Annotated in this window: 54 protein-coding genes and 1 pseudogene (2 of these 55 cut by a window edge); 41 read left to right on the top strand and 14 right to left on the bottom strand. The window is 61.5% G+C overall.

Translation table 11 applies throughout. The features are described from left to right. Positions 1–175, bottom strand: partial view of an NADP-dependent malic enzyme gene (locus tag ATY80_RS04145; protein WP_088691175.1) — the 5' end (the start) only. Its footprint begins 2,108 nt before the window's first position; the window shows 175 of its 2,283 coding nt (coding positions 1–175); it begins with the start codon at positions 173–175; its stop codon lies beyond the left edge, outside the window. Positions 176–286: 111 nt separating this feature from the next. Here ATY80_RS04145 and mutS point away from each other — a divergent pair, with 111 nt between their 5' ends. The 4 genes from mutS to murJ all read left to right on the top strand — a co-directional run bounded on the left by mutS (position 287) and on the right by murJ (position 7,904). Next, a complete protein-coding gene (mutS, locus tag ATY80_RS04140) occupies positions 287–3,019 on the top strand; it encodes a DNA mismatch repair protein MutS (RefSeq protein WP_088691174.1) in 2,733 nt (910 codons plus the stop codon). 3 nt (positions 3,020–3,022) lie between these two features. Next, the gene (locus ATY80_RS04135; RefSeq protein ID WP_088691173.1) at positions 3,023–3,298 is read left to right on the top strand and encodes a hypothetical protein; all 276 of its coding nucleotides are present in this window, start codon (positions 3,023–3,025) and stop codon (positions 3,296–3,298) included. A gap of 105 nt (positions 3,299–3,403) precedes the next feature. Further along, complete coding sequence (locus tag ATY80_RS04130) at positions 3,404–6,313, top strand: [protein-PII] uridylyltransferase (protein ID WP_088691172.1); 2,910 nt, start codon at positions 3,404–3,406, stop codon at positions 6,311–6,313. Positions 6,314–6,323: 10 nt separating this feature from the next. Then, complete coding sequence (gene murJ / locus ATY80_RS04125) at positions 6,324–7,904, top strand: murein biosynthesis integral membrane protein MurJ (RefSeq protein ID WP_088691171.1); 1,581 nt, start codon at positions 6,324–6,326, stop codon at positions 7,902–7,904. Positions 7,905–7,921: 17 nt separating this feature from the next. On the opposite strand, the gene ATY80_RS04120 is transcribed toward murJ, so the two are convergent. Further along, positions 7,922–8,347, bottom strand: a complete 426-nt coding sequence (locus ATY80_RS04120; protein ID WP_088691170.1) for a D-Ala-D-Ala carboxypeptidase family metallohydrolase — start codon at positions 8,345–8,347, stop codon at positions 7,922–7,924. An 854-nt stretch (positions 8,348–9,201) separates the two neighbouring features. Here ATY80_RS04120 and ATY80_RS04115 point away from each other — a divergent pair. From ATY80_RS04115 to trmB, 17 genes are all read left to right on the top strand, one after another. After that, on the top strand, positions 9,202–9,597 hold the full coding sequence (locus ATY80_RS04115; protein WP_088691169.1) for a VOC family protein: 396 nt from the start codon (positions 9,202–9,204) through the stop codon (positions 9,595–9,597). Between the two features lie 97 nt (positions 9,598–9,694). After that, positions 9,695–10,759 carry a tryptophan--tRNA ligase gene (gene trpS / locus ATY80_RS04110; RefSeq protein ID WP_088691168.1) on the top strand — a complete coding sequence of 355 codons (1,065 nt, stop codon included), beginning with the start codon at positions 9,695–9,697 and terminating at the stop codon, positions 10,757–10,759. 107 nt (positions 10,760–10,866) lie between these two features. After that, entirely contained in the window at positions 10,867–11,292 is a 426-nt protein-coding gene (locus ATY80_RS04105; RefSeq protein ID WP_088691167.1) for a cupin domain-containing protein, read from the top strand. A gap of 82 nt (positions 11,293–11,374) precedes the next feature. Beyond that, on the top strand, positions 11,375–11,866 hold the full coding sequence (locus tag ATY80_RS04100; RefSeq protein ID WP_007789346.1) for a universal stress protein: 492 nt from the start codon (positions 11,375–11,377) through the stop codon (positions 11,864–11,866). Positions 11,867–11,975: 109 nt separating this feature from the next. Then, complete coding sequence (locus ATY80_RS04095) at positions 11,976–12,542, top strand: NifU family protein (protein ID WP_016552506.1); 567 nt, start codon at positions 11,976–11,978, stop codon at positions 12,540–12,542. A gap of 101 nt (positions 12,543–12,643) precedes the next feature. After that, entirely contained in the window at positions 12,644–13,303 is a 660-nt protein-coding gene (tsaB, locus tag ATY80_RS04090) for a tRNA (adenosine(37)-N6)-threonylcarbamoyltransferase complex dimerization subunit type 1 TsaB (protein ID WP_088691166.1), read from the top strand. A gap of 2 nt (positions 13,304–13,305) precedes the next feature. Continuing rightward, positions 13,306–13,800, top strand: a complete 495-nt coding sequence (locus tag ATY80_RS04085) for an N-acetyltransferase (protein WP_088691165.1) — start codon at positions 13,306–13,308, stop codon at positions 13,798–13,800. Between the two features lie 37 nt (positions 13,801–13,837). After that, positions 13,838–14,266, top strand: coding sequence for a Fur family transcriptional regulator (locus ATY80_RS04080; RefSeq protein ID WP_007789354.1), 429 nt, complete (start codon positions 13,838–13,840; stop codon positions 14,264–14,266). Positions 14,267–14,296: 30 nt separating this feature from the next. Then, a complete protein-coding gene (locus tag ATY80_RS04075) occupies positions 14,297–15,094 on the top strand; it encodes a lysophospholipid acyltransferase family protein (protein WP_088691164.1) in 798 nt (265 codons plus the stop codon). Positions 15,095–15,142: 48 nt separating this feature from the next. Then, the gene (miaB, locus tag ATY80_RS04070; protein ID WP_088691163.1) at positions 15,143–16,552 is read left to right on the top strand and encodes a tRNA (N6-isopentenyl adenosine(37)-C2)-methylthiotransferase MiaB; all 1,410 of its coding nucleotides are present in this window, start codon (positions 15,143–15,145) and stop codon (positions 16,550–16,552) included. An 18-nt stretch (positions 16,553–16,570) separates the two neighbouring features. Then, positions 16,571–17,623, top strand: a complete 1,053-nt coding sequence (locus ATY80_RS04065) for a PhoH family protein (RefSeq protein ID WP_088691162.1) — start codon at positions 16,571–16,573, stop codon at positions 17,621–17,623. Then, positions 17,623–18,138 (top strand): rRNA maturation RNase YbeY, encoded by a 516-nt coding sequence (gene ybeY / locus ATY80_RS04060; protein ID WP_088691161.1) that lies wholly within the window; start codon positions 17,623–17,625, stop codon positions 18,136–18,138. Before ATY80_RS04065 ends, ybeY begins: the two co-directional genes overlap by 1 nt. Next, positions 18,135–19,286 (top strand): hemolysin family protein, encoded by a 1,152-nt coding sequence (locus tag ATY80_RS04055; RefSeq protein WP_088691160.1) that lies wholly within the window; start codon positions 18,135–18,137, stop codon positions 19,284–19,286. The genes ybeY and ATY80_RS04055 overlap by 4 nt, the downstream gene beginning before the upstream one ends. A gap of 77 nt (positions 19,287–19,363) precedes the next feature. Then, a complete protein-coding gene (gene lnt / locus ATY80_RS04050; RefSeq protein ID WP_088691159.1) occupies positions 19,364–20,965 on the top strand; it encodes an apolipoprotein N-acyltransferase in 1,602 nt (533 codons plus the stop codon). Positions 20,966–21,117: 152 nt separating this feature from the next. Beyond that, positions 21,118–21,537 (top strand): helix-turn-helix domain-containing protein, encoded by a 420-nt coding sequence (locus tag ATY80_RS04045; protein ID WP_088691158.1) that lies wholly within the window; start codon positions 21,118–21,120, stop codon positions 21,535–21,537. Positions 21,538–21,721: 184 nt separating this feature from the next. Then, entirely contained in the window at positions 21,722–22,975 is a 1,254-nt protein-coding gene (gene metK, locus ATY80_RS04040; protein ID WP_088691157.1) for a methionine adenosyltransferase, read from the top strand. Continuing rightward, positions 22,972–23,673, top strand: a complete 702-nt coding sequence (gene trmB, locus ATY80_RS04035) for a tRNA (guanosine(46)-N7)-methyltransferase TrmB (RefSeq protein ID WP_088691156.1) — start codon at positions 22,972–22,974, stop codon at positions 23,671–23,673. The genes metK and trmB overlap by 4 nt, the downstream gene beginning before the upstream one ends. Before the next feature lie 7 nt (positions 23,674–23,680). Here the strand turns inward: trmB and ATY80_RS04030 are convergent, their stop codons facing one another. Both ATY80_RS04030 and ATY80_RS04025 read right to left on the bottom strand, forming a co-directional pair. Beyond that, on the bottom strand, positions 23,681–23,938 hold the full coding sequence (locus ATY80_RS04030; RefSeq protein ID WP_088691155.1) for a DUF1150 family protein: 258 nt from the start codon (positions 23,936–23,938) through the stop codon (positions 23,681–23,683). Between the two features lie 49 nt (positions 23,939–23,987). After that, a complete protein-coding gene (locus ATY80_RS04025) occupies positions 23,988–24,419 on the bottom strand; it encodes an Hsp20 family protein (RefSeq protein ID WP_088691154.1) in 432 nt (143 codons plus the stop codon). Between the two features lie 261 nt (positions 24,420–24,680). On the opposite strand from ATY80_RS04025, the gene ATY80_RS04020 reads away from it, so the two are divergent. Further along, a complete protein-coding gene (locus tag ATY80_RS04020) occupies positions 24,681–25,625 on the top strand; it encodes a nucleoside hydrolase (protein WP_088691153.1) in 945 nt (314 codons plus the stop codon). Positions 25,626–25,648: 23 nt separating this feature from the next. On the opposite strand, the gene grpE is transcribed toward ATY80_RS04020, so the two are convergent. Next, a complete protein-coding gene (grpE, locus tag ATY80_RS04015; protein WP_088691152.1) occupies positions 25,649–26,269 on the bottom strand; it encodes a nucleotide exchange factor GrpE in 621 nt (206 codons plus the stop codon). A 216-nt stretch (positions 26,270–26,485) separates the two neighbouring features. Between grpE and ATY80_RS04010 the strand changes: the two genes are divergently transcribed. After that, positions 26,486–26,920 (top strand): GFA family protein, encoded by a 435-nt coding sequence (locus tag ATY80_RS04010; protein ID WP_088691151.1) that lies wholly within the window; start codon positions 26,486–26,488, stop codon positions 26,918–26,920. 5 nt (positions 26,921–26,925) lie between these two features. On the opposite strand, the gene hrcA is transcribed toward ATY80_RS04010, so the two are convergent. Beyond that, the gene (gene hrcA / locus ATY80_RS04005; protein WP_088691150.1) at positions 26,926–28,014 is read right to left on the bottom strand and encodes a heat-inducible transcriptional repressor HrcA; all 1,089 of its coding nucleotides are present in this window, start codon (positions 28,012–28,014) and stop codon (positions 26,926–26,928) included. Positions 28,015–28,189: 175 nt separating this feature from the next. Between hrcA and rph the strand changes: the two genes are divergently transcribed. From rph to hemW, 4 genes are read left to right on the top strand one after another with little or no spacing between them, the layout of a single operon-like run. Further along, on the top strand, positions 28,190–28,909 hold the full coding sequence (rph, locus tag ATY80_RS04000; RefSeq protein WP_088691149.1) for a ribonuclease PH: 720 nt from the start codon (positions 28,190–28,192) through the stop codon (positions 28,907–28,909). After that, on the top strand, positions 28,906–29,322 hold the full coding sequence (locus tag ATY80_RS03995) for a VOC family protein (protein ID WP_088691148.1): 417 nt from the start codon (positions 28,906–28,908) through the stop codon (positions 29,320–29,322). Before rph ends, ATY80_RS03995 begins: the two co-directional genes overlap by 4 nt. Positions 29,323–29,329: 7 nt before the next feature. Continuing rightward, positions 29,330–29,974, top strand: a complete 645-nt coding sequence (gene rdgB, locus ATY80_RS03990) for an RdgB/HAM1 family non-canonical purine NTP pyrophosphatase (RefSeq protein WP_088691147.1) — start codon at positions 29,330–29,332, stop codon at positions 29,972–29,974. An 8-nt stretch (positions 29,975–29,982) separates the two neighbouring features. Then, on the top strand, positions 29,983–31,185 hold the full coding sequence (gene hemW, locus ATY80_RS03985; RefSeq protein ID WP_088691146.1) for a radical SAM family heme chaperone HemW: 1,203 nt from the start codon (positions 29,983–29,985) through the stop codon (positions 31,183–31,185). Here the strand turns inward: hemW and ATY80_RS03980 are convergent. After that, entirely contained in the window at positions 31,182–32,099 is a 918-nt protein-coding gene (locus tag ATY80_RS03980; RefSeq protein ID WP_189637078.1) for a DMT family transporter, read from the bottom strand. The genes hemW and ATY80_RS03980 overlap by 4 nt on opposite strands. A gap of 216 nt (positions 32,100–32,315) precedes the next feature. Here ATY80_RS03980 and ATY80_RS03975 point away from each other — a divergent pair. The 4 genes and pseudogenes from ATY80_RS03975 to ATY80_RS03960 all read left to right on the top strand — a co-directional run bounded on the left by ATY80_RS03975 (position 32,316) and on the right by ATY80_RS03960 (position 37,393). Next, positions 32,316–33,199 (top strand): annotated as a pseudogene (locus ATY80_RS03975) (LysR substrate-binding domain-containing protein). A gap of 135 nt (positions 33,200–33,334) precedes the next feature. Next, positions 33,335–35,515, top strand: coding sequence for a TonB-dependent siderophore receptor (locus tag ATY80_RS03970; RefSeq protein ID WP_088691144.1), 2,181 nt, complete (start codon positions 33,335–33,337; stop codon positions 35,513–35,515). 4 nt (positions 35,516–35,519) lie between these two features. Beyond that, positions 35,520–36,269, top strand: coding sequence for a siderophore-iron reductase FhuF (fhuF, locus tag ATY80_RS03965; protein WP_088691143.1), 750 nt, complete (start codon positions 35,520–35,522; stop codon positions 36,267–36,269). Continuing rightward, on the top strand, positions 36,266–37,393 hold the full coding sequence (locus tag ATY80_RS03960; RefSeq protein WP_088691142.1) for an ABC transporter substrate-binding protein: 1,128 nt from the start codon (positions 36,266–36,268) through the stop codon (positions 37,391–37,393). Before fhuF ends, ATY80_RS03960 begins: the two co-directional genes overlap by 4 nt. Here ATY80_RS03960 and ATY80_RS03955 read toward each other — a convergent pair. The 5 genes from ATY80_RS03955 to mutM all read right to left on the bottom strand — a co-directional run bounded on the left by ATY80_RS03955 (position 37,390) and on the right by mutM (position 43,117). Then, complete coding sequence (locus ATY80_RS03955) at positions 37,390–38,469, bottom strand: saccharopine dehydrogenase C-terminal domain-containing protein (RefSeq protein ID WP_088691141.1); 1,080 nt, start codon at positions 38,467–38,469, stop codon at positions 37,390–37,392. The genes ATY80_RS03960 and ATY80_RS03955 overlap by 4 nt on opposite strands. A 120-nt stretch (positions 38,470–38,589) precedes the next feature. Beyond that, positions 38,590–40,137, bottom strand: a complete 1,548-nt coding sequence (dnaA, locus tag ATY80_RS03950; protein WP_088691487.1) for a chromosomal replication initiator protein DnaA — start codon at positions 40,135–40,137, stop codon at positions 38,590–38,592. 838 nt (positions 40,138–40,975) lie between these two features. Further along, positions 40,976–41,254 carry a 30S ribosomal protein S20 gene (gene rpsT, locus ATY80_RS03945; RefSeq protein ID WP_088691140.1) on the bottom strand — a complete coding sequence of 93 codons (279 nt, stop codon included), beginning with the start codon at positions 41,252–41,254 and terminating at the stop codon, positions 40,976–40,978. Positions 41,255–41,438: 184 nt separating this feature from the next. Beyond that, positions 41,439–42,212, bottom strand: coding sequence for an enoyl-CoA hydratase (locus ATY80_RS03940; protein WP_088691139.1), 774 nt, complete (start codon positions 42,210–42,212; stop codon positions 41,439–41,441). A 14-nt stretch (positions 42,213–42,226) separates the two neighbouring features. Further along, complete coding sequence (gene mutM, locus ATY80_RS03935; RefSeq protein WP_088691138.1) at positions 42,227–43,117, bottom strand: bifunctional DNA-formamidopyrimidine glycosylase/DNA-(apurinic or apyrimidinic site) lyase; 891 nt, start codon at positions 43,115–43,117, stop codon at positions 42,227–42,229. A 151-nt stretch (positions 43,118–43,268) separates the two neighbouring features. Here mutM and ubiE point away from each other — a divergent pair, with 151 nt between their 5' ends. The 9 genes from ubiE to ATY80_RS03890 all read left to right on the top strand — a co-directional run bounded on the left by ubiE (position 43,269) and on the right by ATY80_RS03890 (position 54,186). Next, positions 43,269–44,045 (top strand): bifunctional demethylmenaquinone methyltransferase/2-methoxy-6-polyprenyl-1,4-benzoquinol methylase UbiE, encoded by a 777-nt coding sequence (ubiE, locus tag ATY80_RS03930; protein ID WP_088691137.1) that lies wholly within the window; start codon positions 43,269–43,271, stop codon positions 44,043–44,045. A gap of 56 nt (positions 44,046–44,101) precedes the next feature. Continuing rightward, entirely contained in the window at positions 44,102–45,676 is a 1,575-nt protein-coding gene (ubiB, locus tag ATY80_RS03925) for a 2-polyprenylphenol 6-hydroxylase (protein ID WP_088691136.1), read from the top strand. 94 nt (positions 45,677–45,770) lie between these two features. Next, complete coding sequence (locus ATY80_RS03920; protein ID WP_088691135.1) at positions 45,771–47,354, top strand: aromatic amino acid lyase; 1,584 nt, start codon at positions 45,771–45,773, stop codon at positions 47,352–47,354. A gap of 30 nt (positions 47,355–47,384) precedes the next feature. After that, complete coding sequence (locus ATY80_RS03915) at positions 47,385–48,767, top strand: amidohydrolase family protein (RefSeq protein WP_088691134.1); 1,383 nt, start codon at positions 47,385–47,387, stop codon at positions 48,765–48,767. After that, positions 48,764–50,026: a Zn-dependent hydrolase gene (locus ATY80_RS03910; protein ID WP_088691133.1), complete on the top strand. Its 1,263-nt coding sequence runs from the start codon at positions 48,764–48,766 to the stop codon at positions 50,024–50,026. The genes ATY80_RS03915 and ATY80_RS03910 overlap by 4 nt, the downstream gene beginning before the upstream one ends. Then, positions 50,026–51,123, top strand: coding sequence for a DUF917 family protein (locus tag ATY80_RS03905; protein ID WP_088691132.1), 1,098 nt, complete (start codon positions 50,026–50,028; stop codon positions 51,121–51,123). Before ATY80_RS03910 ends, ATY80_RS03905 begins: the two co-directional genes overlap by 1 nt. Positions 51,124–51,127: 4 nt before the next feature. Next, complete coding sequence (locus tag ATY80_RS03900; protein ID WP_088691131.1) at positions 51,128–51,457, top strand: TfoX/Sxy family protein; 330 nt, start codon at positions 51,128–51,130, stop codon at positions 51,455–51,457. A 51-nt stretch (positions 51,458–51,508) separates the two neighbouring features. Then, entirely contained in the window at positions 51,509–53,170 is a 1,662-nt protein-coding gene (locus tag ATY80_RS03895) for a urocanate hydratase (RefSeq protein ID WP_088691130.1), read from the top strand. A 137-nt stretch (positions 53,171–53,307) separates the two neighbouring features. Next, positions 53,308–54,186, top strand: coding sequence for a DMT family transporter (locus ATY80_RS03890; protein ID WP_088691129.1), 879 nt, complete (start codon positions 53,308–53,310; stop codon positions 54,184–54,186). Positions 54,187–54,214: 28 nt separating this feature from the next. Here the strand turns inward: ATY80_RS03890 and ATY80_RS03885 are convergent, their stop codons facing one another. Beyond that, positions 54,215–55,495, bottom strand: coding sequence for an MFS transporter (locus tag ATY80_RS03885; protein WP_088691128.1), 1,281 nt, complete (start codon positions 55,493–55,495; stop codon positions 54,215–54,217). 96 nt (positions 55,496–55,591) lie between these two features. Between ATY80_RS03885 and ATY80_RS03880 the strand changes: the two genes are divergently transcribed. Further along, positions 55,592–56,464, top strand: a complete 873-nt coding sequence (locus tag ATY80_RS03880; protein ID WP_088691127.1) for a LysR family transcriptional regulator — start codon at positions 55,592–55,594, stop codon at positions 56,462–56,464. Here ATY80_RS03880 and ATY80_RS03875 read toward each other — a convergent pair whose 3' ends face one another. Then, positions 56,465–57,103, bottom strand: the 3' portion of a protein-coding gene (locus ATY80_RS03875; RefSeq protein WP_088691126.1) for a LysR family transcriptional regulator. Its footprint extends 267 nt past the window's final position; the window shows 639 of its 906 coding nt (coding positions 268–906); its start codon lies beyond the right edge, outside the window; it ends in the stop codon at positions 56,465–56,467.

Here is a 57,103-nt window from a genome sequence, read left to right as displayed (position 1 = left end):
CCTTCACCGGAACTGCAACGCCCGGCGAATAGGCGAGCGACAGATCGCGCTGCGTCGCCATCGGCTTCGTGGCGTTGATCTCCAGCTTTCCGGGCCGCCCCATGGCGTGGAACTCAAGAGCCTCGTTGTCGGTCACTGATGTAACCGGCCGCTGCTTCTTCTCGGTATCGGGCATTTTTCCTCCAACGTCTTGTGGGTGACGCCTTGCTCTTCCTCAATCGCGGTTGTCATCTATAGCTGTGGGCAGCTAGGGTTGGCACCTCTTTTTTGGAAAAAATGCATCTCCGTGAACGAACGAATAGACACTGGAATAGAAGCCTTTTCGGCTGCCGAGTTGGCCACGGAAGAAAGCCGCGCCTCGGCGACACCGATGATGGAGCAATTCATCGAGATCAAGGCGAACAACCCTGACTCGCTGCTGTTCTATCGCATGGGCGATTTCTACGAACTGTTCTTCGAGGATGCGCTGGACGCTTCGCGCGCGCTCGGCATCACGCTGACCAAGCGCGGCCAGCATATGGGGCAGGATATTCCGATGTGCGGCGTGCCTGTTCATGCGGCCGACGACTATCTGCAGAAACTGATCGCGCTCGGCTTCCGGGTTGCCGTCTGCGAGCAGGTCGAGGACCCGGCAGAAGCCAAGAAGCGCGGCTCCAAGTCAGTCGTAAAGCGCGACGTCATCCGCCTGGTGACCCCGGGCACGATCACCGAGGAAAAGCTGCTTTCGCCATCGGAATCGAACTATCTGATGGCGCTTACCCGGATTCGCGGCAGCGCCGAACCGGTGCTGGCGCTTGCCTGGATCGACATTTCGACCGGGGTTTTCCGGCTGGCCGAGACCGAAAACTCGCGACTGCTTGCCGATATCCTGCGCATCGATCCGCGCGAACTGATCGTGCCGGATACGATCTTTCACGATCCTGACCTGAAACCTGTTTTCGACGTGCTCGGCCGCACCGCCGTTCCGCAGCCGGCCGTGCTCTTTGACAGCGCCACCGCCGAAGGGCGGATCGCACGCTATTTCAATGTCTCGACACTCGATGGCTTTGGCACCTTCTCGCGCGCCGAGCTTGCTGCGGCGGCGGCGGCCGTCGCCTATGTCGAGAAAACGCAGATCGCCGAACGCCCGCCACTCGGACGGCCGGAGCGTGAAAGCGGCGCCTCCACCCTGTTCATCGATCCGGCGACCCGCGCCAACCTCGAACTTGCCCGCACGCTGTCAGGCGACCGCAACGGCTCGCTGCTGAAGGCAATCGACCGCACCGTCACCGGTGGCGGAGCACGATTGCTCGCCGAACGGCTGATGTCGCCGCTGACCGATCCCGTCCGCATCAATGAGCGGCTGGATTCGATCGGCTTCCTGATGGAGGAGCCGTCGCTTTGCGGCGACTTGCGCCACCACCTCAAGCATGTGCCAGATATGCCGCGCGCGCTCTCGCGCCTGGCGCTCGACCGCGGCGGGCCACGCGACCTCGCCGCCATCCGCCAAGGTCTGAATGCCGCGGGCGATCTCGCCCGGCTGCTTGCTGAAGCGCTGCTGCCCGAAGAGCTGCAGCTTGCGCTTTCGAGCCTCCAGGCCCTCCCCTCCGGCCTCTCAGCACTGCTGTCCGAGACGCTTGGCGACGAGTTGCCGCTATTGAAGCGCGACGGCGGCTTCCTGCGGGACGGCGCCAATGCCGAACTCGACGAGGTCAGGGCGCTGCGTGATCAATCGCGTCGTGTCATTGCCGGCCTGCAGCTGCAATATGCCGAGGAAACCGGCATCAAATCGCTGAAGATCAAGCACAACAACATCCTCGGCTATTTCATCGAGGTCACTGCCGGCAATGCCGGACCGATGACCGACACGCCGGAGGCAAAAGGCCGCTTCATTCACCGCCAGACGATGGCGAACGCGATGCGGTTTACCACGACCGAGCTTGCCGACCTGGAAAGCCGGATCGCCAACGCCGCCGACAAGGCGCTTGCGATCGAACTGGCGGCCTTCGACCACATGACATCAGCCGTCGTCGCCGAGGCCGAGGCAATCAAGGCAGGCGCCCGCGCGCTCGCTGTCATCGACGTTGCCGCCGGCCTTGCGCTTCTGGCCGACGAACAGGCCTATTGCCGGCCGCTCGTCGATGGCTCGAAGATGTTTGCGATCGAAGGTGGACGCCACCCTGTCGTCGAGCAGGCGCTGCGGCGGCAATCTTCTGGCCCCTTCGTCGCCAACAACTGCGATCTCTCGCCGGTCTCCGACGGCAAGGATGGCGCGATCTGGCTGCTGACCGGCCCGAACATGGGCGGCAAATCGACCTTCCTGCGCCAAAACGCGCTGATTGCCATCCTCGCACAGATGGGTTCCTTCGTGCCGGCGATCTGCGCCCATATCGGCATCGTCGACCGGCTGTTCTCGCGTGTCGGTGCCTCCGACGATCTCGCACGCGGCCGCTCGACCTTCATGGTCGAGATGGTCGAAACGGCAGCGATCCTCAACCAGGCTACAGACCGCTCGCTCGTCATCCTCGACGAAATCGGTCGCGGCACCGCGACCTTCGATGGTCTCTCCATCGCTTGGGCAGCCGTCGAGCACCTGCATGAGGCGAACCGCTGCCGAGGCCTCTTCGCCACTCACTTCCATGAGCTGACGGTGCTTTCGGAAAAGCTTGCGCGGCTATCGAACGCCACGATGCGCGTAAAGGAATGGGACGGCGACGTGATCTTCCTGCACGAGGTCGGCCCCGGTGCTGCGGATCGCTCCTACGGCATCCAGGTCGCCCGGCTTGCCGGCCTGCCGGCCTCGGTGGTGGCGCGCGCCCGCGACGTGCTGACGCGTCTTGAAGATGCCGACCGCAAGAACCCGGCGAGCCAGCTCATCGACGATCTGCCGCTGTTCCAGGTGGCGGTGCGTCGCGACGACGCCAGCCGTGGCCCCTCGAAGGTGGAGGAAGCGCTGAAAGGCATGAGCCTCGACGACATGACCCCGCGCGAGGCAATGGATGCGCTCTACGACCTCAAGAAGAAGCTGAAGCAGGGCTGACCGATGTTCATGGACCGGCTGTTCAACGAAACCCAGAGGCTTGCGGCGATCTTCAGCGCGCTTGAAGCGCTACGGCTTGCGGACGAGCGCGGCACGCCGCGCAGCTGGGCCTCGCCCTTCGGCCTGCTGCAGATCATCCGCTGCTGCGCCAGGATTCTGGAACTATCGTCTTGCGTCGCCAAAGCCGGCTACCGCGAGTGCGACCAAGAGACGCTGGAAGAAATCGCCAGCGAGACACGTCACGTGCTCTATTCCGTGCAGGCACAGATCGCTGCCTGATTGCCTGATGCCCACGGTTTCACGCGCGACAACACCTTTTCGCCAAAATTAAGGGTTCTGCAGTAGGAAAGCCCGTGTCATCGGCGGGCAAAGAGGCTATAGCGCATGCAGACGAAACGAGAGGTGCAGCAGGAAGCGGCTGCGCCGCGTAAACAGGAAGCCGCCCCGCGCATGGCGACGACGAACGAAATCGATTTCTCCGATATCCTCGACACCGACTATCTCCTGAAGATGTGCGACGCCATGGCAGAGGCCAACAAGACGCGGCCCGACGTCATGCGATCGGATCTGCTGGCGACCCTCAAGAAGGCGAGCAGCGAAGGCCGGCAGAAGGCGCGCGAGCTGCTTTCGGCCGATGGCAGCGGCATCAATTGCGCCCGGCGGATTTCGTGGCTGCAGGACCAGATTACGACGGTTCTCTACGAGTTCGTCTGCGCCCATGTCTTCCCGAAACAGAAGGACAAGTTCGCCGTCACGGCCGTCGGCGGCTATGGCCGCGACACGCTGGCGCCGGGCTCCGACATCGACCTCCTGTTCCTGTTCCAGCCGAAGCCTGCCGAGGAAACGCACAAGGCGGTCGAATTCATGCTCTACGTCCTCTGGGACATGGGCTTCAAGGTCGGCCACGCGACACGCACGATTGAAGAATGCATCGCGCTGTCGAAATCAGACATGACCATCCGTACCGCGATCCTTGAAATGCGCTACATCTGCGGCCTGCGCTCGCTGGAGACGCAGCTTGAGACGCGTTTTGACAAGGAGATCGTCACCGGCACTGGGCCAGAATTCATCGCCGCCAAGCTTGCCGAGCGCGACGAGCGCCACCGCAAGGCCGGTGACACGCGCTATCTCGTTGAGCCCAACGTCAAGGAAGGCAAGGGCGGCCTGCGCGACCTGCATACGCTCTTCTGGATCTCGAAATACTACTACCATGTCCGCGACACGGCTGAGCTCGTGCCGCTGGGCGTTCTCTCGAAGCACGAATACCACGTCTTCCAGAAGGCCGACGACTTCCTCTGGGCGGTGCGCTGCCACATGCATTTCCTGACCGGAAAAGCCGAAGAGCGGCTGTCCTTCGATATCCAGCGCGAGATCGCCGAGGCGCTCGGATATCACTCGCGTCCCGGCCTTTCGGCCGTCGAGCGCTTCATGAAGCACTACTTCCTCGTCGCCAAGGACGTCGGCGACCTGACGCGCATTCTCTGCGCGGCGCTCGAGGACCAGCAGGCGAAATCGACGCCGGGTCTGACCGGCGTCATCAGCCGCTTTGCAAACCGCAGCCGCAAGATCGCCGGCAGCACCGAATTCGTCGAGGATCGCGGCCGTATCGCGCTCGCAAGCCCCGATGTATTCAAGAATGATCCGGTCAGTATCATCCGCCTGTTCCATGTCGCCGACATCAATGGGCTGGAATTCCATCCGGACGCACTGAAGCGCGTTACCCGCTCGCTCAGCCTGATCGACAACAATCTGCGCGAGAACGACGAGGCAAATCGCCTCTTCATGTCGATCCTGACCTCGAAGCGCGATCCGGCGCTGATCCTGCGGCGCATGAACGAGGCCGGCGTGCTCGGGCGCTTCGTCCCCGAGTTCGGCAAGATCGTCGCGATGATGCAGTTCAACATGTACCACCACTATACGGTGGACGAGCATCTGATCCGCACTGTCGAGGTGCTGTCGGAGATCGACAAGGGCAAGGCCGACGACCTGCACCCGCTCGCGAACAAGCTGATGCCCGGCATCGAAGACCGCGAGGCTCTCTATGTCGCCGTGCTGCTGCACGACATCGCCAAGGGCCGCCAGGAGGACCACTCGATTGCCGGCGCCCGCGTCGCTCGCAAGCTGTGCACCCGTTTCGGCCTGTCGCAGAAGCAGACCGAAATGGTCGTCTGGCTGATTGAAGAACATCTGGCGATGTCGATGGTCGCACAGACGCGCGATCTTACCGACCGCAAGACGATCACCGACTTTGCCGATGTGGTGCAATCACTCGACCGGTTGAAGATGTTGCTGATCCTGACGATCTGCGACATCCGCGCCGTCGGTCCCGGTGTCTGGAACGGCTGGAAGGGCCAGTTGCTGCGCACGCTCTATTATGAAACGGAACTGCTGCTTGCCGGCGGCTTCTCGGAGGTTTCGCGCAAGGAGCGCGCCAACTTCGCGGCCGAAGCGCTCTACAACGCGCTCTCCGACTGGAGCCAGAAGGACCGCAAGATCTACAGCAAGCTGCACTATCAGCCCTACCTGCTCTCCGTTCCCCTGGAAGACCAGGTCCGGCATGCAGGCTTTATCCGACAGGCGGACAAGGCCGGCCAGGCATTGGCGACGATGGTTCGCACCGACAGCTTCCACGCGATCACCGAGATCACCGTGTTGTCGCCTGACCATCCGCGCCTTCTGGCCGTCATCGCCGGCGCTTGTGCCGCGGCGGGCGCCAACATCGTCGACGCGCAGATCTTCACGACCTCGGACGGCCGTGCGCTTGATACGATCCATGTCAGCCGCGAGTTCAAGGACGATGCCGACGAGCTGCGCCGTGCCGGCACCATCGGGCGGATGATCGAGGACGTGCTTTCCGGCCGCAAGCGGCTGCCCGAAGTGATTGCGACGCGGACCAAGAACCGCAAGAAGAGCAAGGCCTTCGTCATCCCGCCGTCGGTCAACATCTCCAACAGCCTGTCAAACAAGTTCACCGTTATCGAGGTCGAATGCCTCGACCGACCGGGCCTGCTGTCGGAAATCACCGCGGTTCTTTCGGACCTGTCGCTCGACATTCAGTCGGCCCGCATCACCACTTTCGGCGAGAAGGTCATCGATACCTTCTACGTGACCGACCTCGTCGGCCAGAAAATCTCGGGCGACAGCAAGCGCTCGAACATCACCGCGCGCCTGAAGGCCGTGATGGCCGAGGAGCAGGACGAGCTGCGCGAGCGCATGCCCTCCGGCATCATCGCGCCGCCGACCACGGCCCGCGCCGCGACGCAGACAGAAAAGAAGGCGGATTCGTCCGCATGAGCCAAAACGTATGAGCCTCGTCAGAAAATTCGCCACCGTCGGCGGCGCCACGCTTGGCAGCCGTATCTTCGGATTCGCCCGTGAAACGCTGATGGCGGCAGCCCTCGGCACCGGTCCGATGGCCGACGTCTTCTATGCTGCCTTCCGCTTTCCAAACCTGTTCCGCCGGCTCTTTGCCGAAGGTGCGTTCAACGCCGCCTTCGTGCCGCTGTTTGCCAAGGAGATCGAGGCGAACGGCACGGATGGCGCCAAGCGCTTCTCCGAAGAGGTCTTCGGCGTGCTGTTTTCGGTGCTGCTGCTCATCTCCATCGTGATGGAGCTTTGCATGCCGCTGCTCGTGCGCTTCGTCATCGCGCCGGGCTTTGCCAACGATGCGGAGAAATTCTCGATCACCGTGCGCATGGCGGCGGTGATGTTCCCCTATCTAATGTGCATGTCGCTGACGGCGATGATGAGCGGGATGCTGAATTCGCTGCATCATTTCTTCGCGGCGGCCATAGCGCCGGTTTTCCTCAACGTGGTGATGATCGGGGCGCTGTTTTATGCGCTCTATACCGGCGCGGAACCGCTTCAGACCGCCTGGTATCTCTCCTGGGGCGTGCTGGTTGCGGGCATCCTGCAGCTCGTCGTCGTCTATGTCGGCGTCCTGCATGCCGGCATGAGCATCGGTTTTCGCTTTCCCCGCATCACGCCGAACGTCAAGCGCCTGCTGATCCTGGCGGTGCCTGCTGCCGTCACCGGCGGCATTACCCAGATCAATCAGATGATCGGCCAGGCAATTGCCTCCTCACGCGAAGGCGCGATCGCCGCACTTCAATATGCGGACCGCATCTACCAGCTGCCGCTCGGCGTCGTCGGCGTTGCTGTTGGCGTGGTGCTGCTGCCGGAACTGGCGCGGGCGCTGAAGGGCGGCAATCTGCGCGAGGCGGCGAACTTGCAGAACCGGTCGATGGAATTCGTGCTGTTCCTGACAATACCGGCCGCCTTTGCGCTCTGGATCCTCTCCGACGAGATCATCCGCGTTCTCTACGAACGCGGCGCCTTCCATCAGGAAAACACCGCGATCGTCGGCTCCATCCTCGCCGTTTATGGCGTCGGTCTCCCTGCCTTCGTGCTGATCAAGGCACTGCAACCGGGATTTTACGCGCGCGAAGACACCAAGACGCCGATGCGCTTTTCGGCGATTGCCGTTGGCGTCAACTGCGCGACGGCATTGACGCTCTTCCCGTTCCTCGGCGCTCCCGGCATTGCGGTTGCGGAAGCAACGGCCGGCTGGATCAGCACCGTCCTACTCTTCACGACGCTGCTCCGCCGCGGTCATCTGACGTGGGAATGGGCGCTGGCGCGACGCGCAGCATTGCTCGTCGTCTCCGCTGGTGTCATGGGCGGCGTAATAATGTACCTGCAGCACCGCTGGGAACCGTGGCTCGCCTCAACTGCGCATCTGACGACCAAGGTCGGCACGCTCGGTCTGCTGATCGTCATCGCCATGGCTGTCTACTTCGCGACCGCGTTCCTGATCGGCGGCGCAAGCCTCGGCATGATCCGGCGCAACCTGAACCGCAAGCCGGTCGCAAAGGTGGACGGTTAGCGGTCCGACGCAGCGCTTCAGCAGTAGGTCCATCGTCGTTTTGGACCTACGTCCACATGGACGATGCCGTTGCAATAGCGACCGATTCCGCCAATTCCCGGTGCCGATTCAGCGATAGCAATGATCGTGCGCTCCGATACGCCGGGGATCCGGATATCGGCGGCTGCGCAATAGCGATGCTGTGAATGTGATCGACCGTGCGACCGGAGCCCCGAGGTTACCATTGGACGGCGACCGGTCTTGGCGGCGATATAGGCAAGAACCTCGCGCAGTTGCGGCGGGAAGCAGTTCGCCTTGACGCTGACGGTCTGCAGAGAATAGGCGAGCGTTTCTTTATACTTGAGCGGCGGTATTGCAACTCTTCTGGCATTCTGGGCGTCGGCACTGTCGAAACACGACAGACAGAACAGGCCGGCGAGTGCGATGGAAAATGCGGACTGCATGGTTCCCTCCCCTCGAAATACACCGGGCGACCGGGGTAAGTTTCTGGCGGATGGAACGCTCTCCCTAAAAATGGCCTTTTTGTGAAATTGTTTACCTTACGCAACGGAAGAATGCCGTAATTTACGGCTAATTGATGAATTAGGGATACCTAAAAATAGGTATAAATTTCCCTTCACGTAAATTTGTGAGAAATACTCACAGAAAAAATCTGTCACCAAATTTCCCCGCTCGGTGAGCTCCTCCTACAATAAAATCGCCCCGTCGCGAATACACCGCAAGGCGTTGCGGCGAGGCGGGACCGGCGCCGGGTGCGGAAGAAGGACGTGAGCTTCCGCATCAGGGGTCCGCAGAAAATGGTCTCCCTCCGGGGACGGCGGCGCCAGCGCGAATGCGGCGTCGAGTTGAGCCCCGGACGTGCCTGCGTGGCACACATGGCCCCCAGGGGAAGCAAGAGCTTCCACGGGCAAGGCGGCAGAGGGACCGCGTTCGGGCACAAACCGCCGAACGGGGCGCTCGACAGCGCCATATTGTTTTACTCAACGAGGCAATTTCCAGCGCCCCGTCCGAGTGACAATGCAGGTCAAGCGCGGGCCAAAAGGATCGCGTGAAGGCGAAGACGTGTGCCGTTACCCCGCCGATTGCTTCTCTCCGTCACCCCGGACTTGATCCGGGGTCGAGCGCGCTCAAGTCCTCGAGCGCGAAAGACTGATCTGCGCCGCAGACGCGGCGTTGCCGGATGCCGGATCAAGCCCGGCATGACGGAAGCACATGGGCCGAACGACGGCAGCCCGCTCTCCCTTGACCGGCCGCCCGCGCTTGGCAACAACACCACATCGCAAATCGGAGCCCTGTAATGTCCCAATCGCTCTTTCTCGTAACACTCATCGTCGACGACTACGATCGGGCCAAGGACTTCTACTGCGGCGCGCTCGGCTTCGACTGCCTTCAGGACGACGTCCAGCCGGACGGCAAGCGATGGGTCGTGGTCAGGCCGAAGGGCGAAGATGGAGCGGCATTTCTGCTCGCGCAGGCTGCCAACGACCGGCAAATGGCGGCGATGGGCAACCAGACAGGCGGGCGGGTTGGCTTCTTCCTCAAGACCGATGATTTTGCGCGTGACCATGCGTCGATGCTGGCCAAGGGCGTGCAATTTCTCGAAAGGCCGCGACACGAAGTCTACGGGACCGTCGCCGTGTTTTCGGATCCTTACGGCAACACCTTCGATCTGATCGAACACGCCGCAGGCTGAACCCCTTGATTGCCGTATCGCGCGCGTGCATAAGCCGCGACGTTAGCAACATGGGTTACAGACCCTGGGGCCCTCCACCAGCCTAATCGAGGACATAATGAGCGAATTCAAGAAAGTCGTATTCTCCGGCGTCCAGCCGACCGGCAATCTCCATCTCGGCAACTATCTCGGCGCAATCCGCAAGTTCGTGGCACTCCAGGAAGGCAACGACTGCATCTACTGCGTGGTCGACATGCATGCTCTGACGGCGCAGCTCGTCCATGACGACATGCCGAACCAGATCCGTTCGATCGCCGCCGCCTTCATCGCGTCCGGCATCGATCCGGAAAAGCATATCGTTTTCAACCAGTCGGCCGTGCCGCAGCATGCCGAGCTTGCCTGGATCTTCAATTGCGTCGCGCGCATCGGTTGGATGAACCGCATGACGCAGTTCAAGGACAAGGCCGGCAAGGACCGTGAGCAAGCCTCGCTCGGCCTCTACGCCTATCCGAGCCTGATGGCTGCCGACATTCTCGTTTACCGCGGCACGCATGTCCCGGTCGGTGACGATCAGAAACAGCACCTTGAACTCGCCCGCGACATCGCGATGAAGTTCAACCTCGACTATGCGGAGCATATCCGCAAGACGGGCTACGGCATCGACATCACCGTCGGCGATGAGCCGGTGCATGCCTATTTCCCGATGGTCGAGCCGCTGATCGATGGTCCAGCGCCGCGCGTCATGTCGCTTCGCGACGGCACCAAGAAGATGTCGAAGTCGGATCCATCGGATCTCTCGCGCATCAACCTGATGGATGACGAGGACGCAATCTCGAAGAAGATCCGCAAGGCCAAGACCGATCCGGAAGGCTTGCCCTGCGAAGTCGATGGACTCAAGGGCCGTCCGGAGGCGGACAACCTGGTCGGCATCTATGCGGCGCTCGCCGACAAATCGAAAGCGGACGTGCTTGCCGAGTTCGGCGGTCAGCAGTTTTCCGTCTTCAAGCCGGCACTGGTCGACCTGGCGGTCAACGTGCTTTCGCCGATCACCGCCGAGATGCGCCGGCTGATGTCGGACACCAGCCACATCGACGCGATCCTGCGCAACGGTGGCGAGCGGGCACGGGCACGCGCCGAAGTGACGATGAAGGAAGTGCGCGACATCGTCGGCTTCCTGTACTGAGATCCCGGCTCTGCCGAAATCGTCCGGGGCGGCGTACATGCGGCCCCGGACTTGTCGAACCTCTACCTGCGGCGTACTGTTCCTAAACAGACCGTCAGGAGGCTTCGGTGCGAGATCGCAACCTCATCCAGATCGGCGCCATGGAGATCCGGCTTCTGATCGACGAGGACCAGAGCGCCGGAAGTCTCGTGATGTTCGAATTCACGGTCCCGCCTCAGGCACGTGTCCCGGCCGCCCATTATCACCGTGACGTCGACGAAGTGATCTACGGATTGTCCGGCACGATGACCACGACGCTTGACGGGCGCAAACACGAGATCGCATCGGGGGGTACCCTCTTCATCCCACGTGGCTACGTCCACACCCACGAAAATCTGCACGGCGAAACCGCCAAGGCTTTGATCACCATGACACCCGGCTTGATCGGCAGACGCTACTTCGAGGAGATGGCTCTGGCCATCAATGTTCAGGGCAAGCCGGATATCGAGCATGTGAAAGCAATCATGCGCCTTTACGGACTGGTTCCGGCCTGACCTAGACCTCGACAGAGCCCCCCTCGAGGGATCAAAAACGAGGGCTTGCAAATTTTCAGGTTCAGGTGTCAGAGTCCGCGGCATGGTATCAAAACGACTCTCCCGGCTCGAAGGTCATCGCCGCAAATTCATGGCGGTCATTGACGATACGCCCGAATGCTCCCGTGCCGTTCACTATGCCGGCCGGCGCGCCAAGAACTCGAATGGCGGCCTTGTGCTGATGTACGTGATACCGGAGGGCGACTTCCAGCAGTGGCTGGGGGTGGAGGAGATCATGCGTGCCGAGGCGCGCGAGGAAGCCGAAGCCGTGGTCGCCAAGGCGGCGCATGTGGTTCGCGAAACGATCGGCATCGACCCTGAGATCGTCATCCGCGAAGGAAGCGCCACGGAGCAGATCAACGCCGTCATCGAGGAAGACCGCGATATCGCGATCCTGGTGCTGGCCGCAAGCTCGGCCAAGGAAGGTCCAGGACCGCTGGTGTCGTCGATCGCCGGGCGTGGTGCGACATTTCCCATCCCCGTCACCGTCCTGCCTGACACATTGACGGACGAGGAATTGGATGCCCTCGCATAAAGCATTTCTTGAGTGCCAGTCTCTTGAATAGAGTTGCCAATCGGCTTATTTTCTTTTTTGAAGAATTCTAAAGACGGCCTGGGCCGCTGCCCGCCGCACGGAGAGCGACATGTTTATTCAGACCGAAGCCACGCCGAATCCCGCCACGCAGAAGTTCCTGCCGGGTCGGGTCGTAATGGAGAACGGAACAGCCGAATTCCGTAGCGCCGACGAGGCTCAGGCATCGCCGCTCGCGGCCCGTCTGTTCGAGATTCCTGGCGTGACCGGTGTCTATTTCGGCTACGATTTCATCTCCGTGTCCAAGGACAATGCCGAGTGGCAGCACCTGAAGCCGGCCATCCTTGGCTCGATCATGGAACACTTCATGTCGGGCAAGCCTGTGATGGGCGATGCATCGGTTCTTTCCGAGGATCTCGATGCCGGCGGCGAGTTCTTCGATGAAGCAGACGAGTCGATCGTGCTGACGATCAAGGAACTGCTGGACACACGTGTACGCCCGGCCGTCGCGCAGGATGGTGGCGACATCACCTTCCGCGGCTTCAAGGACGGCAAGGTCTATCTCAACATGAAGGGCTCCTGCTCCGGCTGCCCGTCTTCGACGGCGACGCTGAAGCATGGCGTGCAGAACCTGCTTCGCCATTTCGTTCCGGAAGTCGAGGAAGTCGTCGCCGCCTGACGACGACACTCTGTCCCGGCATTCGTCCTGGCGCAGCATTTGCAAGCGCGGCAGGGTGAAGGTATGGACGCTCAGGAACGCTTTATTCGGAAATTGATGCCATGATCATACTGGCGCTCGACACCGCAGGTGTGGATTGCGCTGCCGCTCTCTATGACAGCGGCAGGGATACGATGCTGGGCGAGGCATCGGACATGATCGGCAAGGGGCATGCTGAGCATTTGATGGGAATCATCGACCGCGTGCTGGAGCAGGCGGATATGTCGCTTTCGGCTGTCGATCGCATTGCTGTCACCATCGGTCCAGGCTCGTTTACCGGCATTCGCGTCGGTGTCGCCGCCGCGCGCGGCTTTGCGCTGTCGCTCGGCGTTCCGGCGGTCGGGGTGACCACGCTTGCGGTGATGGCCGAAGCGCAGCGGCTGAAAACGCCGGGGTGCCCCGTGCTCGCGGCCATGGATGCCAAGCGAAACGAGATTTATCTGCAGGCGTTCAATGTCGACGGCGAAACGTTCGACGAAGCGCGCGCCGTGACCGTCGAGGAAGCGCAGGCGTTCGCCGCGGCGTTCGAGGGCGAAATCACCGGTTCGGCCACGCCTCTCCTGAAGCCGGACGCGACCGGCGACCATGCCAACCATTTCCCGATTTCCATTGTGGCACGCATCGGCGCCGCCGCCGATCCGTCTGCCGGAAAGCCAAAGCCTCTTTATCTGCGTGGACCCGACGCCAAGCCGCAGGCCGGGTTTGCAATTGCGCGAGTATGACCATGTTGGAATCCTATTTGACGTTGAAGCCGGAATTCGAAATCGTCGCGATGGATGCCGATGATTGCCGCGCGGTCGCAGCCCTGCACGGCGAGCGTTTCGCCCGCCCGTGGGGCGATGGCGAGTTCTACAGCCTGCTCAGCCAGGACACCGTCTTCGGCTTCGTGGCCCGCCAGACAAACGCCTTCCTCAAGAAGCCGTTGCCGGGTTTTGTGCTGGCGCGCCAGGTTGCCGGCGAGGCGGAAATCCTGACGATCGCCGTGCAGACGAAGGTCGCGCGCGCCGGCCTCGGCTGGCGGCTGATGCAGGCCGCGATGCGCGAAGCGAAGCTGCGCGGTGGCGAAAGCATCTTTCTGGAGGTCGATGATGGCAATGCGGCAGCGCTCGGGCTCTACCGCAAGCTCGGCTTCGAGAAAGTCGGCGAACGCAAGGGATATTACAAGGATGCCAAGGGCGCCGTTTCCACAGCGCTTGTCATGAAGCGCGTTCTTCGCTAGTTCCGTTGCTTAAACGTTGACTATCGGAAGGCAGCCCATGACTGACGTCGCCAAGACCCTCGAGGAGCTTTGCGCTGAACGCGGCATGCGCATGACCGAACAGCGCCGCGTGATTGCGCGTATTCTCGAAGAATCCGCCGACCATCCCGACGTGGAAGAGCTTTACCGGCGTTCGGTGAAGGTGGACGCGAAGATTTCGATCTCCACCGTCTATCGTACCGTGAAGCTGTTCGAGGATGCCGGCATCATCGAACGCCACGACTTCCGAGACGGCCGCTCGCGTTACGAGACCGTGCCGGAAGAGCATCATGACCATCTCATCGACCTCAAGTCGGGTGTCGTTATCGAGTTTCACTCGCCCGAGATCGAGGCGTTGCAGGAACGCATCGCCCGCGAGCACGGCTTCAAGCTGGTCGATCACCGGCTCGAGCTTTATGGCATCCCGCTCAAGCCGGACGAGCGCTGAGGCCATGATCGCAGTCGCGGAGTCTTCGTCTTGATCGCCTGGCTGCGCGTGGCGCTTGCCGGCATCGTCATTCTCTTCGCCAGCATCCTGCTCATGCCCTGGCAACTCCTGGCGCTCCGCTTCGATTGGAAGCTGCGGCGCTGGCTGCCGCGCATCTGGCATCGCATCGTCTGTTTCTGCTTCGGCATCCGCATCCGCGTCCATGGCAAGATGGAAACGCACAGGCCGTTGATGCTTTGCGCCAACCATTCATCATGGATGGACATCATGGTGTTGTCGGCTGTGGCCGACGTTGCCTTCATCGCCAAGATCGAGGTGCGCGACTGGCCAATCTTCGGCACTCTGGCGAAGCTACAGAGGAGCGTCTTCGTGGTGCGCGAGGAAAAGCGCAAGACCGGCCACCAGGCGAACGAGATTGCCTCCCGCATGGCGGATGGCGAGATCGTCGTATTGTTCCCGGAGGGCACGACCTCGGATGGAAACCGTCTTCTGGAGGTCAAATCCTCGCTGTTTGGCGCTGCCGCCATGGCGGTTCCGGCTTCGCCGACCGGTGCCGTTGTCGTCCAGCCGGTCGCGGTTGCCTATACGGGCGTGCACGGTCTGCCGATGGGGCGTTATCATCGCCCACTTGCCTCGTGGCCCGGCGATGTCGAGATGCTTCCGCACTTGAAAGACATGCTGCGATGCGGCGCCTTTGAGGTAGACGTCTGTTTCGGTGAGGCGATCGAATATCGCGCCGACAGCAACCGCAAGGACGTCAGCGCGACGATTGCCCAGCGAATCCGCTCGATGCTTGGCGCAGCCCTGCGCGGCCGCAACACGGCGTAAGACAAGATTTCCTTTTCTCGCGCATGAAAAACCACTAAATAGCCGGCCATGACCCAGGACAGCGCCCTTCTTCAGGCCCCGGAGACCGGTCTCCGCGATGGCAGCAACAGCCGCAAGGTATTCATCAAGACCTACGGCTGTCAGATGAACGTCTATGACTCGACGCGCATGAGCGATGCCCTCGCCCGCGACGGATATGATTTGACGGAAGTCTTGGAGGAGGCAGACCTTGTTCTGCTGAATACCTGTCATATCCGCGAAAAGGCTGCCGAAAAGGTCTATTCGGCGCTCGGCCGCCTGCGCGATATGAAGAAGGAGCGCAACAAGGAGGGCCGGGAGTTCATGATCGGCGTTACCGGCTGCGTGGCGCAGGCGGAAGGCGAAGAAATCCTGCGCCGGGCACCCGCCGTCGACGTCGTCATTGGTCCGCAGACCTATCACCGCCTGCCGGAAGCGTTGCGCAAGGCGAAGCAAGGGCATCGCATCGTCGACACTGAATATGCGCTCGAAGACAAGTTCGAGCATCTGCCGATCGCGGAGAGCAAGAAAATCCGCTCGCGCGGCGTCACTTCGTTCCTCACCGTTCAAGAAGGGTGCGACAAATTCTGCACCTTCTGTGTCGTGCCCTATACACGCGGATCGGAAGTGTCGCGGCCGGTCAGCCAGATCGTCGAGGAAGCGCAGAAGCTCGTCGAAGGCGGCGTGCGCGAGATCACGTTGCTCGGCCAGAACGTCAACGCCTGGCACGGTGTCGGCGCTAATGGTCAGGAATGGACTCTCGGCGACCTGCTCTACCGGCTGGCCGAGATCCCGGGCCTTGCGCGCCTGCGCTACACTACCAGCCATCCGCGTGACATGGACGATCGCCTGATCGAGGCGCATCGGGATCTGCGCGCGCTGATGCCGTACCTGCATCTGCCGGTGCAAGCCGGCTCCGACCGCATCCTGAAGGCGATGAACCGGCGCCATACGGTCGCCGAGTATCTGACACTGATCGAGCGCATTCGCGCAGCCCGCCCCGATATCGCTCTCTCCGGCGACTTCATCGTCGGCTTTCCGGGGGAGACAGACCAGGATTTTGAAGATACACTCCGACTTGTGGAGGAGGTGCGCTATGCGCAGGCTTTCTCCTTCAAGTACTCGACACGGCCGGGCACGCCCGGCGCGGAACTGAAGGACCAGGTGCCGGAAGAGATCAAGGCAGAACGGCTGGAACACCTGCAGGCGCTTCTCCTGAAGCAGCAGCAGGAATTTGCCGAATCCTGTGTCGGGAAAACGATCGAACTGTTGCTCGAAAAGCCCGGTCGCATGCCAGGACAGCTTATCGGCCGTTCTCCCTGGCTTCAGTCCGTGAATGTTGATGCAAAAGCATTGCAAATCGGTGACATTATTAATGTGCGAATCACCGGAACCGGAACCAACAGCCTGTTTGCCGAGATTGCAAAGGCTGAGGTCTAACCCAAGGAGCCTGACCGCTTGAACGGACAAGAATTGGTTTCTTCTTCACCGCGCCACCCACGCATTGCGAGCGACGCCAATCACTTTATTCTGACGTTCGAGAACAATCGGTTCGCCAGTGAACTGTTCGGCCAGTTCGACCAGAACCTCAAGCTCCTTGAAGAGCGTCTGCACATCGACGCGCGAGCGCGGGGCAATTCCGTCGTTATCTCAGGAGACATCGTCGCTACCAATCAGGCGCGGCGTACGCTCGATTACCTCTATGAGAAGCTCCAGAAGGGCGGCAGCGTGGAACGCTCCGACGTCGAAGGCGCGATCCGTATGGCGATGGCCGCCGACGACCAGTTGAGCCTGCCGACAATGGAGAAGAAGGCCAAGCTGACGATGGCCCAGGTTTCCACGCGCAAGAAGACCATCATTGCCCGCACACCGACGCAGGATGCCTATCTCAGGGCCTTGGAGCGCGCTGAACTCGTGTTCGGCTGTGGTCCGGCCGGTACCGGCAAGACCTATCTCGCCGTCGCCCATGCCGCTCAACTGCTGGAACGCGGCGTCGTTGAGAGGATCATTCTTTCGCGCCCTGCGGTCGAAGCCGGCGAACGCCTCGGCTTCCTGCCAGGTGACATGAAGGAGAAGGTCGACCCTTATCTTCGCCCGCTCTATGACGCGCTCTATGACATGATGCCGGCCGACAAGGTCGATCGCGCCATTACCGCTGGCGTCATCGAGATTGCGCCGCTCGCTTTCATGCGAGGTCGTACGCTCGCCAATGCCGCCGTTATCCTCGACGAAGCGCAAAACACCACGTCGATGCAGATGAAGATGTTCCTGACGCGTCTCGGCGAGAACTCCCGCATGATCGTCACTGGCGACCCAAGCCAGATCGACTTGCCGCGGGGCGTCAAGTCTGGGCTAGTGGAAGCGCTGCAACTGCTGAATGGCGTCGAGGGCATCTCGATCGTCCGCTTCAAGGATACGGACGTCGTGCGCCATCCGCTCGTCGGGCGGATTGTCAGGGCTTATGATTCCACCTACGCAGCGGAAACCGAAGAGGTTAGCCGGCAGGACTGATGGCGGAACTTGATATCCAGATCAGCATCGAGGGGGGCAATTGGCCCTCCGAAGATGCGTTGCATGCATTGGCGGATCGCGTACTCGAAACGGCGGCAACCTATCTTCGCGAGAGCGAAAGGCAGCCTTTTCCCAAGATGATCCCGGAAGTCTCGCTGGTTTTCACCGACGACGCCTCGATCCAGGACATCAACGCCGAATGGCGCGGCAAGGACAAGCCGACCAACGTGCTTTCCTTTCCCGCCTTCCCGGTAAAGCCAGGCAAGGTGCCGGGTCCGATGTTGGGCGACATCATTATCGCAAGAGAAACCGTGGAGCGGGAGGCGGTAGAGCTCGAAAAGAACTTTGACGACCACCTGACGCACCTGATAGTGCATGGATTCTTGCATCTCTTCGGCTACGATCATAATAATGACGCTGAAGCCGAGATAATGGAGGGGCTCGAGACTCGCATTTTGGCGGTACTCGGCCTATCTGACCCATACGAGGGTCAAGACCTTAAAATGGAACCATGAGCGACTTTACGACGAGACCGGCCGCTGAGGCCAAGGACGCCGATCAATCCTCCTCCTCCGATGAGGGTGGCAGTAGTAGTAGGCAGTCCGGACGATCCCAATCCTTCTGGTCGCGCGCAGCGCGCATCCTGAGACCACAGCAGGGCTCGCGCCTTCGCGAGGACATCGCCGATGCGCTGATGACCGACGCTGCCGTCGGCGACGTGTTTTCACCCGACGAACGGGCGATGCTGCACAACATCCTTCGCTTCCGCGAAGTGCGTGTCGCCGACGTGATGGTGCCGCGCGCTGATATCGAGGCCGTCGACCAGAACATCACCATCGGTGAACTGATGATCCTGTTCGAGGAGTCTGGACGTTCGCGCATGCCGGTTTACGCGGATACGCTCGATGACCCGCGCGGCATGGTGCATATCCGCGACCTCCTGTCCTACATCGCCAAGCAGGCGCGCAACAAGCGCCGCGGCAGCACCAAGGCACTCAAGCCGGCAGAGCCTTTGGTCGAGGTTTCCCCCGAGCACCTGCAGAAGCCGACGCGCGCCGCCAAGCCGAATTTCGACCTCAGCCGCGTCGACCTGCAGAAGACGCTGTCAGAGGCCGGCATCATCCGCAAGATCCTCTTCGTGCCGCCTTCAATGCTTGCTTCGGATCTCCTTCGCCGCATGCAGGTGAACCGCACGCAGATGGCACTCGTCATCGACGAATATGGCGGCACCGATGGGCTGGCATCGCACGAGGACATCGTCGAGATGGTCGTCGGTGACATCGACGACGAGCATGACGACGACGAAGTCATGTTCAAGCGCGTGTCCGAAGACGTCTTCGTTGCCGACGCCCGTGTCGAACTGGAGGAGATCGCCGAAGCGATCGGGCCGGACTTCGACATTACCGAGCAGGTCGATGAAGTGGACACGCTGGGCGGCCTGATCTTCTCCGAACTCGGGCGCATTCCCGTGCGCGGTGAGGTCGTACAGGCCCTGCCCGGTTTCGAGTTCCATATTCTTGATGCGGACCCGCGCCGGATCAAGCGCGTGAGGATCACTCGCAAGCGCCAGGCGATCCGCCGTCGCGTCAAGATCGACGGTGAAGGCACGTCCGGCTCGGATCACGGCGAAGAGCGGCAAACAGACGCTCCCACAACCAACTGATTGCCGCAAACCACGACAAACGGCGGCTTTTTTGAAAGACTGCGGTCGGGTTGATTCGCAGCGTGATGGGAGTGCGCATGGAGCGGCTTGCAGACAGGGTTATCCTGGCCTGGGGGTTCAAGAGGGTTGTACTGGCCGTCCTTGCAGGCGCCATCGGCGTTCTGGCCTTACCTCCCTTCGGCTTCTTTGCCGCGATGTTCGTGTCGTTCACGCTGCTTGTCTGGCTGATCGACGGCTCCGCCGCCGCTCCTGAAAGCGGGTTTCTTGGTCGGCTGTGGCCATCCTTCGCCGTCGGCTGGCTATTCGGCTTCGGCTATTTCGTCGCCGGCCTCTGGTGGCTCGGCCATGCCTTGATGATCGATGCCGAGGCCTTCGCCTGGGCGCTGCCGTTGGCGATTTTCGGCCTGCCTGCGGTGCTCGCCATCTTCTACGGCGTTGCTGCCGCCCTGGCGCGAACCCTGTGGTCCGACGGCATGGGGCGGATTGCGGCGCTTGCGGCGAGCTTCGGATTGCTCGAGTGGTTGCGGAGCGTCCTTTTCACCGGCTTTCCCTGGAACGCTGTCGGCTACGGCATGACGCCCGTGCCTCTCATGATGCAATCGGCGCATGTCATCGGCACCATGGGTATAACGTCGCTCTCGGTCTTCATCTTCGGCGCGCCTGCGCTTCTCGGAACACGTCAGGGCGCGAAGCTCGGCCTTTCATTGGCAGCCCTGCTTTTCGCGGCGCATATCGGCTACGGCGCTTATGTTCTCTATGGCCCACAGCCGACGCCCGCAGCCGACTCCAAGAGCCCGGTCATCCGTCTCGTTCAGCCGATGATCGAACAGACGGCGAAGATGGACAGCGACGCTGATCGCGCTGCTATCTTCGAAAAACATCTGAAACTCTCCGTCGAGCCTCCGAAGGACGGTGGGCGGAAACCAGACATCATCGTCTGGCCGGAGACGGCCATTCCCTTCATCCTGACCGACAATCAGGATGCGCTCAGCCGGATCGCGGACACCCTGGACGACAATCAGATCCTGATCGCCGGCGCCGTTCGGGTGGAAGACACGGGGCCGGGCAATCCGCCGCGCTACTACAATTCGATCTATATCATCGACGGTCGTGGCCAGATCGCAGGCGCCGCCGACAAGGTGCACCTCGTGCCGTTTGGCGAATACGTGCCCTTCGAAAGCATCCTCGACGATTTCGGCATCCAGAACGTCGTTGAGATGCCGGGTGGCTTCTCACCCGCCGCCACGCGTCAGCTGCTGACTTTGCCGACGGGGATCAAGTTCTATCCGCTCGTCTGCTACGAGATCATTTTTCCCGATGAAATGACAGGCGACCTTGGCGCGGCCAATGCCATCCTCAATGTCACGAATGATGCGTGGTTCGGTGCAACGCCCGGCCCCTACCAGCACTTTCAGCAGGCCAGGTTGCGTGCCGTGGAGACCGGTTTGCCGCTGATTCGCAACGGCAACAGTGGAATTTCAGCGATCGTGAACGCCCGTGGCGAGGTCATTGCCGGACTGGGCCTCAATGAAACCGGCTTCATCGACGCAACCATTGAGAGCTTCAGCGCGGAACGCGATCCAGGCTACCCGCGCCAAACTTACTTCCGGTTGATCGAAATACTTCTGTTTGCAATTGCGCTCGTTTCGCGTTTTGGTTTTGTTTTCAAGCAGAATTGACCGAAAACCCCTAAAATTGCATAGTGGTTGGGATCGGCGTTCTTAGCGTATGTTTCAAGGTGGTTAATCAGGACTTTGCAACGTGACGTTTTGGGGATGGGTTTGGGCATGCCGGTTTAAACAAGGTTGAAAATTATTGTTAGGGCAGGACCATGATTGAGAACAAGAAGAGGCCGAACCCCATCGACGTCCATGTTGGCAGTCGCATTCGCCTTCGTCGAACAATGCTAGGAATGAGCCAGGAAAAACTCGGGGAGAGCCTCGGCATCACGTTTCAGCAGATCCAGAAATACGAAAAAGGCACCAATCGCGTCGGTGCGAGCCGCCTTCAGAACATCTCCAGCATTTTGAACGTCCCCGTCTCCTTCTTTTTCGAGGACGCGCCAGGCGAACAATCCTCCGGTCTATCCGGCATGTCGGAGGCCTCCAGCTCGAACTATGTGGTCGACTTTCTTTCATCGTCCGAAGGACTCCAACTCAACCGCGCCTTCGTGAAGATCACGGACCCCAAGGTCCGTCGCAAAGTGGTCGAACTTGTGAAGGCGCTCGCCGCCGAGGCCGACAGCGAATAATCGCCACTCAAAATTTGGAGCAAAATAGGAAAGCGGTCGCAACGGCCGCTTTTTGGCGTTTTTTGGGCATATTTTGCCACTTCGCCGCAGATATAAAGATATATTTATGTCCTTGTACGCTTGTTTTTCGTGTACGAACTGAGTACCTACTAGGCAGCTTTTGTTCTTTGAGGGGAATCCCGGAATGCGCGCGAATTACCTTTTCACCAGCGAGTCAGTTGCCGAAGGTCACCCGGACAAGGTGTGTGACCGGATCTCCGACGAGATCGTGGATCTGGTCTACCGCGAAGCAGCCAAGACCGGCGTCAACCCCTGGGGCGTGCGCATTGCCTGCGAGACGCTGGCAACGACCAACCGAGTCGTGATCGCCGGTGAAGTGCGCCTGCCGCCGAGCCTGATGAAAAAGGACAAGGACGGCAAGGACGTCATCAATCCTTCGAAGTTCAAGGCCGCTGCCCGCCGCGCCATCAAGGACATCGGCTACGAGCAGGACGGCTTCCACTGGAAGACGGCGAAGATCGACGTGCTCCTGCACTCGCAGTCCGCCGACATCGCCCAGGGCGTTGACAATGCCGCCGACCAGCAGGGTGACGAAGGTGCTGGCGACCAGGGCATCATGTTCGGCTACGCCTGCAAGGAAACGCCTGACCTCATGCCGGCGCCGATCTACTATTCCCACAGGATCCTGCAGCTGCTCGCCACGGCCCGCAAGAAGGGCGACGGCGAAGTTGCAAAGCTCGGCCCGGATGCCAAGAGCCAGGTGACGGTGCGCTACGTCAACGGCAAGCCCGCCGAAGTCACGTCGATCGTTCTCTCCACCCAGCACCTCGACGAAAGCTGGGACTCGAAGAAGGTTCGCGCGGTCGTCGAGCCCTATATCCTCGAAGCTCTCGGCGATCTGCCGGTCGCCGACGATTGCAAGTGGTACATCAATCCGACCGGCAAGTTCGTCATCGGCGGTCCCGATGGCGACGCGGGCCTGACCGGCCGCAAGATCATTGTCGACACCTACGGCGGCGCTGCTCCGCACGGTGGCGGCGCATTCTCCGGCAAGGACACGACCAAGGTCGACCGTTCGGCCGCCTATGCTGCCCGCTACCTCGCGAAGAACGTCGTTGCCGCCGGTCTTTCCGATCGCTGCACGATCCAGCTCTCCTACGCTATCGGCGTCGCACAGCCGCTGTCGATCTATGTCGACCTGCACGGCACTGGCAAGGGCGTGACGGAAGACCAGGTCGAAGCCGCTATCCGCAAGAACATGGATCTGTCGCCGACCGGCATCCGCCGTCATCTCGACCTCAACAAGCCGATCTACGCCAAGACCTCGGCCTATGGCCACTTCGGCCGCAAGGCCGGCCGCGACGGCTCGTTCTCCTGGGAGCGCACTGACCTCGTCAAGGCGCTCAAGGAAGCCGTTAAGGTCAAGGAAGCAGCATGACCGACATGGAACGCCGCGGACGCGCGACCGAAGCCTTCTTCGGTCGCCGCAAGGGAAAGGCTCTGCGCGAACATCAGGCAGAGCGACTGAACACCCTGCTTCCGGCGTTCCTCATCGATCTTTCAGCGGCTCCACCCGACCCGCTGAAAACTCTCTTTCCGGTGTCGACCGAAAGGCTGCGCCTGGAAATTGGCTTCGGCGGCGGCGAGCATCTGATCCATCGTGCCGTGGAAATGCCCTTCACTGGCTTTATCGGCGTCGAGCCTTTCATCAATTCCATGCAGAAGCTGCTGACGAGCGTCGACAAAGCGGGCGCCAAGAACGTCCGTGTCTATAACGATGATGCGACGCAGTTGCTGGATTGGTTGCCTGATGCCTCGATCGACCACATCGACCTGCTCTACCCGGATCCGTGGCCGAAGCGGAAGCACTGGAAGCGCCGCTTTGTATCGAAGACCAATCTCGACCGCTTCCACCGCGTCCTAAAGCCGGGCGGGCTGTTTTGCTTCGCGTCCGATATCGATACTTACGTCAACTGGACGCTACTCAAGTGCCGCGACCACGGCGGCTTCGAATGGCTCGCCCAGAATGCTGCGGATTGGCTGACGCCCTACGAGGGCTGGCCGAGCACACGCTACGAGGCCAAGGCGCGGCGCGAAGGCAGATCTTCCGCCTATCTCACATTCAAGCGCGTCTGAGCCTGCCTTAGTGCAGGCTCACCGTTTTCAGCTCATCCTCGGCAGCCTTGAAGAAGGTGCTCGAGCGGTTGTCCGTCAACAGGATCGGCGTGCCATCGGCGCCGAAAAGCGCCCATAGGTCAACGCTCGGATCGATATCCGGCGCTTCAGGGAAGCACTTGGAGACTTCTTCAGACCGCATTTTCCGGATGTAGGCGACCTCGCCGTTGCCGATACCGGCAAGTTCGGTTTTGGTCAGGTGAGAATTGGCTTCTTTCATCAACATTCCTGTACCTCCAACAGAAGGGACCAACGGCTCAAGTTGCGCCGTTGTCCTACTGTGAGACCGAAATGTTAATTTTCTTCACCATACGGCTCGGCTCTGGGCGGATGAGATCCACCGACAATAATCCGTTCTTGAGGCAGGCGCCCAGAACCTGCATCCCGTCGGCCAAAACAAAAGTCCGCTGGAACTGACGCGCGGCGATGCCGCGATAAAGGTAATCACGTTCCCCCTGATCGACTTGGCGACCCCGGATCGAAAGCTGATTTTCCTCGACCGACACGTCCAGTTCTTCTTCGCTGAACCCGGCAACGGCAAGGGTTATACGCAGCCTCTCCGGATCACCGGAGGCGCGATTGGCGGCGACGCGCTCGATATTGTAGGGGGGGTACCCGTCGCTAGCCTTCGAAAGGCGCTCAAACGTCTTTTCCATGGCGTCGAAGCCCAAGAGCAAAGGGCTCGCGAAAGGCGTAATGCGGCTCATCGTCTTCAAGTCCTTGATTCAAGCGACCTTGCCGGACCTGAAGAACAGCATCCGATTGCCCCCAATATGGGAATTGCTGGCGACGGACGCAAGGCGGATATCCGCACTCACTGCCGGGGAGCGCGCAGGGGTCCGACCTTGACAAAGCAAGCGCCGCCTCGCATCAAAACCTGCCCGTACCGGCTGTGCCGATTTGCGACGGGAATATAAATAAACGGTGCATGCCAGGAAGACGCGCACCACGAGGATGGAACGATCGGAATGGCAGACCCTAGAAAGATCATCATCGACACTGACCCCGGCCAGGACGATGCCGCCGCCATCATGCTGGCCTTTGGCAGCCCGGAGGAACTCGCCGTTCTCGGGATCACCACCGTCGCCGGCAATGTGCCGCTGTCCTATACGAGCCGCAACGCACGCATCGTCTGCGAACTCTGTGGCCGGACCGATACGAAAGTCTTTGCCGGCGCCGACAAGCCGATCGCTCGCAAGCTGGTCACCGCCGAGCACGTGCACGGCAAGACCGGCCTCGACGGCCCTGTCCTCGACGAGCCTGTCATGCCTCTGCAGGCGCAGCATTCCGTGGATTTCATCATCGAGACACTGCGCAGCGAGCCGGAAGGCACGGTGACGCTGTGCACGCTTGGGCCACTGACCAACATCGGCCTGGCTTTCCAGAAGGCGCCCGACATCATCCCGCGTGTCCGCGAACTGGTCATGATGGGTGGCGGCTTCTTCGAAGGCGGCAACATTACGCCGGCGGCCGAGTTCAACATCTACGTCGATCCCGAGGCCGCCGACATCGTCTTCCGTTCCGGTGTTCCGATCGTAATGATGCCGCTCGACGTCACGCACAAGCTTCTGACGCGCAAGGACCGCGTCAAGCGCATGGCCGATCTCGGCACGCGCCCGGCCATCGCCATGGTCGAGATGCTGGAATTCTTCGAACGTTTCGATGTCGAGAAATATGGTTCCGACGGCGGTCCGCTGCACGATCCGACGGTTATCGCCTACCTGCTGAAGCCTGAGCTTTTCAAGGGCCGGACCTGCAATGTCGAGATCGAGGTAAAATCGGCACTGACAGTCGGCATGACCGTCGTCGACTGGTGGCACGTCACCGACCGCAAGCGCAATGCGCGGGTCATGCGTGATGTCGATGCGGACGGCTTCTTCGATCTGCTGATCGAGCGTTTCGCCCGCATCTAATGCCTATAGGGGCGCCAGAGAGATCAGGCGTCCTTCTGGTCGAAAACCGAATTGGTTTCGGACTCGACGAGCTTCGGGCCGCCCTTGGCGACGCCGACCATGGCAGGACGCAGAACGCGTTCACCGATGGTGTAGCCGGCCTGAACGACCTGTACGACCGTGTTGTTCGGCACATCAGGGTTCGGCACTTCGAACATGGCCTGATGGAAGTTCGGATCGAACTTCTGGCCGACCGGCTCCAGCTTGCGGACACCGTGGCGCTCGAGCGCAGACAGCATCGAGCGCTCCGTCATCTCGACGCCTTCGATCAGCGTTGTCAGACCGGCGTCGGCGGCAGCCTTCGCTTCCTCCGGAATCGCATCGATGGCGCGGCGCAGGTTGTCCGAGACAGCCAACATGTCTCGAGCAAAGCCAGCGGCTGAGTAGGTCTTGGCGTCCTTGACTTCCCGCTCCGTGCGGCGGCGCAGGTTATCCATCTCCGCGGCAAGGCGCAGATAGCGGTCGCGCAGCTCTGTATTCTCGCCCTTCAGAAGTTCCAGCGGATCGGGCTGTGCTGTGGCTTCGTTCTCGACGTTTGCGGCGGCGTCCGCTGCGGCTTCGACCGCGGCTGCGTCTGGTCCGTTCTTCGTCGTTTCGTCAGTCATGACGTTCTCCGGTGATTGGTGTCTTTTAGGATGTGCCCGATATCGAGCTTTGACGGGCAAAAATCAAGTCTGCGTGACCGAAAAGCACGTGATGCAGGGCAACTCGTGCAGGGTTGATCGAGAGGGCTAGCTTGACTTGCCCGCTCTAAAGTCATTTATTTTAGCCGTATCTAAATCTTTGGTGCTTCGACCTTTCCAGGTCAGGGAGCTGCTACCATGAGCGATCAGAAAAGCTATTCCGGGCGCTGCTTCTGCGGCGCCGTGGAGATTGTTGCTACCGGCGAACCGGTGGCTATGGGTTATTGCCACTGTGCCTCCTGTCGACATTGGTCGGCGGGGCCAGTCAACGCCTTCACGCTCTGGCAGCCGCACACTGTCCGCGTTACCAAAGGCGGCGAGCACGTGGAGGGCTACCAGAAGTCCGATACGAGCGTGCGGAAATTCTGCGAGTTGTGCGGCGGGCATCTCTACACCGAGCACCCCACCTGGGGCGTCACCGACGTTTACGCGGCACTTCTGCCCGATCTCGACTACACTCCGACGCTGCATGTGAACTATCAGGAAAGCGTGCTGCCTATCCGTGACGGTCTGCCGAAATACAGAGACATGCCCGCGGAGATGGGTGGCTCTGGCGACATGATGCCGGAGTAGCTGTCCTACTTCGCGCCGCGTGACAATCGTGTCATCAGCTGAGCAGTATAGTCGACCATCGGGACAATGCGTGAGTAATTGAGCCGCGTCGGCCCGATGACGCCGACGGCACCGACAATGCGGTCGTCGTCATCACGATAGGGCGCGACGATCAGCGACGAGCCGGAGAGCGAGAAGAGCTTGTTTTCCGAGCCGATGAAAATACGCACGCCCGGCCCGCTCTCGGCGAGATTGAGAAGCTCCAGCAGGCTGTCCTTCTTTTCGAGGTCGTCGAAGAGCATGCGCAGGCGGTCGAGATCGTCAGCGCCCGCGAGACCGGCGAGGAGATTGGCGCGACCGCGAATGATGAGCTGGGCCGGCTTGCCTTCGTCGGCACTGCCGGACCAGACGGCGATGCCGCGCTCGACGAGATCCTGCGACAGTGTATCGAGTTCGCTGCGCACCTCGTCCTTCAGTCGGCTTAATTCATTTCGCAGTTCCGGCAGCGTCTGGCCGGTCATGTGGGCGTTCAGGAAGTTGGCGGCCTCGGTCAATTGCGACGACGTCACGCCGGCCGGGAGCTCGATGATGCGGTTTTCCACCTGGTCGTGATCGCCAACGAGGACCGCAAGCGCCTTGGTTGGCTCAAGCCGGATGAATTCGACATGCTTGAGAACGGGATCGCTTTTCGAGGTGATAACAAGTCCGGCGCCGCGCGAAATGCCCGAGAGCATTCGGCTAGCCTCGTTCATCATCAATTCCATCGGATTGTCACGGCTTTCGGCGCGCACCTGGCGGTCAATGCTAGCGCGGTCCTCGGCCGAGAGGTCGCCGACCTGCATGAAGGCATCGACGAAAAAGCGCAGGCCCATCTGCGTCGGCAGACGACCGGCACTGACATGCGGAGAATAGATGAGGCCGAGTTCTTCCAGATCGCTCATCACGTTGCGCACGGACGCCGGCGATAGCGACATCGGCAGGATGCGCGACAGGTTGCGGGAGCCGAGCGGTTCACCCGTTTCCAGATAGCCCTCTACGATGCGGCGAAAGATTTCCTTAGAGCGTTCATCCAGCGCAGCCACTGCATCTGAAACCGACGTCGACCTGAACTCCATGAAAGCTTGCGTATCCGTGCTGACGATGATCCGACAAAATATAGCCAATCTCCCCGCAGCGGCAAAAGGGAAATTGCAAATGGGCGCTGCCAATCGTAGAAGCTCTCAACACCATAGCACGCATGATCTATCCGAAGGCTGCTTGCGTCTTCGGCATGACGATTAGGAGAATAATATGCGGCCCTCAGGCAGAAAAACCGACCAGATGCGCAAGGTCTCTTTCGAGCGCAATTTCTCCAAGCACGCGGAAGGTTCCTGTCTGGTGAAGTTCGGCGATACGCATGTGCTGTGCACGGCTAGCGTCGAGGAAAAGCCGCCGGCATGGCTGCGCAACACCGGCAAGGGTTGGGTCACGGCCGAATACGGCATGCTGCCGCGCGCCACCGGCGATCGCATGAAGCGCGAGGCCGCATCGGGTAAGCAGGGTGGCCGCACGCAGGAAATCCAGCGGCTGATCGGCCGTTCGCTGCGCGCCGTCGTCGACCTCAAGGAGCTCGGCGAGCGTCAGATCACCCTCGACTGCGACGTCATCCAGGCGGATGGCGGAACGCGCACGGCATCGATCACCGGCGCCTGGATCGCGCTTTACGACTGCCTCAAATGGATGGAGAGCCGCAACATGCTCAGGGTCGAGCGCGTGCTCAAGGACCATGTCGCGGCCATCTCCTGCGGCATCTTCGCGAATCAGTCGGTGCTTGACCTCGATTATCTCGAAGACTCCTCGGCCGAGACCGACGCGAACTTCGTGATGACCGGAGCCGGCGGCATCGTCGAAATTCAGGGCACCGCCGAAGGCACGCCTTTCACCGACGAGGAATTTGCTTCGCTGATGGCACTCGCCAAGGGCGGTATTGCCGAGCTCGTCGCCATGCAAAAGCAGGCGATCGCCGGATGAACGACATGCTGGAAGGCATGCTGGAGACGGCGCTCTATGCCGATGATCTCGACAAGGCCGAAGCCTTCTATGAAGGCGTTCTCGGTCTTTCGAAGATCTCGCGGGGCGGCAACCGGCACGTCTTCTTCCGCTGCGGCGCCGGCGTGCTGCTGATCTTCAACCCCAAGGAAACGATCAAGCCGCCCTCGCCCACCGCGCTGCAGGTGCCGCCGCATGGAACGACGGGTGCAGGACACGCCTGTTTCCGCGTCTCTGGGGAAAATCTGGATGCGATCGCCGCCCGGCTGAAGTCCGACGGTGTCGCCATCGAATCCGAAGTCAGCTGGCCGCAAGGCGGCCGATCGATCTATTTCCGCGATCCGGCGGGCAACAGCCTCGAATGCGCTGAAGCCCGCATCTGGGGAATCGAATAGGACAATCATGCGCAAGCTCGAAACCAAGACCATCGTCGTTGCCAGCCACAATGCCGGCAAGATCCGGGAAATCCAGGACCTGATCGGCCCGTTCGGCTTCACCGCGAAGTCAGCGGCTGAACTGAGCTTCGTGGAGCCTGACGAAACCGGCACCACCTTCGAGGAAAACGCGAAGATCAAGGCGCTCGCTTCTGCTGAAGCCTCCGGGCTACCGGCGCTGTCGGATGATTCCGGCCTCGCCATCGATGCGCTCGGCGGCGACCCTGGCGTCTACACCGCCAACTGGGCCGAGAAACCCGACGGTACCCGCGACTTCGCGATGGCGATGGAAAAGGTTGAGGCAGCAATGGACAAGGCCGGCGCCTCAACGCCGGAGCAGCGCACCGCCCGCTTTGTCAGTGTGCTCTGCCTTGCCTGGCCGGACGGCCACACGGAGCTTTTCCGCGGCGAAGTCGAAGGTGCTGTCGTCTGGCCGCCGCGCGGCAGCCAGGGCTTCGGCTACGATCCGGTCTTTCAACCCGAGGGCTATGACACTACCTTTGGCGAGATGAGCGCGGAAGAAAAGCACGGCTGGAAGCCGGGCGACACAGAAGCTCTGTCGCACCGCGCCCGCGCCTTCAAGATTTTCGTCGAAACCTGCCTGGAAGCCTAAGGGCACACGTGGACATATTGGAACAGCCTAACCTGACGCGCTATGCCGCTCTTCTGCCCGATACCGGCGAACCCGGCTTCGGCGTCTACGTGCATTGGCCGTTCTGTGCCGCCAAGTGCCCCTATTGCGATTTCAACAGCCATGTCCGCCACCAGCCGGTCGATCAGGAGCGCTTCACCGCGGCCTTCCTGAAGGAGATGGCGATGGTACGCCAATTGAGCGGACCGAAGACGGTGACGAGTATCTTCCTCGGCGGCGGCACGCCGTCACTGATGAACCCTTCGACGGTTTCGGCCATTCTCGACGGCATCGCCAAACATTGGCATGTGCCCGATGGCATCGAAATCACCATGGAGGCCAACCCGTCCAGCGTCGAGGCGGAGCGTTTCCGCGGCTATCGCGCCGCCGGCGTCAACCGTGTCTCGCTCGGCGTCCAGGCGCTGAACGACCGCGATCTGAAGTTCCTCGGCCGATTGCACGACGTTGCCGACGCCTTGAAGGCGATCAAGTTGGCGCGTGACATCTTCCCGCGCATGTCCTTCGATCTGATCTATGCCCGCCCGAACCAGACCGTCGACGAATGGGAACGCGAGCTGAAGGAGGCGATCTCCTACGCGGTCGACCACCTCTCGCTCTACCAGCTGACGATCGAGGAAGGCACGCCCTTTTACGGCCTTCACAAGGCTGGCAAGCTTATCGTTCCGGATGGCGATCAATCGGCGCTGCTCTATGAAGCGACGCAGGAAATCACCAATAGAGAAGGGCTGCCTGCCTATGAGGTGTCGAACCACGCGCGCCCGGGTGCGGAAAGCCGCCACAACCTCACCTACTGGCGCTATGGCGACTATGCCGGCATCGGCCCCGGCGCCCACGGGCGGCTGACGCGCGGCAGCATGAAGATCGCGACCGCGACCGAGCGGAAGCCGGAAAGCTGGCTCGATCTCGTCGAGCGCGACGGCCATGGCATCATCGATCAGGAGCAACTCGGCTACGAGGAGCAGGCGGACGAACTGCTGCTGATGGGGCTGCGCCTGAAGGAAGGCGTCGATCTCGCCCGCTGGCAGCAGCTTTCCGGTCGCGATCCCGACCCGAAGCGGGAAGAGTTCCTGCTGGAGCACGGCTTCATCGAGCGGATCGGCAATTCCAGGCTTCGCTGCACGCCATCAGGGATGCTGATCCTCGATTCCGTGGTCGCCGATCTCGCCTGCTAGGCAGGCCGCTTTCTGCCAAGCGAGAACAACCGCCCGTCGATCGCCGCAAGGCCAATCGCGATCATCGCCATGCCGATCAGGTGCTTGGCCAGCAGCTGCTCGCCGAGAATAGCCGCTCCGAGCAGGATGGCGCTGACGGGGATCAGGAAGGTCACGAGCATAAGGTTCGTCGCGCCCGCAGTTGCCAGGATCCGAAAGAACAGCACATAGGCAATCGCGGTCGACAGCAGGGCCAAGCCCAGCAATGCCATCCAGGTTTCGAATGATGGGGCGGCCAGCGTCCAGGGCTGGTCGACAACGAGCGCGATCGGCAGCATCAGGAGCGTCGAGGCGGTGACCTGCCCTGCGGCGGGAATGAGCGGCGCCATGCCCATCTGGCGAAAACGGCGACCGAAGATACCGGCAAAGGAATAGGAGAGTGCCGCACCCAGCACGGCAAGCTGCGCCAGCACGTTCGAGCCGAGATCGCGCAGCACATCGAAGCCGATCATATAGGCGACACCTGCAAAGCCGACGAGGACACCGAGCAGGCGGTTGCCGTTCATCTTTTCGTCGGCAGTCAGGAAGTGCGCGACAACGACGCCGAACAGCGGCGTCGTGGCATTCAGGATTGAAGCAAGGCCGCTTGCGATATGCGTCTGGCCCCAGACAATGAGGCAGAACGGGATCAGGTTGTTCAGGACGCCCATGCCGAAGAAGGCCGCCCAAGCCCTGCCGTCGCGCGGCATGAAGTGGCCGGTTGCCCGGACGATCACGTTCAGCGCCAGAGCGGCGATCAGAACCCGGCCCGTGACGATCGTGAACGGCGGCAGGGTCTTCACCAGAATGCCGTTGAAGAGGAAGGAGCCGCCCCATAGCAGGGAGAGCACCAGCAGCATTCCCCACTCGGCAAAGCCCATCTGTTTCTGCTGCATCATCTTCTCCCTAGTCAGCCTGCCACCGGAATACATCCCGTCACAGGCTGTGGCCACCCGATTGTTGCGCGGCGCGGACGTGGCAATTCTCGATTTATTCTCGCTCATCACAAAGCTTGAGTCAGCTTTTGCGACGGCTTTCTTCCTGATATTATTGTGGTGTCTGCCGAGAGGCAAACGAGTCTTTCTCGATCCATGATATAGCTGGGCTAAACCATGAGTGACTATCTCCCCTCTCTTTCGGCGCTTCGAGCCTTCGAAGCTGCTGCCCGGCACCTCAGTATGACGCTCGCGGCGAAAGAGCTCAACGTCACGCCAGGCGCCGTCAGCCTGCAGATCCGCGACCTGGAGGCATCGCTCGGCGTCAAGCTGTTCCAGCGCAAGACCCGCGCGCTCGCCTTGACCGTGGAGGGTGCGGACTACTTCTCGACGCTCAGAGCTGCATTCCGTCTCGTCAGGGAAGCGACGGCTGCAATCACGGCGCGGGGACGCGGCGCCGTTCTCAACGTTACCTGCACGGCGGGATTTGCGACCTACTGGCTCGTGCCTCGTCTTGGACGTTTTGAGGCGATGCACCCTGAAATCGACGTGCGTATCAGCGCATCGCACCGCGTGCTCGATTTTCAGCGTGACGGCATCGACCTTGCAATCCGCCACGGCCTCGGCGGCTATGACGGCCTGATCAGCGAGCGGCTCGTCGATGACGAGCTCGTGCCAGTCTGTACGCCAGGGCTTGCCGCTGAACTGGGGGACCATCCGTCGCCAAGCGCGCTCACTCGTTTCCAGTTGATCCACGAGTCTATCGCCATGACTGGCAGCTCTGGCTGGAGGCGGCAGGCGCCACGGGGGTCGACCCCTCGCGCGGGCCGATCTTCATGCATGGCAACGGAGCCTATGACGCGATGAAGGCCGGGCTGGGCTTTGCCTTGATGCGACGATCGTTCCTTGAGCGGGACCTGAAGAAAGGCGCGGTGGTCACGCCCTTCCCGCTTGGCATCGCAAGCCGACTTGCCTTCCACCTCGTCTATCCGGGCCTTGCGCTGGAGCGACCGGCCGCGGCCGCCTTCCGTCGCTGGCTGCTGTCGGAGGCGCAAGCCTGAGCTGACTGTGGCCGATTTGTCATACAAATCGCAAAGTGGAGTAGTTTATTCATGAAATTGGGTTTTCTTCGGGCGTTTTCTTGACTATTAAGCTCCAGATAAATCCACGATGAGCATACCCGGTGCAATAAGCCAATGAATAATCTCCGCTTTTCCTCTCGAATCCTCTCCACATCAGCATTGACGGGCGTGGCGCTCATCCATCTTCTTGCGCCAGCCGCAGCTCAGGATGCCACGGGACAGCAGCAGGACGGCGCGACGGTTCTTGAAGATATCATCGTCAATGGCGGCAGCGGCGGCGTGATCCAGGCAGACGGATATGTCGGCAAGAGCAGCGCGACAGGCACGAAGACCGACACGCCCTTCATCGAGGTGCCGCAGTCGATTTCGTCCGTGACCGAGCAGCAGTTGAAGGACCGCAACCCGCAGACCCTGCTTGATACCGTCGCCTACACGCCGGGCACGCGCGTCGGCGCTTATGGCTTCGATCCGCGTTTCGATTCGTTCTCGGTGCGCGGCTTCGACGTGACTTATACCGGGATCTTCCGCGACAACCTTCGCCAGCCCGGCGCAGGTTCGTCACTCTTCAAGACCGAGCCTTACGGCCTCGAGGGAGTCTCGATCCTCCGTGGCCCTTCCTCGGCGCTGTATGGGGCGACGGGCGCAGGCGGCCTCTACAACCTCATCACCAAGCGGCCGACGGAAGAGCCTTTTCACGAGGTTCAGCTGCAGTATGGCACCGAACAGCGCTATCAAACCCAGTTTGACGTCTCAAGTCAGGTCAACAATACGGACCCCTTCTATTATCGTCTGACGGGCCTCTACCGCGATGCCAATACAGAGCAGATCAGCGTTCCCGACGACCGCGTCTATATCGCGCCAGCCTTCATGTGGAAGCCGGACGAAGACACGAAACTCACCATTCTCGGCGAATACTCACGAACCAAGACTGGCGGCACGGCAGCGTACTACAATGACCCGGCCGGCAACGTAACGGACTTTTTTGCAGGCAATCCGGCCTTCAACGACTCGGTCCAAAACCAGGCTCGCATCGGCTACGAGTTCGAGCATCGACTGAACGATGTCCTCGTCTTCCGTCAGAACGCCCGCATCTCGACACTCGACATCGACGCCGATTGGGCCTTTGCCTACGCGCCCAACAAGGTCGATCCAAGTCTCCTCGACCGCAGCGCCGGTACGTTCGACGAGCGGCTGACGGCCTTCGTCATCGACAATCAGTTGGAAGCCCAGTTCGAAACGGGCGCGATCGACCATACGCTGCTTGCCGGCCTGGACCTGACCAAGCTGCACTGGCGCTCGCTCGATGGCCGTGGCGTCTCGCCGCCGCTAGACACCAACAACCCGACGGCAGGAGCTTTCGTTGCACCGATCGATTTCGACACGCGTACCGTCCAGGACCAATGGCAAGTCGGCACCTATTTGCAGGATCAGATCCGTTATGACACATGGATACTGACCCTTGGAGGTCGCTACGACTGGGTCTCGACGGACACCGACAATACCGACCTCAGCACGAATGCGCTGACGAGCATTTCGCAAAAGGACAAGGCATTCTCCGGCCGCATCGGCCTGGGCTACGAAACGGATTTCGGCGTCGTACCTTATGCCAGCTATTCCACCGCCTTCGCACCCAATGCCGGCATCAACCAGGAGACGGACCAGCCCTTCGAACCGACGGAAAGCGAACAGGAAGAGATCGGCGTCAAGTACCTGCTGCCGAACAGCAATACGCTGCTCACGGCAGCGCTGTTCAATATCGACCAGAAGAACAGCCTCTACTACGAGGTCGTGAACCTGCCGACCGGACCGGCCAACATACAGGTGCAGCGCGGCAAGATTCGCTCCCGTGGATTGGAACTCGAAGCAAATACGAGCCTCGACAACGGCCTGTCCTTGGTGGCGTCGTACACTTACACCGACACCGAGATCCTGGAGGGAACGACCGGGACGGTTGGCAATTCCGTTTCGTCGGTTCCGAGGCACATGGCTTCGCTCTGGGCGAACTATACCTTCCAGGAGAGTAGCCCGATCTACGGTCTCGGCATCGGTTTCGGCACTCGGTATCTCGGCAAGAGCTACACCAGCGACGCCAACACGGCCCAGAACGGTTCACGCGTCCTCTTCGACGCCGCCGTCAGCTATGATTTCGCGGCGCTCGACAAGAAATACGAGGGCCTGAGCCTGCAGGTGAACGCCACCAACCTCTTCGACCGCCGCGAACCCATCTGCTCGGCTGGCTTCTGCTACCGCGACCAGGGCCGCACCGTCATCGGTAGCCTGCGTTACAGATGGTGAGCTGATGGCGAGCGCGCGGCACCATATCGCTGATCCGGGCCACAGCGCCTCCGTCCTCTCGCCGGCCTTTGCTGGCGAGCATGCATGGTGCAGCGAGAAGATGGCTCTTTCCGCCGACTTGCCCGACGGGATACCGCTGCCGCTCTTCTTCGGCGATGGTGGGTTCGAGCAGGCGATTGACCGTTATGCAGAGGCCTGCGGCGACAGTGACCGGCGCGCCGTCGTCTCGATGTGGTCGTTGTACTACTTCTCCGCCCTCTCCATTCCCTATGTGCTGGCTCGCCGCCTTGCCGCTCAGGAGCTTCCCGTCGCCTTCGACGGGATGACAATCGCATTGCAGGACGATGGCCTGCCACGGGCGTTCGGCGTGCCGCATCGGGGCCGGAATGCCGGAGGTCACGAGGAGGACGGCTTCGAAGCCATTGGGCCGTTGCTCGAGGAACATATCCCGGAGGCCGTCAGGAAGCTTGCCGCCTCCGGCATTTCGGCCAAGCTGTGCTGGAACAATGCCGCTGTGTATCTCGACTACGTGCTGCGGTTGACACGGCCGCCTGAAAGCCCGGATCTCACGATCTTTGTGCGCGGCTGCCTGCCCGATGGTGGCGTCAATCCTCTTTGCGGCAGCCTCCGGTATGTCGAGGAAGACGGAGAGCGTGTCGCCCGTCGGAAGATATGCTGCCTGCGCTACATGCTGCCCGGCGTCCAGAGCTGCGGCAAGCTTTGCGCTCTTCCCAGTCAGAGGAACGTGCAATGATCCCCTCCACGATTACAAGACGCGGCTTTCTCGGCGCGGCGTCTGCCATGCTTTGCGCGCCGGCTCAGCTGAAGGCCGATACGCAATGGCCGTTGACTGTAACCGATGCCGTCGGGCGGACCGTGACAATATCGAGGAAGCCGAAGTCGATCATCCTCGGCACAGGCTTCAATCTTGTCGCATTGTCGCTGATCCATCCGGATCCGGTCAGCCTGCTGGCCGGCTGGGCGACTGACATGAAGACGGATAACCCATTCATCTACGATGCCTTCCGCGGCAAGTTCCCGGCCCTCGCCGACGTCCCGCTCGTCAGCAACGGCCTGGCGGATGGCATGAACTTCGAAGCCGCCCTCTCGTTGGAGGCCGATCTGGCGGTCATGGGCATGTGGCAGGCAGAAGGTGAGCAAGGGAAACGTGCTATCGACTATCACCAATTGACTGGCGTGCCTGTCATCGTCGTCGATTTCAATGTCGATCCACTGAAGAACACCCCGCGGGACATCCGTCTCCTTGGTCGCATCCTGGAGTGTGATCAGCAGGCTGAGAACTATGCGCAGTTTTTCGAAAAGCGGGTGCAGCGCATCAGAGCGGGAGCGACGGGGAAAGGCGAGGATGGGCCGCTGGTGCTGATGGATGCCTTCCCTAGCGCAACCCGGGGCAGCTGGGCATACGGCCGAACCGGCCTCGGCGAATTGATCACGCTTGCCGGCGGACGCAACATCGCCGACAAGAACCTGCCGCCGCAGGGCGGACCGGTGACGGCGGAGTATATCATCGCGGCGGAGCCGGACATCTATATCGCCACAGGCTCGCCGGGCGGCACCTACACCGTCTTCTCGATCGGCCCCGGCGTCGATCCTGCAGAAGCCCGTCGGTCGCTGCAGGAAACCGTCAAGGCGCCCGCCCTTGCCCCGCTGAAGGCAGTGCGCGAGGGGAACGTGCACGGCATGTGGAACTTCTTCAACGCCGTGCCGCTGAACGTACTGGCCGCCGAGGCCATCGCATCCTGGGTGAGGCCCGACCTGTTCGGCGATGTCGATCCCCTGGGCAGTCTCGCAGAGATCAACGAGCGCTTCGCCGCTGTGCCCTTCGAGGGGACATACTGGACGAGCCTGAGACGTTAGCGACCTGGCGCGCCGGTCTTGAAAAGGCTGCCGGTCGGCGTGTTCAGGAACATCTCCAGCGGAATGTATTGCTGATGCAAGAAACCGGTGGACGGCAGCAGATCGTCGCGCACCATCTCGATCACGGCAACCACCGACGCCGACGTCGTCCAGGCGATCGCGGTGCGGCGAGCGCCAGCGATCTCGATCGGATAGTAGGCGCGGACAAATTCCTTGCGGCGCAGGTTGCCGTTCTCCGTGCCCTCCGCCGCCACATGGACATAGACGACATCGTCTTCGACCGGCGGCTTGGCGTTGGTGAGGATTTCGCCGGCGAGCTTGCGCCTGTCGCGCATCAGGAGTTCATGGAAGAAGAAGTTCATCAGATCCATGTGCCCGGGATAGCGCATCGTCTTGTAGTCAAGATTCTCGACCTTGCCGAGCATGGTGTCGCACATGGTTCCGAGGCCGCCTGACGTTGTGAAGGCTTCGAGCTTGACGCCTTCGACATAGATCGTCTCGTGCCACTCCATCGGCGAGACGAGCTTGCGAATGCCCCCCTCGATCACTTCGCAGTCGTTCAGATACTCGTTGACCACGCCCTCTGGCGACCAGTTGAAGGCGTAGCCGAGGAGACCGGTCGGATGCTGCGGCAGGGCGCCAACCCGCATGCGAATGGACCGGCATTTGTCGAATCCATCCGCAAGGCTCGCCCCGACAATGCCGACGAAGCCAGGGGCGAGGCCACATTGCGGTGCCATCAGCCCGCGCGCGGTCTTGGATAGTTCGATAATGAAATTTGTGGTCGGCACGTCCTCGGTCAGGTCGAAATAGTGAATGCCCGCAAGATGGGCAGCCCGCGCCAGGCCGATGTTGAGGTGATAGGGTAGGCAGGAAAGCACCGCCTCGACGCTCGATAGCAGTTCGCCGATGACAGCAGGATCGGAGATGTCTTCACTCCTGCATTTGAACGGCAGGCCCTCCGTCGGCGCCTGAACATCGACGCCGAGAACGTCGAAGCCTCCCTCGTGCAAGAGCGTTGCGGCCAATCGCCCGACCTTGCCCAGCCCGAGAACAGCGATCCTGTCGAAACTCATCCGGCTCCCTCCCCTGTACCGCCAGCCCATGCTCCTCCAAGCCAGCCTACAGAAGATTGTGCGCAAAAGAAAACGGCCGGAGCGATGCCCGGCCGTCAACTTGCACAGAAGGTTTCCCGACTATTCGTTGATCAGGCGCTTCAGCAACTCGATCTCATGCGAGAGCTTCGTGTCGCCGGCAATCAACTCCTCGATCTTGCGAACGGCATGCAGCACGGTCGTATGATCGCGACCGCCGAAGCGACGGCCGATCTCCGGGAAGGACCGCGGCGTCAGCGTCTTCGACAGATACATGGCGATCTGGCGCGGCTTGACGATGACGCGGGTGCGGCGGTTCGAGACCAACTCCTGACGCGACACGTTATAGTGCCGTGCGACGATGCGCTGGATGTCCTCGATGCGGACACGGCGTGGCTCGCCCGAACCAACGAGATGAGCAAGAAGCTCATCGACGCGCTCGACCGTCAGGTTCGGTTCGAAGGAGCGGCGGAAGAGCAGCTGGTTGAAGGCGCCTTCCAGCTCACGGCCGCTTGCCGTGATGTTGCGGGCAACGTGGTTCAGCAGATCGGCCGGGATTTCCAGAGACGGATCCTCGACACGAGCAGCAGCGAGGCGACGCTTCAGGATTTCGAGACGCATCTCGTAGTCCGGGGCGTCGAGCTCGATGGCCACACCGCCCTGCAAACGCGAGCGGACGCGTGGATCGAGCGATTCCAGCTCCCAGGGAGCCCGATCGGCAGCGACGACGACCTGCTTGGCGCTGTCGAGCAGCATGTTCAGCAGGTGGCAGAACTCATGCTGGATCATCTTGCCCTGCAGGAACTGCATGTCATCGATGATCAGGAGGTCGATGTTGCGCAGCGAGTCCTTGAGCGTCAAAGCATCATTGTCGCGGATCGCGGTTGCGAAACGCCACATGAAATACTCTGCCGTCAGATAGACGACGCGCAGTGCGCGCGGGTTCTGAACCGCGGCATTGGCGATCGCCTGCAGGAGATGCGACTTGCCGAGACCGACGCTGGAATGGACGAAGAGCGGATTGAAGCGGACAGCGCCCTGTCCAGCTTCCGCAATCGTCTTGGCGGCGGCAAGAGCCACACGGTTGGAGCTGCCCTCGACGAAGGTGTCGAAGGTGAAGCGAGAGTCCAACGGCGAGCCAAAGAGCGGCTGGCCGGAAGTGGCCGGACGGGCTGCGGCTGCAGACGAAACCGCCTGCTGTACAATCTGGCCGGCATGCTGCGCCACCGGGCGGCGCGTCTGCGCAGCGGCGACAGGCTCTGGAGAAACCGGCTCTTCAGCGGGTTTGCCAACGCCACGCGTTGCCGTGCGAACAAGAATTTCGACTTTCAGGATTTCGGAGTCTTCTGCCTGGAACAGGTTGGTAATCAGCTCAAGATACCGGTTGTTGATCCAGGACTTCAGGAAAGTCGTCGGCACCGTCAGGCGCACGACGCTCTTTGAAACCGAATGCAATTTCAGCCGCGCGAACCAGCTTGCATAGACATCCGGACCGACTTGCGCCTTCAGGCGGGCGCTGACACGCTCGAAAAGTACACCATGCTTCATGTCTCCCTTTTCCCCTGCCGCTTCGGCGCACATAGAGCCAAACGCCTGCGGTTCATTGTCCCCACTCTCCAGGACATCCGCCGTCATTGTATTCATCTGCATCATGCCGCCTTCCATTCGTCGGCCGACTTTGTTTCGTCGCCCGATTATTTCCCCGCTATGGCTAGAAAGTAGCACCCTCATGAGCCACTCGCCTGCCGGTTCACTCAAATACTGCCCCACTCACAGGATGCTCCCGGGAAAGCGCGAGCCCGCATCATGCGGTTCGGCTGCATTCCCTCGGACTGGATGCCGTTCCTCGTAACACCGGCGTCCAATCGTCCTGCCACGACTTCTCTTCCCCATTCCGGTTTCACGCAAGGCGTGCAACCAACACACAAAACATCACCGTTCCGCGACAGCCACGTCGCAGTCAAAAATGCTCAAGTGCGTGAAAAACCGGAGACTTAAACTCTCCGTAACAAGTGGCACAGGTTCATCGCCCCGCCGACGTGGCAGTTTCAGACCAAGCCTTCACAGGTGATGTCTGGACCCCTTGTTGATCGGCATTTAGGCAGGATCGAATGCGGGAATCAACGATGAATTTTACGCAAAATTAAGAGCGGCCCGTTGACTCCGGGGGCAGTTTTTGAGCGTCACATCCGTGTCAAAAAAGAATCGCTTTTGAATCAAGGAGATTCCCCTCGGCGGCATTTTTGACACGCATAAAAAGAAAAAAATAAAAAAGCTTCTTGACTCCGCCCAGACCCCAGATTGTAGGCCCCGAGTCGGGCGTACCTGAAGTATCCTACAGCAAGTACTTGTTTTTATTGCTTTTTTCGTGTCATACGCTCGACATGAAATCGTCGCCGAATTAACCATACGGAAGCCAGTCGGCAGAATCGAAAAAGCCCGACAAAGTTGCCGGGCTAATCATAATGATAGGCTTATTAACGAAAGATTATGCCGTCACAGAAACCGACAGAGCCTTCACACGAGCTGCCAGGCGCGAAACCTTGCGGGAAGCCGTGTTGGAGTGCAGCACGCCCTTGCTTGCGGCGCGAGCCAGTTCCGGCTGCGCGGCGAGGAAAGCTTCCTTTGCCTTGGCAGCATCACCAGATGCGAGTGCCTCTTCGACCTTGCGAACGAAAGTACGAACGCGCGAGCGACGAGCCTTATTGACGTCGGTACGGCGGGCGATCTTGCGGGTCGCTTTTTTCGCCGAAGTTGTATTGGCCATGGATGCCTCTCTAAAATTCGAACAAACTCCGTCATCACCGCGGGCCTTGCGGCCCCTTCATACAGCAATGCGGGAGCATAATCGGAAAACCGGAGTGGCTTCCCGAACCGTGGGCGGGCATATAACCCTAAAGCCGACCCACGTCAACGCGCATTTTCGAGGAAACGCCGCCTTTCTCCAAGGCTCAGCGGTTCTTGAAGGCAGGCTTGCGCTTTTCGATGAAGGCGGTCATCCCCTCTTTCTGATCTTCGGTCGAAAACAGGCTATGGAAAAGGCGGCGTTCGAAGCGCAGACCTTCGTCCAATGTCGTCTCCAGCGCGCGGTTTACCGCCTCCTTCGCCATCAGCACGGACGGACGCGACAGCGAGGCAATCTTGGCAGCCGCCTCCAGCGCCTCGTCCAACAGCCGCTCGGGCGCCACCACACGCGAAACGAGTCCTGCGCGCTCGGCTTCGGCAGCGTCCATCATGCGGCCTGTCAGGATCAGATCCATGGCCTTATATCTGCCGACGGCACGCGTCAGCCTCTGAGAGCCGCCCATGCCGGGGATGACGCCGAGCGTGATTTCGGGCTGGCCGAACTTGGCGGTTTCCGAGGCAATGATGATATCGCACATCATCGCAAGCTCGCAGCCGCCGCCAAGCGCAAAACCGCTGACGGCCGCGATCACGGGCTTGCGCACCTTTGCAACGTCGTCCCAGCCGCTCATCAGGTCGCGGCTATAGACATCGACATAGCTGAGCGGCTGCATTTCCTTGATGTCGGCGCCGGCGGCGAATGCGCGGTCGGAACCCGTCAGCACCATGGCGCCGACGGCATCGTCGGCCTGAAAGGCTTCGTAGGCCTGCAGAAGCTCCTTCAGCACCGTCGAATTCAGCGCGTTCAGCGCCTGCGGGCGGTTCAAGGTGATCAACCCGACCGCGCCGCGGGTTTCGACGATCAGCGTTTCATAGGCCATGGACAATCCTCCCGTTATTTTTGGCAAGCAGGGCAATAGAAGGTCGAACGCCCTGCCTGGACGATGCGTGCGACCGTACCGCTGCAGCCGGGCGTGCGGCAAGGTAGACTTTCGCGATCATAGACCGAGAAGGAGTGCTGGAAATAACCAAGCGAGCCGTCGGTCTGGATATGATCGCGCAGCGACGACCCGCCGGCCTTGATGGCATCGGCGATGACATCGCGGATCGAGGAGACGAGGAGATCCATCTGCTTGGTTGGCTTGCCGGTCTTGGTGACGACAGTCGCCGCAGCCCGCGTCGGGCGCAGGTGCGCGCGCCACAACGCCTCGCAGACATAGATGTTGCCGAGCCCGGCAATATTCTTCTGATCGAGCAGCGCGCTTTTCAGCGGCTGAGCCTTGTTCTTGAAGCGTTCCGCCAGATAGGCGGCACTGAGTTCGTTGCCCGTCGGTTCCGGGCCGAGACCGAAGAGGAAGGGATTGAGACCAAGCTCGGAGCGCTGCGCCATATCCATGAAGCCGAAGCGGCGCGGGTCATTATAGATGACGCGGCTGGCCCCGTTCGGGCCTTCCAGATGGAAGATCGCGTGATCGTGCTTTTCGTCCTTCGAGCGCGGATGATGAAATTCGCCCGGCGCATCGGAAAGAGGCCCCGCCTCGATGCGGAAGGAACCGGACATGCCAAGATGGGCGATGATCGTCGTGCCATCGTCGAGGTCGATCAGCAGATACTTGGCGCGACGGCCCAGCGCAACGATATTGCGGCCGGTCGCGCGCGCCTCCAAACCATCCGGAAAAGGAAACCGCAGGTCCTTGCGGCGCAACTCCAGGCGGGCGATCCGCGCGCCTTCCATAGCAGGGGCAAGCCCGCGTCGGACGGTTTCGACTTCTGGCAATTCCGGCATCTTAACCCATCTATATCTAACATGTTTCAACCAGAGGCGTTGTGCGCTATAGCGCCAAGGTGCCGCGGCTTTGACCGTGGCCCACAGATAGCGCCGCGCGCGTCCGTTCGCTATGGTCGCCGCGCCGATTTCAGATAGATGGAGTATTTCGATGTCAGAAAGCCGTACCTCCGCCGAAGGCGGCATGGAAACATCCTACGGCTTCCGCGAAGTGGCGGATGGTGAAAAGCAGGGTCTCGTCAATGAGGTCTTCCACAAGGTCGCCAAACGCTACGACATCATGAACGACGTCATGTCTGTCGGCATGCACCGCGTCTGGAAGGATGCGATGATTGCGGCGCTGAACCCGCGCAAGGAGCCCGGCTACAAGGTTCTCGACGTTGCCGGCGGCACTGGAGACATCGCATTTCGTATCATCGAGGCCTCCAACCGGCAGGCGCATGCGACGGTGCTCGACATCAACGGTTCGATGCTCGCGGTCGGCGCCGAGCGCGCCGCCAAGAAAAAGCTCTCCGACAACCTGACTTTCGTCGAGGCGAACGCCGAGGATCTGCCGTTCGATCCGAACAGCTTCGACGCCTATACGATTGCCTTCGGCATCCGCAACGTGCCGCGCATCGACGTAGCGCTGAGCGAAGCCTATCGCGTGCTGAAGCGCGGCGGCCGGCTGCTCGTGCTTGAATTTTCGGAAGTGGACATGCCGCTGCTCGATCGTCTCTATGAAAGCTGGTCCTTCAACGCCATTCCGAAGTTCGGCAAGGCGATCACCGGCGAGGCCGAGCCCTATCAGTATCTCGTCGAATCGATCCGCAAGTTCCCCAACCAGGAGAACTTCGCCGAGATGATCCGCAAAGCCGGCTTCTCGCGCGTGAGCTTCACCAACTATACCGGCGGTATCGCAGCCCTCCATTCCGGCTGGAAGCTCTGAGGCATGGTTCGAGGTACACCGTTCACCCGCTCGCTTTCGCAGGCAGGCAATCCGGCATGAGCACTCTGGGAGCATATTTCCGGCTCTGGCGCGTCGGCTGGATTCTCGTGCGCGAAGGCGTGATTTCGGCCCTGCCGTCGGAAGATCTTCCGCCCTCGATCGGGCTTGCCAAGTCGTTTGTCGGTGTGTTCGCGCGCAATCGTTCGAAATCGAAGAAGCGCAGTGACCGACTGGCGCAAGCCGTTGAAAGGCTCGGCCCTTCCTATGTGAAGATCGGGCAGTTCCTGGCAACCCGCCCGGATGTCGTTGGCGTCGAGTTCGCCGATGATCTGTCACAGCTTCAGGATCGCATGGCGTTCTTTCCGCTCGCAGCCGCCAAGGCGAGCATTTCCGGGTCTCTCGGCCGCCCGATCGAGGAGCTTTACGCAAGCTTCGGAGACCCGATTGCAGCGGCTTCGATTGCCCAGGTGCATGCCGCCGAAGTCGATACGCCCGCTGGACGCAAGAAAGTTGCCGTCAAAGTCGTTCGCCCCGGCGTACGTCAACGCTTCTCGCATGATATCGAGGCGATGTATCTCGTCGCTCACATGCAGGAACGCTTCATGCCTTCAAGCCGGCGGCTGAGGCCGGTGGAGGTCACGAAGACCTTGGAGCAGACGACCAAGGTCGAAATGGACCTGCGCCTTGAGGCGGCTGCCCTTTCCGAGATTGCAGAGAATACCGAGAAAGACCCAGGCTTCCGTGTGCCGAAGGTCGATTGGGAGCGCACCGGCCGCGACGTGATCACCATGGAGTGGATCGACGGCGTGAAGATGTCTGATGTCGAGGGCCTGCGCGCTGCCGGCCACGATCTCAACCTGCTTGCCGACACACTGATCCAGTCGTTTCTTCGCCACACGCTGCGCGACGGCTTCTTCCACGCCGACATGCATCCCGGGAACCTTTTTGTCGACGAGCATGGGGATATCGTCGCGGTCGACATGGGGATCGTCGGACGCCTGGGGAAAAAGGAACGCCGCTTCCTGGCCGAAATCCTCTTTGGCTTCATCACCCGCGACTATATCAGGGTCGCGGAGGTCCACTTCGAGGCGGGCTACGTGCCGGGCCACCACAATGTCGAGAGCTTCGCGCAGGCGATCCGCGCGATCGGTGAGCCGATCCATGGCCAACCCGCCGAAACCATCTCGATGGGCAAGCTGCTGACGCTCTTGTTCGAGGTAACCGAACTCTTCGACATGGCGACGCGGCCAGAACTGGTCATGCTGCAAAAGACCATGGTCGTGGTCGAAGGCGTGTCGCGCATGCTCAATCCACGCTTCAACATGTGGAAGGCGTCCGAACCCGTCGTCGGCGACTGGATCCGCAACAATCTCGGCCCGAAGCGGATCGTCACCGATCTCAAGGACGGGCTGAAGGCGGCGGTAAAGCTTGCCGAAGCCGCGCCCGAGATTGCCGCCAAGACGGAGAAGTTCCACCATCAACTGCTGCAGATGAGCGAGCACGGATTGCGATTCGACGCCGAAACGGCCGATGCGATCGGCAGATCCGAAGCGCGCCACAATCGCTCCGGTCGGTTCGCCCTCTGGATTATCGCGCTCACCCTTCTCTATATAGCCTGGGTGGTGACCTGATCCATCGCATGCAAAGGCATGCTGTGTTCGATATTTGGGATATCCCATCAGATAGCGCCGTCGCATAGTCTCACTTTTCAAGGAGATATGGCAGATGAAGCATGAACGCCCCCGCATCGAACTTTCCGGACAACCGCTCAGCTTTGTCGAGATGGTGAGGATTGGATCGGGAAAGGCGGCGCTTTCAGCTTCAGCAACCGGCATGGCCCGTGTCGAGATCGCGCGCGGGATCGTCGAGGATGCGATCAAGGCCGGGATGCCCGTCTACGGCGCGACCACCGGCGTCGGCGCCATGAAGGATGTCGAGTGGTCTCCCGAAGATCTCGACGCCTTCAATCTCGGGCTGGTGCGGGCGCATCACTTCGGCACCGGTACGCCATTTTCATGCTCGGTCGTGCGCAACGCGATGGCCATCCGCATCAATACTGCGCTGACGGGGCAAGTCGGCTGCACACCAGAACTCGTCGATGCGTACATGCAGATGCTTGAGGCGGATATCATTCCGGTCGTCCGCCGCACCGGCTCCATTGGCTGCGCCGATATCGGCCTCATGGGACAGATCGGCGCCGTGCTGACGGGAGTCGGGGAAGCCGTCCATCGCGGCAAACGCATGCAGGCCGCCGACGCCTTCGCCGCTGCCGGCATGAAACCCTTCACCATGGCCCCACGTGACAGTCTGGCCTCGCTCAGCGTCAATGCCGTGAGCTTTGCGGCAGCAGCGGACGCGACGCGGAATGCTGCCGCTTCCATTCGCGTGCTGCTGGCCTCCGGCATGATGGCCTCAGGCGCGCTCGGCGCCTCCCGCGATCCGTGGCTTTCGGTTCGCCATGTCGGCACCTCACGGGAGGCTTTGATCGGCTCCTGGCTCTGCAATGCATCGGACGCTTGGCAATGGCCAGTCAAAACCCACGTTCAGGACCCATTGAGCCTGCGGATGATCGCGCAGGTCTTCGGTGCCGTTATCGAGAACCTGCTGACGACAGGCCACAAGATCCTGGCCGCCACCGGCCGCTCCGACGACAACCCCGTCGTCGTCGAGGGCCGGGTGATGACCTCGGGCGGGTCGCTGCCGCTTGACGTGACGATCCTGCTAGAATCGGCCGCCCTCTGTATGGCGCATGCCGCCCGCAACGCCTTTAACCGCTGCGTCCTGCTCGGCAACGGCCAGCGCCGCGACCTGCCGGTCAATCTCGTGCCGCCCGGCCGTATCGCCACCGGTTTCGGCCCGATCATCAAGCTGGCCGGCGAAATCTTTTCCCGCGTGCTGTCGATGTCGAACCCGGTTTCGGCGCAGTCGCTGGTGGTTGCGGCCGGCCTCGAGGACGAGGCGGCGTTCCTGCCGCTGGTGATCGAGCGTTTCGAACGCCAGATGCGCGCCCTGATGCGCCTTGCCGCGCTTGAAGCGCTGCTTTCGGCACAGGCCGTGGACATCCTCGGCGACAAGCCGAAGGGCGTCGGCGGAATGCTCTACGATGTCGTTCGCAAGCATGCGGATTTCTACACGGTCGACCGGCCGCTGTCGGCGGAAGTGGAAGCGATCGAGGAAGAGCTTGGTTCCGATGCCTTCATGTCCAAGCTCATCGAAGAGGTGCCGATTGCATCCTTCGACGATTTCTTTGCGCTCGGCTCGCTGGCGCGCATCGAGCAGCGCCTGACCCAGGAACCGATCGCCATCTGATCCCTTCAATAGTGCCACGGAGAAAGCGGCATGGCTGATTTCGATCTCGTTCTTCAAGGCACGGTCGTTCTGCCGGAGCGCATCCTGGAAGCCGGTTACGTCGCCGTGCGCGATCGGAAGATTGCGGAAATCGGCCTCGGCGTGCCGCCTGCCGCGCGCGAACGCCATCTCCTCGGCAAGGCATTGATCCTGCCGGGAGCCATCGACGCCCAGGTTCACTCGCTGTCGCAAAAGGATCAGGAGGACTTCATCTGGTCGACCCGCTCGGCCGCTGCCGGCGGCGTGACGACGATCGTCGACATGCCCTACGACGAGGGCAACCTTGTGTGTTCGGCGGAAGCCGTGAAGAAGAAGATCGCCCATGCCGGCCCGCAGGCGCGGGTCGATTTTGCGCTCTACGGCACCATCGATCCCGAGGAAGGTGCCAAGCGGATCGCCGAAATGGTCGATGCAGGCGTTGCCGCCTTCAAGTTTTCGACGTTCGGCACGGATCCGAAACGCTTCCCACGCATTCCGCCTGCCCTGCTGGACGAATGCTTTGCGGCGATCGCCCCGACGGGGCTGACGGCCGGCGTTCACAACGAGGATGACGAGGCTGTGCGCACCTATATGGAGCGCGTGAAGGCAAGCGGGATCACGGATTGGCGGGCACACGGGCTGTCGCGGCCGCCGATCACCGAACTGCTGGCGATGCACACGATCTTCGAGACGGGCGCCAATACGGGCTGCCCGTCGCATGTCGTCCATTGTTCGCTCGGACGCGGCTATGACATCGCTCGCGCCTATCGCCGCGACGGCTTCGAGGCGACGGTGGAGTGCTGCATTCATTATCTGACGCTGGACGAGGAACACGACGTCAAGCGCCTCGGCGGCAAGGCAAAGATCAATCCGCCGATCCGGCCGCGCGCCGAGGTCGAGGCGCTGTGGCGCAGGGTCGCCGAGGGCAATGTCTGGCTGGTCTCGACGGATCACGTCAGCTGGTCGGAAAATCGCAAGACCAACCCTGACATGCTCGCGAACGCGTCCGGCGTGCCCGGGCTCGAAGTGATGGTGCCGCTCTTCATCAAGGGCGCCTCTGAGCGCGGCATCCCGCTGACCTGGGCGGCCAAGCTGATGGCCGAAAACCCGGCGAAGCATTTCCGCCTCGATCATATCAAGGGCGCGCTCACGCCAGGCAAGGACGCTGATATCGTCGTGCTCGAGCCGCGCGAAACGGTCTATGACGCAGCAGCCAGCGGCAACAATGTCGTCGGCTGGAGCCCCTACAACGGCATCCGCCTTCCCTGGACGGTCGCTGCGACCTATCTGCGCGGCAAGAAGATCACCGACGGCGCGACCGTGCTGGCTGAACCGGGCACGGGTCAATTTGTGCGTCCGCTGCCAAGGCAGGTGATCGCCGGAGCCGCAGAATGAGCAAAAACCTGCCGGTCAACGCGGATCGTATCGCAGAGGATATCGACGCCCTGGCGGGGATTACCGAACCCGGTCATCCCTGGACCCGCCGCGCCTTCTCGCCGCTCTTTCTCGAGGGGCGCGCCTATGTCGAAGCGCGCATGCGGGCGGCTGGCCTTGAGACCAGGATCGATGCCGGCGGCAATCTGATCGGCAAGCGGCGGGGCGCTATCGAAGGGCTCGGCACGATGATGCTCGGTTCGCACTCGGATACCGTGCCTGATGGTGGCCGCTTCGACGGCATTGCCGGCGTGGTGGCCGCACTTGAGGTGGCTCGTGCGCTCGGCGACAAGGGCATCGAGCTCGATCACGACCTGGAGATCGTCGATTTCCTCGCGGAGGAGGTCAGCATCTTCGGCGTTTCCTGTATCGGCAGCCGGGGAATGACCGGGCAACTGCCGGAAGCCTGGCTTTCGCGCGTGACTGATGGGCGTGATCTCGCCGAGGCGATTGCCGAGGTTGGCGGCCGTCCGGGCGTGCTGCAGCAGCAAAACAGGCCGGATATTGCCGGCTTTCTCGAACTGCATATCGAGCAGGGTCCGGTCCTTGAGAACGAGAGGAAGGATGTCGGCATCGTCACCGCGATTGCCGGGATTACCCGGATCGAGATTGTCGTCGAGGGGCGCGCCGACCATGCCGGGACGACGCCGATGGATAGCCGCTCGGATGCGCTGGTCGCCGCCGCGCAACTGGTTCTCGATATCCGCAATGCCGCAGCCGCCCGCGCGAAGACACCGGGGCATTTCGCTGCGACGGTCGGCGAGTTCCGGATCGAGCCGAATGCGGCCAACGTCGTTCCCTCGAAGGTCGTCTTGCTGATCGATGGGCGCGCGGAGGTTCGCAACGACATGGAAGCCTTCTGCGAATGGCTGGACGAGCATGTCATAAAGTTAGCCATCACTTACGGAGCGTCGATCAAGAGCCCGATGCGCGTCTCCGACAACTATCCGACGCCGAGCGATGCAGGGCTGCTGAAAACGCTCGAAAAGGCGTGCGAAACCGTCGGCGCCAAACACCGCCGCATGGCCTCCGGCGCCGGCCACGACATGGCCTGGATTGCCAAGGTAGCACCTGCCGCCATGATCTTCGTGCCCTGCAAGGAGGGGCGCAGCCACTCCGCCGACGAATGGGCTGACAATGATGACATCGCACTTGGCGCGGCCGTGCTTTTCGAAGCCGTCATCGACATGGACAAGAGCTTGAAGCAGGAGAATGCCTGATGGGACGCATACTCGTTGAGAAGGATGTCGAAGCTGCCGTCAAGGGCGGATCGGTCTATGCCGCCGGTGGCGGTGGCTGGGCGGATCATGGCCGCATGCTCGGCTATGCCGCCGTCAACGTCGGCAAGCCGGAACTCGTATCGATCGACGAGTTGAAGGACGACGACTGGATCGCGACCGCCGCTGCAATCGGCGCGCCCGCCTCCACGACCCCCTGGGAAATGCAGGGTATCGACTATGTGAAGGCCGTGCAGTTGCTGCAGGACGAACTCGGCGAAAAACTGTCCGGCCTGATCATCGGCCAGAACGGCAAGTCGTCGACGCTGAACGGCTGGCTGCCCTCCGCCATTCTCGGAACCAAGGTCGTCGATGCCGTCGGCGATATCCGCGCGCATCCGACCGGCGACATGGGTTCGATCGGCATGGCGGGCTCGCCCGAGCAGATGATCCAGACGGCGGTCGGCGGAAACCGCGCCGAGAACCGATACATCGAGCTTGTCGTGAAGGGGGCGACGGCGAAGATCTCCCCGATCCTGCGCGCGGCCTCCGACCAGTCGGGCGGCTTCATCGCCAGCTGCCGCAATCCGCTACGCGCCTCCTATGTGCGCACCCACGCAGCACTTGGCGGCATCTCGATGGCCCTGGCGCTGGGCGAAGCGATCATCGCCGCCGAAAAGGTCGGCGGCTCGGCCGTGATCGACGCCATCTGTAAGACTACCGGCGGCCACATCCTCGCAGAAGGCATCATCACCAAGAAGGACGTCGTCTATACCAAGGAGGCCTTCGACATCGGCACGATCGCCGTCGGCTCCGGCGACAAGGCGGTGACCATGCATGTGATGAACGAATACATGGCCGTCGACGACATCGAGGGCAAACGGATCGCGACCTTCCCCTCGGTCATCACAACCCTCTCGCCCGAGGGCGAACCGCTGAGCGTCGGCCAGTTGAAGGGCGGCATGCATGTCTTCATCCTGCATGTGCCGATGAGCATCATTCCGCTGTCGGCCAGCGTTCTCGACCCGACCGTCTACCCCCCGGTGGAGAAGGCGATGGGCATCGAGCTTGCCCGCTACGCGCTCGCGGCAAAGGCCTGATCGCATGGCGCGGGACGTCGGCCTCGAGGAATTGCTGAGGGAAGAGCTGGGCGCCATGTCCGGTCTCAGCGAAAAGCCGATGTTCGGCGGGCTGGCCTTCCTGCTCGACGGGAATCTCCTCTGCGGCGCCCGACAGGACGGTCTGCTGATCCGCCTCGGCAAAGGTAACGACGGCTGGGCGCTCGACTTGCCCGGCGCCGCGCAGATGCTTTCCGGTGGCCGTGCCATGCACGGCTGGGTCAGGGTCGGCGTGGAGATTTACGCCGATGACGATATGCGGCGCCGTCTCTTGGAGGCCGCCATGGCCTTCGTGCGCTCACTGCCCGCCAAGTGAACGAAACATCGGCCCCCGAGGCCAAAACGACAGAGACAGAGGAACGACCAGATGCCGAAGCCCAATCCACGTCATCCGAAATTTCCGATTCCGGGCGGACCGGAGCTGCGCGCCAAGGGTTGGCGGCAGGAGGCTTTGCTGCGGCTTCTCGAAAACGTCCTCTCCGTTGGCGAGGATCCCGACAATCTCATCGTCTATGCCGCGCTCGGCAAGGCCGCGCGCAACTGGGCCGCGCACAAGGGCATCGTCAAGGCACTGACGGAAATGGATGAGGACCAGACGCTGCTCATCCAGTCCGGCAAGCCGATCGGCCTTGTGAAGACGCACGCGAAGGCGCCGCTCGTCATCATGGCGAACTGCAACATCGTCGGGCAATGGGCGAAGGCCGAGGTCTTCTACGAGCTGCAGCGGAAGGGGCTGATCTGCTGGGGCGGGCTGACGGCCGGTGCGTGGCAGTATATCGGCAGTCAGGGCGTCATCCAGGGCACCTATGAAATCTTCATGCGCATTGCCGAGCGCCGGTTCGGCGGCGATCTCTTCGGACGTTTCGTGCTGACGGCGGGGCTCGGCGGCATGGGCGGCGCGCAGCCGCTCGCCGGCCGCATGGCGGGCGCCGCCATCCTCTGCGTCGACATCGATCCCGAGCGCGCCAGGAAGCGGCAAGAGATCGGCTACCTGCAGGAAATCGCGCCGGATCTCGATACCGCACTTGCCATGATCGACGCCGCCGTAAAGGAAAAGCGGGCGCTATCCGTCGGTCTCGTCGGCAACGCGGCGGAAATCTATCCCGAAATTGCGCGGCGCGGGATCGTGCCCGATATCGTCACCGACCAGACCTCCGCGCACGATCTGGTCTACGGCTACGTACCGAAGGGCATGAGCCTTGCTCAGGTTCGCGAGTTGCGCGACGACGGCCAGGGCCAGTTGATGGCGGCAAGCCGTGCTTCGATCGTGCAGCACGTCACTGCCATGCTGGACTTCCAGAAGAAGGGCGCCGAGGTCTTCGACAACGGCAACCTCATTCGCACACAGGCGAAAGAGGGCGGCGTCGCCAACGCCTTTGACATTCCGATCTTCACCGAAGCGTATCTGCGGCCGCTCTTTGCGCGGGCAATCGGTCCCTTCCGCTGGATGGCACTGTCGGGCGAGGAAGGCGATATCGCCCGGATCGATGATCTGCTGCTCGAAATGTTCCCCGAGAACAAGATCGTCACCAACTGGATCCGGCTGGCGCGTCAGCATGTGCCTTTCGAGGGATTGCCGGCCCGCATTGCCTGGCTCGGCCACGGCGAGCGCACGATGCTCGCCCGCCGGGTCAACGAACTCGTCGCAGGCGGTGAGCTGAAAGGACCCGTCGCCTTCTCGCGCGATCATCTCGATGCCGGCGCGATGGCGCATCCGAACATCATGACCGAGCGGATGAAGGACGGCTCCGACGCGATCGCCGATTGGCCGCTGATCGACGCAATGATGCTCTGCTCGTCGATGGCCGATCTCGTCGTTGTCCATTCCGGCGGTGGAGGCTATGCCGGCTACATGACGAGCTGCGGCGTGACCGTCGTAGCCGATGGCACCGATGCCGCCGACGAGCGGCTCGACCATGCGCTCACCAACGACACGGCACTTGGCGTCATGCGCTATGCCGACGCCGGCTATGACGAGGCGCTGGACGAGGTCGCCAAAAAGGGCGTTCCCTACATCCGCCTCGGATAGTTCGCGGCGCCTGTCTCGGACGCATTTTCTGTCGGATTACGCTATGGCGTGGCGCAACGGATCGATCGCCGGTCGTGTGCCTCTGGTAGAGATCGTCGGATGTCGAACCGACGCTGCCTCCAACGAACGGACCCGCCATGCAGCCCCGCGCCTACGGTATGCTCCTCGTCAGCATTGCTACGATCATGTGGAGCACCGCGGGGCTCTTCGTCCGCGCGCTCGACCTCGATGTCTGGACCGTGCTCGGATGGCGCTCGCTGTTCGGCGGGCTGGCACTGACGATCATCATTCTGGCCAAGAAGCGCATCAGCGCGGAGCCCGGCAAGGTGCCGTTCTATTTCTATCCCCTCTTTGGTCTGATGGCCGCCATTTCGATGTATGGCTATATTGGCGCGCTGAAACTGACGACCGTGGCCAACGTTCTGGCGATCTATGCGACCGTTCCCTTCGTCGCCGCAGCCATCGCTTATCTTTGGCTAAGGGAGAAGATCAGCAAACGTGTGCTTATCGCCAGTATGATCGCCTTCGTCGGCATCCTTATCGTTGCAGGTTTCGGAGCGAGACCCCAGGACATTGCCGGCAATGCGCTGGCGTTTCTGATGACACTAACCTTCAGCATCTTGCTTGTGGCAGCGCGGCGCTATCCCGCACTGCGGCTGGCGCCGGTCAACGCGCTTGGATCCGGCTTCTGTGTGCTGCTCTGCCTGCCCTTGATGTCTCACACGCTGCCGAGCCCGCAGGAAATCCTGGTGCTTGCCGTCTTCGGATCGACGACATCGGGAATTGCTTACCTGCTCTTTATGACCGGCGGCCGCTATATCCCATCCAGCGAGGCCGGATTGATCGGATTGCTGGATGTCGTGCTCGGCCCGCTCTGGGTCTGGCTCGCCTTCTCCGAGACGCCAACTCTCTCCACGATCATTGGTGGCGTGATTATCCTGATCTCTGTTTTCTGGTATCTCGGTAGCGGCATGACGGCGTCGCAGCAGGCGCGGCGCACGCTGAAAAGCGTGTAGTCGGCTTATGGTTTCTCGAAAATGATCACTACCGTTTCGCCACCCTTGCGGCGACAAGCGCCGCCACCGTGCCGAGCGCAAGCAGCGACAGCGTAAAGAGCACGACGGCATTCCAGCCGTCGGCGCCCCAGAAGTAGCCGCCGACCGACCCGGCAACGCTTGAGCCGACGTAGTACGACAGCAGGTAAAGCGCGGAAGCATGTCCCTTCGTGGCACGCGCAAGGCGCCCGACGAGCGCACTAGCCACCGAGTGAGCAACGAAAAAGCCCGATGTCAGCAGCACGATGCCCAAGACGATCAGTGGCAGGCAGGATGAGAGCGTTGTTGCCACACCCAAGGCCGCGACCGCGATGCCGGCCGGAAGAACGATGAAGTGACCGATATGGTCGCCGAGCATGCCGGCAATCCACGAGGCGGCGATGCCGAAGAGGTAGACCGTGAAGATCAGGCCAAGCTCTGTCTGGTTGAGGTTGTATGGCGGCTGAACGAGGCGGAAGCCGATGTAGTTGTAGACCGTGACGAAGGTGCCCATGGCGAGAAAGCCGATGGCGAAGAGCAGCGGCAGTGCCGGATTGCTGATATGGCCGACCCAGGCCCTCACGTGAAACCGGACATCAAAACCCTTGCGCGGCGTAAAATTGCGCGATGCGGGCAGCAGCAGGAAGAAGCCGATTGCCGCAGCAAGGCCGAGCAGGCCGAGCGCACCCAACGCGATGCGCCAGGAGAAAAATTCAGCCAGTGTGCCGGTGACGACGCGGCCAGCCATGCCACCGAACGCATTCCCGGCGATATAAAGGCCCATCGAGGCGCCAAGACCACGGGGATCGATCTCCTCTGCGAGATAGGCCATGGCAACGGCCGGCACGCCGCCGAGCAACAGCCCTTCAAGCGCACGGATCACGAGCAGCGTGTGCCAACTCGGCACGAGGGCGCAGGCGATCGTGCAGAGCGAAGCGCCAAGCAGAGAGACGAACATCAGGCTGCGGCGGCCGAAGCTTTCGGAGACGGCCGCCGCAAAGAAGATGGCGACGGCGAGGAAACCGGTCGACAGCGACAATGACAGTGAGCTCGCGGCTGGGCTGACTGCGAAGTCCGCAGCGAAGATCGGCATCAGCGGCTGCACGCAATAGAGCAGCGAGAAGGTAGCAAAGCCGGAGAGGAAGAGTGCAAGGCTGGCGCGCCGATAGGACGAGGTGCCGCGCAGCAGGAACTGTTTGTCCTGCGGTTCCGCCGTCGTTCGCACGAGCTGGAGATTTGGACGCGGGTGGATTTCGGAGACGTCTAAGAGCTTGTCTGCGGCGCGTTGCATGAGGGCACCAACCTTTCACGCCTTTTGATCTAGCCAGCGCGCCATCATTTGTCCAATATATGACACTGCCATTCTTGATAGCTTTTGGAGATACCGATGGAGTTGCGCCATATCCGCTATTTCCTGGCGGTGGCCGAAGAGGGAAATTTCACCCGCGCCGCGGCGAAGCTCGGCATCGGCCAGCCGCCGCTCAGCCAGCAAATCCGCGACCTTGAGAACGAGATCGGGGCCGCGCTCTTTCATCGCGTTCCGCACGGGGCGGAGCTAACGGAGGCAGGCAATGCCTTCCTCCCGGAAGGACGGGCTGCCGTCGCGGCGGCCGAGAAAGCGAAGCTCGCAGCACAGCGTGCGACGCGCGGCGAGACGGGGCGGCTGGCGCTTGGCTTTACCGCATCCTCTGCCTTCAACACGGCGGTCAGCGGCACAATCCGCCGCTTTCGCGGACAGTGGCCCGATGTCAGCCTTTCGCTGAGCGAGATGAACAGCAACTGGTTGATGGAGAAACTGCTGGGCGAAGAAATCGACGTTGCCTTCATCAGGCCAGGTCTGGAGGATCCGAAAGACGTCACGCTGAAGCGGCTGGCCGATGAGCCGATGCTGATCGCCCTGCCGGCGCACCACCCGCTCGCGAAATACGAGAAGGTGCCGCTCTCGGCACTTGCCAGCGAGCCTTTCATTCTGTTCCCACGCACGGTTGGCCTCAGCCTCTATGACGACATCGTGCGCGGCTGCCGCGATGCCGGTTTCGAGTTGATGGTGACACAGGAGGCGCCGCAGATCCCATCGGTCGTCAATCTTGTCGCCGCCGATCTCGGCGTCTCGATCGTACCGGCCTCGATCGCCCATCTGGCCCTCGATGGCGTGGCCTACCGGCCGATCGAGGGGCCGCCACTGGTAGCGCGTCTCGGCCTTGCGGTGCTGAGGGCTCAGCGCTCGCGCGTCGCAGCAAACATGATGAGCCTCATCTGATCAGCCGGCAGGATCCCAATAGGGCGGATCGCCGAAGGTCTTGCGTAAGTGGTCGGCGACGGCGCGCAACTTTGCGGAGGGATTGCGGCCCTCCGGATGCGCCATATAGATGAACTCGGCTTCCGGTTTGTAGCCGACGTCGATCTCCTGTAGCTGCCCCGCGCTGATTGCAGGACCAGCGATGAAGGCTGGCAGAAGCGCGATGCCGAGACCGGCGGCGGCGGCATCGCGGATCATGTCGCCGTTGTTCATGCCGAGGGCCTGACTTGCCCGCACGACGATCGCTCCATCCGGCGTCTGGAACCGCCAGTCCGCGACACCCCGATTGGTATAGAAAATGCCTTTATGGCCGTCGAGCTCGGCAAGGGTCTTTGGCACACCATGGCGGCTGAGATAGTCCGGTGACGCGATCAAAAGCCGGCGGCTGCGGCTAAGCTTCCACGCCACCAGTCGGGAGTCGACGATGGGGCCATGCCGGATCACGGCATCATACCCTTCCGAGGAGACATCGACGCGACGGTCGTCGATGTCGAGCAGCAGCTGGATGTCGGGGTGCTCGGCCAGGAACGGGTAGAGCGCGGGGCCAAGATGCATGCGACCGAAGGTGACGGGAGCGGCGATGCGCAGCGGACCGGAAAG

The organism is Rhizobium sp. R711 (genome assembly GCF_002211365.1).
GTDB lineage: Bacteria > Pseudomonadota > Alphaproteobacteria > Rhizobiales > Rhizobiaceae > Rhizobium.
This window is presented reverse-complemented; position numbering and strand designations above follow the sequence as displayed.

Bases quoted from the DNA above. Each gene is read 5' to 3' on its own strand.
- dnaA (WP_088691487.1), bottom strand. From the start codon at position 40,137: ATGCAGATGAATACAATGACGGCGGATGTCCTGGAGAGTGGGGACAAT.
- ATY80_RS04020 (WP_088691153.1), top strand. From the start codon at position 24,681: ATGGCAGACCCTAGAAAGATCATCATCGACACTGACCCCGGCCAGGAC.
- ATY80_RS03940 (WP_088691139.1), bottom strand. From the start codon at position 42,212: ATGGCCTATGAAACGCTGATCGTCGAAACCCGCGGCGCGGTCGGGTTG.
- ATY80_RS04115 (WP_088691169.1), top strand. From the start codon at position 9,202: ATGTCCCAATCGCTCTTTCTCGTAACACTCATCGTCGACGACTACGAT.
- ATY80_RS04030 (WP_088691155.1), bottom strand. From the start codon at position 23,938: ATGTTGATGAAAGAAGCCAATTCTCACCTGACCAAAACCGAACTTGCC.
- mutM (WP_088691138.1), bottom strand. From the start codon at position 43,117: ATGCCGGAATTGCCAGAAGTCGAAACCGTCCGACGCGGGCTTGCCCCT.
- ATY80_RS03890 (WP_088691129.1), top strand. From the start codon at position 53,308: ATGCAGCCCCGCGCCTACGGTATGCTCCTCGTCAGCATTGCTACGATC.
- ATY80_RS04010 (WP_088691151.1), top strand. From the start codon at position 26,486: ATGAGCGATCAGAAAAGCTATTCCGGGCGCTGCTTCTGCGGCGCCGTG.
- ATY80_RS03905 (WP_088691132.1), top strand. From the start codon at position 50,026: ATGGGACGCATACTCGTTGAGAAGGATGTCGAAGCTGCCGTCAAGGGC.
- ATY80_RS04135 (WP_088691173.1), top strand. From the start codon at position 3,023: ATGTTCATGGACCGGCTGTTCAACGAAACCCAGAGGCTTGCGGCGATC.
- ATY80_RS03980 (WP_189637078.1), bottom strand. From the start codon at position 32,099: ATGCAGCAGAAACAGATGGGCTTTGCCGAGTGGGGAATGCTGCTGGTG.
- ATY80_RS03960 (WP_088691142.1), top strand. From the start codon at position 36,266: ATGATCCCCTCCACGATTACAAGACGCGGCTTTCTCGGCGCGGCGTCT.
- ATY80_RS03880 (WP_088691127.1), top strand. From the start codon at position 55,592: ATGGAGTTGCGCCATATCCGCTATTTCCTGGCGGTGGCCGAAGAGGGA.
- ATY80_RS03955 (WP_088691141.1), bottom strand. From the start codon at position 38,469: ATGAGTTTCGACAGGATCGCTGTTCTCGGGCTGGGCAAGGTCGGGCGA.
- grpE (WP_088691152.1), bottom strand. From the start codon at position 26,269: ATGACTGACGAAACGACGAAGAACGGACCAGACGCAGCCGCGGTCGAA.
- ATY80_RS04130 (WP_088691172.1), top strand. From the start codon at position 3,404: ATGCAGACGAAACGAGAGGTGCAGCAGGAAGCGGCTGCGCCGCGTAAA.
- miaB (WP_088691163.1), top strand. From the start codon at position 15,143: ATGACCCAGGACAGCGCCCTTCTTCAGGCCCCGGAGACCGGTCTCCGC.
- ubiE (WP_088691137.1), top strand. From the start codon at position 43,269: ATGTCAGAAAGCCGTACCTCCGCCGAAGGCGGCATGGAAACATCCTAC.
- trpS (WP_088691168.1), top strand. From the start codon at position 9,695: ATGAGCGAATTCAAGAAAGTCGTATTCTCCGGCGTCCAGCCGACCGGC.
- ATY80_RS03910 (WP_088691133.1), top strand. From the start codon at position 48,764: ATGAGCAAAAACCTGCCGGTCAACGCGGATCGTATCGCAGAGGATATC.
- hrcA (WP_088691150.1), bottom strand. From the start codon at position 28,014: ATGGAGTTCAGGTCGACGTCGGTTTCAGATGCAGTGGCTGCGCTGGAT.
- tsaB (WP_088691166.1), top strand. From the start codon at position 12,644: ATGATCATACTGGCGCTCGACACCGCAGGTGTGGATTGCGCTGCCGCT.
- rdgB (WP_088691147.1), top strand. From the start codon at position 29,330: ATGCGCAAGCTCGAAACCAAGACCATCGTCGTTGCCAGCCACAATGCC.
- ATY80_RS04100 (WP_007789346.1), top strand. From the start codon at position 11,375: ATGGTATCAAAACGACTCTCCCGGCTCGAAGGTCATCGCCGCAAATTC.
- ATY80_RS04095 (WP_016552506.1), top strand. From the start codon at position 11,976: ATGTTTATTCAGACCGAAGCCACGCCGAATCCCGCCACGCAGAAGTTC.
- ATY80_RS03885 (WP_088691128.1), bottom strand. From the start codon at position 55,495: ATGCAACGCGCCGCAGACAAGCTCTTAGACGTCTCCGAAATCCACCCG.
- ATY80_RS03995 (WP_088691148.1), top strand. From the start codon at position 28,906: ATGAACGACATGCTGGAAGGCATGCTGGAGACGGCGCTCTATGCCGAT.
- ATY80_RS04055 (WP_088691160.1), top strand. From the start codon at position 18,135: ATGAGCGACTTTACGACGAGACCGGCCGCTGAGGCCAAGGACGCCGAT.
- rpsT (WP_088691140.1), bottom strand. From the start codon at position 41,254: ATGGCCAATACAACTTCGGCGAAAAAAGCGACCCGCAAGATCGCCCGC.
- ATY80_RS03920 (WP_088691135.1), top strand. From the start codon at position 45,771: ATGAAGCATGAACGCCCCCGCATCGAACTTTCCGGACAACCGCTCAGC.
- rph (WP_088691149.1), top strand. From the start codon at position 28,190: ATGCGGCCCTCAGGCAGAAAAACCGACCAGATGCGCAAGGTCTCTTTC.
- ATY80_RS03915 (WP_088691134.1), top strand. From the start codon at position 47,385: ATGGCTGATTTCGATCTCGTTCTTCAAGGCACGGTCGTTCTGCCGGAG.
- lnt (WP_088691159.1), top strand. From the start codon at position 19,364: ATGGAGCGGCTTGCAGACAGGGTTATCCTGGCCTGGGGGTTCAAGAGG.
- ATY80_RS04085 (WP_088691165.1), top strand. From the start codon at position 13,306: ATGTTGGAATCCTATTTGACGTTGAAGCCGGAATTCGAAATCGTCGCG.
- ATY80_RS04025 (WP_088691154.1), bottom strand. From the start codon at position 24,419: ATGAGCCGCATTACGCCTTTCGCGAGCCCTTTGCTCTTGGGCTTCGAC.
- metK (WP_088691157.1), top strand. From the start codon at position 21,722: ATGCGCGCGAATTACCTTTTCACCAGCGAGTCAGTTGCCGAAGGTCAC.
- ATY80_RS03900 (WP_088691131.1), top strand. From the start codon at position 51,128: ATGGCGCGGGACGTCGGCCTCGAGGAATTGCTGAGGGAAGAGCTGGGC.
- ATY80_RS03970 (WP_088691144.1), top strand. From the start codon at position 33,335: ATGAATAATCTCCGCTTTTCCTCTCGAATCCTCTCCACATCAGCATTG.
- ATY80_RS04080 (WP_007789354.1), top strand. From the start codon at position 13,838: ATGACTGACGTCGCCAAGACCCTCGAGGAGCTTTGCGCTGAACGCGGC.
- ubiB (WP_088691136.1), top strand. From the start codon at position 44,102: ATGAGCACTCTGGGAGCATATTTCCGGCTCTGGCGCGTCGGCTGGATT.
- murJ (WP_088691171.1), top strand. From the start codon at position 6,324: ATGAGCCTCGTCAGAAAATTCGCCACCGTCGGCGGCGCCACGCTTGGC.
- fhuF (WP_088691143.1), top strand. From the start codon at position 35,520: ATGGCGAGCGCGCGGCACCATATCGCTGATCCGGGCCACAGCGCCTCC.
- ATY80_RS04120 (WP_088691170.1), bottom strand. From the start codon at position 8,347: ATGCAGTCCGCATTTTCCATCGCACTCGCCGGCCTGTTCTGTCTGTCG.
- ybeY (WP_088691161.1), top strand. From the start codon at position 17,623: ATGGCGGAACTTGATATCCAGATCAGCATCGAGGGGGGCAATTGGCCC.
- ATY80_RS03895 (WP_088691130.1), top strand. From the start codon at position 51,509: ATGCCGAAGCCCAATCCACGTCATCCGAAATTTCCGATTCCGGGCGGA.
- ATY80_RS04045 (WP_088691158.1), top strand. From the start codon at position 21,118: ATGATTGAGAACAAGAAGAGGCCGAACCCCATCGACGTCCATGTTGGC.
- trmB (WP_088691156.1), top strand. From the start codon at position 22,972: ATGACCGACATGGAACGCCGCGGACGCGCGACCGAAGCCTTCTTCGGT.